The following is a 54,950-nucleotide window of genomic DNA, read 5'->3' as shown; positions in this document are numbered from 1 at the left end:
GTCGGCGTGGCCCAGCAGCATCTGCACCACGCGCAGGTCGGCGCCGTGGTTCAGCAGGTGGGTGGCGAAGGCGTGGCGCAGGACGTGGGGCGACAGGGGCACGCGGATGTCGGCCTGCAGGGCGTATTTGCGGATCAGCAGCCAGAAGGCCTGGCGCGTCATGGCGGCGCCCCGGGCGGTGACGAACAGGGCGTCGCAGGGGCGCGCGCCCAGGATGGCGGGCCGGCTTTCGCGCAGGTGGCGCTCGATCCAGTGCAGGGCCTCGGCGCCCAGGGGGACCAGGCGGTCCTTGCCGCCCTTGCCCATCACGACGCGCACCACGCCGTCGCTCAGGCTCAGGTCCTGGACGTCCAGGCCGACCAGCTCGCTGACCCGCAGGCCGGTGGCGTACAGGGTTTCCAGCATGGCGCGGTCGCGCAGCCCGAGGGTGGTGCCGACGTCCGGCGCGGCCAGCAGGGCCTCGACCTGGGCCTCGGACAGGGTCTTGGGAAAGCGGGCGGGCTGGCGGGCGCTGCGCAGGCCCAGGCAGGGGTCCTCGGCGCACAGGCCGCGCCGCAGCGCCCACAGGAAGAAGCGCCGCAGGGCGGCCAGGCGGCGGTTGGCGGTGCTGGCCTTGGTCTGCCGGTGCTGGGCCGCCAGCCAGGACTGGATGTCCTCGCGGCGCGCGGATTCGGGGGTGCGGCCGTGTTCGGCGCGCAGCCAGCCGCCGAAGGCGCACAGGTCGCGCCGGTAGGCGGCCAGGGTATTGTCCGCCAGGCCGTCCTCCAGCCACAGGGCGTCCAGGAAGGCGTCGATCGTCGGGAAAGGGGAAGGCTGCGCCATGTCCGCTGGGGCGTCCGTCGTGGGCATGCGGAGATTTTACCCGTCCGGGCCGACGGGGGCCCGCGCGGCCGCTTTGTCCCGCCTGGGCCGGCAGGAACCGGTGGGCTTGCATGTCGTCCCGCGCTTGTCCGATGTCAATCCCGATGTCGATCATCACGCGGAACGAATGGCGGAATATACCTATATATATTACGATGAGTGTCTCGTCCGCCCGCGGCATGCATGGGTCATGCCCTGCGACCAGGCGGACCCTGGCCGGAATGAAGACCGGGTTGAAGACCGGAACGAAAGCCGGAACCAACACCGGATCACAGACCGGGCCGTGGACCGGATCGTAGACCGGAACCAAGCTCGAAACCAAGGAGTCCTGCATGAAGATTCGTACCTGGGTGGCCGCGTGCGCCCTGACCTGCGTGGTGATGCCGGCCGTCGCCGGCGAAGTCCTGGTGTCGGCGGCCGCCAGCCTGACCAATGCGTTCAAGGAACTGGCGACGCAGTACGAGGCCGCCCATCCGGGCACCAAGGTGCTGACGACCTTCGGCGCCTCGGACGTGGTGCTGCGCCAGATCACCGAAGGCGCTCCGGCCGACGTGTTCGCCTCGGCGGACCAGAAGGCCATGGACAAGGCCGAGGCCGCCAAGGCCGTGGATCCCGCGACCCGGGTGAATTTCGTGCGCAACGAGGTCGTGCTGATCGTGCCGGCCGACAATCCCCACGGGATCGCCTCGCTGGCCGACCTGAAGAAGGCGGGCGTGACGCGCATCGCCCTGGGCAATCCGGCGTCCGTGCCGGTGGGCCGCTATACCCAGGCCGCCCTGGAGAAGGCCGGCGCCTGGGACACGGTCAAGGCGCATGAGATCCTGGGCGAGAACGTGCGCCAGGTGCTGAGCTACGTCGAGCGGGGCGAGGTCGATGCCGGCTTCGTCTTCGCCACCGATGCCGCGATTGCGAAGGACAAGGTCAAGGTCGTCCAGCCGGTCGCAACGCCCACCCCGGTGGTCTACCCGATCGCCCTGGTCCAGCGCGCCGGGCGCGCGCCGGAGGCCGCCGACTTCCTGAAGTTCGTGCTGTCGGCCGACGGCCAGTCCGTGCTGGCGCGCTACGGGTTCGCCCGGCCCTGATCCGATGAGCGGCATCTGGGTCCCGCTGCTGCTGTCGCTGAAGGTCGCCGGCTGGGCGACCGTGCTGGCGACGATCGGCGGGATCGCCGTGGCCTGGGGGCTGTCGCGCTGGTCCTCGCGCTGGTGCGACGTGATCGATGCGTTCCTGACCCTGCCCATGGTGCTGCCGCCCACGGTGACAGGCTATTACCTGCTGGTGCTGTTCGGCCGGCGCGGCTGGCTGGGCGAATGGCTGCGCTCGTACGGCATCGAGCTGGTCTTCACCTGGCAGGGCGCGGTGGTGGCCGCCGCCGTGGTGGCGTTCCCGATGGTGCTGAAAGCCGCCCGGGCGGCCTTCCTGGACGTGGACCACCGGCTGGAGCAGGCCGCCGCCGTGCTGGGCGTGTCGCCCGCCGCGGTGTTCTTCCGCGTCAGCCTGCCGCTGGCGACGCGCGGCATCCTGGCGGGCGTGCTGCTGGCGTTCGCGCGCGCGCTGGGGGAATTCGGCGCCACGCTGATGGTGGCCGGCAACATCCCGGGCCGCACGCAGACCCTGTCGATCGCCATCTACGAGGCGGTCCAGGCGGGCAACGACGACACGGCCAACGTCCTGGTGCTGGTCACGTCGGCGACCTGCGTCGCCATCCTGTGCCTGGCGTCCTGGCTGGTGCCGGGCGGACGCGGCGGGCGCAATGGGCGGCCCGCGCGCCGGAGCGCGTCATGAGCCCGCGGCGGCATCGCGTCCGGCGCCCGGGCGGCGCCCCGGACCGGGGAGGTCCGTCCTCATGAGCCTGTCGGTCGATATCGAGTGCCGCGTCGGCGGCGACGACGGCTTCCTGCTGCGCCCGCGCTGGCGCACCGACGCCCGGCGGGTGGCGCTGTTCGGGCCCTCGGGCTCGGGCAAGAGCCTGACGATGCAGGCCATCGCCGGGCTGCTGCGCCCCGACCGGGGCCGCATCGAGGTTTCCGGCCGGGTCCTGTTCGACGCCGGGGCGCGGGTGGACGTGCCGCCGCGCGAGCGGCGGCTGGCCTACCTGTTCCAGGACTATGCGCTGTTTCCCCACCTGACGGTGCGCCAGAACATCGGCTTCGGCCTGCGGCGCGGATGGCTGAACCTGCATGGCCGCCGCCCGCTGCCCGAACGGGCGCAGCGCTGGGTGCGGGCCTTCGGCCTGGACGCGCTGCTGGACCGCTATCCGGCCGAATTGTCCGGCGGCCAGCGCCAGCGCGTGGCCCTGGCCCGGGCGCTGTCCACCGATCCGGGGCTGCTGCTGCTGGACGAGCCCCTGTCGGCCCTGGACGCCGGCCTGCGGACGCACATGCGCGAAGAGCTCGCGCAGCTGCAGCGCGACATCGACATTCCCACGGTGCTGATCACGCACGACCAGGCCGACGTCCAGGCCCTGGCCGACGAGGTCTTCCACATCGCCCATGGCGAGATCCAGGGCGGCGCCGAGCGTGTCGAACGAGGCGCCGGGGCCTGAGGGAGGCGGCCGGGGCCATTTTCAAATTGTGGCACCCCTCCGCCTCGTGCCTTGCAAGGCCCCCGGATTGGATAGGCATGAAATGGCCCGCAGCGGACCATTTCATGTCCGATCTCAATCCATCGTGCCGATCAGCACGTCGGTGGCCTGGAAGCAGGCCTCGGCCGGGGCGCCGGGGACCAGGCCGCCGCCCGGGGCGTCCGGGTCGGCCAGCCCCGTGATGCGCACCCTCGGGCCGATGTCCAGGCTGATTTCCGTCAGGGTGCCGTCGTCGGCGCGGTGGCCGATGCGGCCGGTCCAGCGGTTCAGGCCTTCGGGATCGGTGGCCACGCCGCTGGACGCCGGCGGCCGGATGCGGACCGCCTGGGCCTTCAGGAAGGCCAGCGCGCGCCGGCCCGTTGCCAGGCCCAGCCGTTCGGTGCTGGCGTGGGTCAGCGTGGCGGTCAGGCAGACGCCTTCGTCCAGGTCCAGCCGGATGCGGTCGTTGATGCGGCCGGAATGGACGGCGCCGATGACGCCCTCGTAGCGGTTGCGGGCCGAGGTCTGCAGCGCCATGCTGTGCAGCAGGTCCAGGTGGCGGGTGCCGTCGGGGCCGAAGCGCGCCAGGGCCTGCATGAAGCGCTGGTGCTCCGCCTGGGCCGCCTGGTACCAGGCGACGAGTTCGCGCGCCCGCTCGGTCAGGTGCGCCCCGCCGCCGCGCTTGCCGCCGGTGACGCGTTCGACCAGCAGGCCGCCGGCCAGGCCGTTCATCATGTCCACCGCGTCCCAGGCCGCCTTGTAGCTCAGCCCGACCTTGCGCGCCGCCGCGCTGATCGAGCCTTCGGTGCCGATGGCGGCCAGCAGGGCCATGCGCCGTTCCGTGCCCCAGTTCTGGTCGCCGCTGCGCAGGCTCAGGGTGGTGCTCAGTTCGAGGGGGAGGGGCGTGTTCGGCATGGGGGACAGTGTACGGGGCGGGCCGGAGCGGCTCAAGAGCGAGCACATGGTACATGGAGGGAGCGCGGCGCGTCGGCCGCCCCCAGGCAGGCGGCGTAGCCGTCGAGCATGTCGGGCCAGGCGGGCGTCCAGCCGCTGGCCCGCAGCCGCGCGTTCGACAGGCGCTTGCCGTCGGGCGGGCGGCTTGCGCGCGCGGGCGGCGGCCCGCCCGCCATCCGCGCGAGCGCCTCGTACAGGTCCGCCGTGGGCATCGGATGGTCGTCGGTGCCGATGTAGCAGGGCAGGGGGTCGGCCAGGTCCAGCAGGTGGGCGCAGGCGCGCGCGGCGTCCTCGATGTGGATGCGGTTGGCCCAGTGGCCCGGGCCGTCCGGCGCGGCCATGCGCCCGGTGCGCAGGCCTTCCGCCAGCCGCAGCCGCCCGGGGCCGTACAGGCCCGACAGGCGCAGGGCCACGCCGCGTCCGGGCAGCCGGGCGTGCAGCAGGGCCTCGGCCTCCAGCATCGCCGCGCCGCGGAAATCCGCCGGCGCGGGCGGCGTGTCCTCGTCCACTCGCTGGCCGGCCACGTCCGGCCCCCAGACGGCCGAGGAATCGACCAGCACGCAGCGCCGCAAGGCATCGGGGTCGGGCAGGGCGTGCAGCAGGGCGCGCAGGCCCAGGGGATAGGCCCGGGCATAGGCCTCGGGCGTGCGGGCGTCGGGCGCGGGCGCGTAGAGGATGTGGGTGATGCGTCCACACGCCGCCGGCAGGGCCGCCAGCGCCCCGGCCAGGGCCGCGGGGTCGGCCAGGTCGGCCCGCAGCCAGCGGATCCGCGCGCCGGGCCGGGCGTCCATGGCGCGCCGCCGCAGGCCGATGCAGGCCCAGCGCGCCGCGTCCAGCATGGCCGCCGCGCGGATGCACAGGTCGCCGCCGACCAGCAGCAGGGTGTGCGCCGTCACGGCCGCCTTCCCCGCGACGACCGCCGCGCACACGACAGCCGCCGCGCATACGACAGCCGCCCCGTCCGCCTCGTCCGCGTCCGCGCGCGGCGCCCGGTGCAAGGCGCGCCGGTGCCCGCCCAAGCCTGCGCAGCCGGCCCGCGCCTATAGAATGTCCGTGTTTCCATGTCCGCACAGTCTATCCCATGAGCGATTCCTTTCCCCTGCGCCGCAGCCATCCCGACGAACTCATCGTGGGCCTGGTGTCCGTCTCCGACCGGGCCTCGTCCGGCGTCTACCCGGACCAGGGCATCCCCGCCCTGCGGGACTGGCTGGCGTCGGCCCTGACGCGGCCGCCGCAGGTCGTCGCCCGGCTGATCCCCGACGAGCGGGTCGGCATCGCCGCCGCCCTGCGCGAGCTGGTGGACGCGGCGCGCTGCGACCTGGTGCTGACCACCGGCGGCACCGGCCCGGCGCGGCGCGACGTGACGCCCGAGGCCACCCTGGACGTGGCCACCCGCGAGATGCCGGGCTTTGGCGAGCAGATGCGCCAGGTCAGCCTGAAGTTCGTGCCCACGGCCATCCTGTCGCGCCAGGTGGCGGTGATCCGCGAGCTGCCGGACCACGCCGCCCTGATCATCAACCTGCCCGGGCAGCCCAAGGCCATCCGCGAGACGCTGGAAGGCCTGCGCGGCGAGGACGGCGCCGTCCTGGTGCCCGGCATCTTCGCGGCCGTGCCCTATTGCCTGGACCTGATCGGCGGCCCGTACGTCGAAACCCGCGACGAGGTCGTCCGGGCGTTCCGGCCGAAGTCCGCCCGGCGCGGCACCGGGGCCTGATGCCCGATCAGGCCGGCCAGGCCTCCACGCCCTGGATCGCCTGTTCCTGGATCCGCAGGGCGTGCCCCAGCACGCTGCGCTTCCAGTCCGGATCCGGGGGGGAAAAGGCCTCCAGCAGCAGTGCGCGCAGGGCGCGCGCCTGGTCCTGCGGCAGGCCGGGGTGGGTCTTGAGGTAGCTGTCGGCCTGCAGGGCGCGCCGGGTCTCGGCGCTGGCGAGCGTGCCGAACTCGATGACCGCGCCGGTGACTTCGGCGGCCGGGGCGTAGCGCTGCACGCCCTGGAACAGCAGGCCCTGGTAGCGGGGGCGGGCCGAGCCGTCGAAGCCGGCCCGGGTCTCGATCCGGTCGCGTCCCCACCAGCGGCAGGCCCGCTCCCAGCCGGCGTCCCCGGGTTCGTTGAAGCACAGGAAGAACGGCTGGCCGCGTTCGCCCAGGCCGGTGTGCCAGTCGATCAGGCCGATGCGCCGCACCCCCGCCAGGTGGCGCTGGAGGAGGGTCTCCAGCGTCCGGTTCGACCATTCGCGTCCGGCGCCGCCGTAGTGCACGCCGTGGGGATGGGTGTACTGGCCCCGCGCGAGCACGTCCACGAAGGTGGCGTGGCCCTGCGCCCGGATCCAGGCCTGCAGGCGCGCTTCGGCGGCGTCCAGGGCCTCGGGGCTCCATTCCTGGGCGGTGAGGGCCGCGTGCAGGCTCGGGTAGAGCGGATTGTCCGGCGGCGGGGCGTCCCAGTCGATGAAGTTGCGGTTCAGGTCGACGTTGTTTTCGGTGGTGCGGCTGAGATGGGCGAAGCCCCAGGGGTTGATGGCGTGCACCAGCACGATGCGCAGGCCGGCGGGCGGGGGCTGCACGGCCAGGCGGTACAGCAGGGCGATCTGGGCGGCCGAGCCGGTGAACCCTTCCGGGCCGTGGGTGCCGCTGACGACGAGCAGCGCCCGTTCGGCGTCGCGCGGGCCCAGCACGGCCACGTCCGTGCTCAGGGTGCTGCCGTCGGGGCCGCGGGCCTGCTCGTGCACCAGGGTGTCGGTGGGCGCGCCGGCGGCGGCTGCCGCGGCCAGGAAATGGGCGCGCGCGCCGGCATAGGTGGGCATGAAGCAGGCGTGCGCCAGGGCCGCGGGGGCGAGAGGGTTCATGGGTATTCCTTCATTCCTTCGATGCCGTTCCATCCGTCCGTTCCGTCCGTCCGTTCCGTCCGGCTTTGCGTCCGTTCCGTCCGGTTTCGCCATTCCTCAATCCGCCTCGAAGGCCAGCAGCACGCCGCTGGCCAGATCGGGAGGCAGCGCCACGCCGCGGGCCGTGCGCCAGGCGGCGGGCCCGGCGCACCGGGCGGCCGCCTCCAGGTCGCGCACGCGCAGCGCCAGGGCGGCCGCGCCCTGGGCGGGCAGGGCCACGCCCGCCGGCAGGGCGTAGGCCTGGGCGAACGCATCCGCGGTCATGAAATGGATGTCGGCCCGGCCCGGGCCGGTGCGGATCCGCGCGCCGGCCGCGGTGGTTTCGGGAGCAGCGTCCAGCAGCGCGCCCAGTGCCCGGGCCGCGGCGGCGGGGTCCGCCGCGATGGCCTCGACCCGGCGGATGCCGGCGACGGTATTGGCATGGCGGGTCAGCTCGGGCAGCCAGACGGCCTCGCGGGTATGGTGCTGGCAGGCGAAGATGCGCAGGTCGGCGGGGCGCTGGTCCGGAGGCCAGTTGAAGATGCTGAAGGCCGCCTCGGCCCGGCCGCCGTCGGGCCTGCTCACCGGGCGGCTGAAATCCACCGGGCCGACGGCCTGGATGCCCTGCCGGGCCAGCGCCGCGGCGCCCGCCGCGGCATCGCGGGTGCGAAAGGCGGCCTGTTCCAGGCCCTGGCCGCGGCGGGCCAGGAAGTCGCGGCTGGGCGCGTTGAGCTCGGTGGCCTGCAGGATGCCCAGCAGTTCGAGATAGTCGTCCTCGAACATGAGGGTGTAGTTGCCGGTGCCCAGGTGGGCGCTGTGCGTGCCGCGCGGCGACAGGGTGAAGCCCAGGGCGCGCCACTGGCCCGCGGCGGCGTCCAGGTCCCGCACGGTGACCACCACGTGATCCAGTCCTTCCAGGGTTGCCAGCATGAAACCTCCTCGTCGATGTCCAGGGTGGCGGGCGTCCGCGTCGGGCGTCCGCCCCCGCGTCACAGTTCCCGCCTGTCCAGCATGCGGTAGCGGAGCAGCATCCAGGGCGCGATGCGCCGGACCAGGTTGCGCAGGGGCAGGGGGCGCGGGTCGGTCAGGGGCAGCGCGAGCTGGTCGCTGGGCGTGCCGCCGACGGCGCGGGCGAATTCGCGCCCCACGGCGAACGACAGGGCCACGGCGCGCCCGTTGCAGCCGGCCCAGGCCCAGCCGTCGGGGCCCAGCGCATGGAAGCGCGGCATGAAATCGTCGGTCATGCCGACGTAGCCGTTCCAGACGTAGTCGAAGCGGACCGCGCCGAGGGCGGGCCACAGGCGTTCGAGGCGCCGGCCGATGTAGGCGGACAGCCGCGCCCGCTCGCGGAGGGGGATGAGCAGGTTGCCGCCGGTGATCAGGCGGTGGCGGGCGTCGTGGCGCGCGAAATACAGTTCCCCGTGGGTGTCCGACATGGCCTGCCGGCCCGGCAGGATGGACCGGCGCGCCGCTTCGTCCAGGGGCTCGGTGGCCATCTGCCAGGACAGCACCGGGACCACCTGGCGGGCGATGCGGGGGGCCAGTTCCCCGGAAAAGGCGTCGGTGTAGGCGTTCGTGGCCAGGATCAGGGCCCGGGCGCGCACCGTGCCGCCCGGGGTGCGGACGTGCCAGGCCCCGTCGCGGCGCTCGTAGTGCAGCGCCGGGCTGCGGCCGTACAGGCGCGCGCCCAGCGCCGTCACGGTCCGGGCCATGCCGCGCGCCAGGGCCAGGGGATTGACGTGCCCGCCGCTGCGGTTCCAGAAGCCGCCGTACCAGGCGTCCGAGCCGGTCATGCGGCCGACGGCGGCCCGGTCGAGCAGCTCCACGGGGGCGCCGCGCGCCAGCCATTGCCGGTGGCGCCGTTCGGCGATGCGGATGCGGCCGGGGCTGTGCACGGGCTGCACCCAGCCGGTCTGCTCGGCTTCCGCCGGGATGCCGTGGCGCGCGACCAGGTCGAACAGCAGCGTGGCGCTGTCGCGCAGCATCAGCACGAAGCGTTCGCCCGCCGCGCCGAAGCGCGCCTCGATGTCGTCGGGATCGGGGCGGGTCAGGGTGGGGATGACCTGGCCGTTGTTGCGGCCCGAGCCGCCCCAGCCCGGGTCGGCGGCCTCGAGCACGGCCACCTCGGCGCCGGCCTGGCGCAGGTGCAGGGCGGCGGACAGGCCGGTGAAGCCGGCCCCGATGACGACCGCGTCGGTGCGCAGCTCGCCCTGCAGCGCGGAGCAGTCCGGCCCCGGCGGCGTGACGGCCGACCAGATCGAGGGGATGCCGGCGGTGGATTGCGTGGGACGGGTGCCCATCCGGGACTCCTCGCTCAGGCGGCGCAGGCCCGGGCGCCGGCGCGGAAGAACAGGGCGATGGCGGCCGCGCCCGGATCCTCGATCCCGGCGGCGGCCTCGCCGACGTAGCTGGCGCGGCCCAGGGCGGCCGTCATGCGGGCCGTGGCCCGCGCTCCTTCGCCGGCCGCCCCGGCGGCCCGCTCCAGGGCCTGGGCCAGCGCGGCGCCGTCTCGCAGGGAATCTTCGAGGGCCCGGGCGGCCGGCAGCATGGCGTCCACCATGGTGCGGTCGCCGGCCTGCGCGCCGCCCAGCCGCTGCACGGCGGCGGTCCCGGCGGCCACGCCGGCGGCCAGCGCGGCCAGGGGCGTATCGTGGCTGGCCCAGGCCTTGGCCAGCTCGCGCAGCCACATGCCCAGCAGCGGCCCGCTGGTGCCGCCCGTATGCAGGAAGCCGTTGGCGGCGGCCGTCCAGGCCTGCGCGTCGGTGGCCGTCTCGGGCAGCGCCTGCAGGCCGGCCGCGGCGCGTTTCAGCGCCTGCGCCAGGTTGACCGCGAAGTCGCCGTCGCCGGCGGCGCGGTCGAGCGCGCCCAGGCGCTCCTTTTCCAGGGCGAAATCGGCTGCGAAGCCGTCCATCCAGCGGCGTGCGAGCGAGTCAGGCATGATGCGCGTCCTCCTGCCAGCGCAGGGCCGGCGTGTCGACCGGGGCGTCCCACCAGCGCAGCAGCGGTTCGTCGATGCGGCTCAGCGTGATCGAGACGCCGGTCATGTCCAGGGCCGTGACGTAGGAGCCCGTGAGGGTGCGGGCCACGGGGATGTGGCGTTCGCCCAGCTGCCGGTGCAGGCAGCGGGTCAGCAGGTAGAGTTCGGTGGGGTGCGTGGCCCCCAGACCGTTGACGACCGCCAGCACGGGGCTGCCCGGCTGAAGTTCGAGCGCCCGGACCAGGGGATCGACCAGCTGGGCCAGCAGGGCGTCCGCGCGGTCGAAGGCGATGCGGCCGCGGCCACGCTCGCCGTGGATGCCCACGCCGAATTCGACCTGGTCGGCGGGCAGGTCGAAGGATTTCGCGCCGGTGCCGGGGTGGGTGCAGGCGTCCAGGGACAGGGCCATGGACCGGGTGCGGGCGACGACTTCCTGCCCCAGCCGGGCCAGGGCCGGCAGGTCGGCGCCGGCCTCGGCCGCCGCCCCGCAGATTTTCTCGACCACCAGCGTGGCGGCCGTGCCGCGCCGGCCCGTGCGGGAGCCGGCGATGTCGGTGGCCAGGTCGTCGTCCACCAGCACGCGGGCGACCGGGATGCCCTCGTCGGCGGCGATTTCGGCGGCGATGGAGAAATTCAGCACGTCGCCGGTGTAGTTCTTGACGATGTGCAGCACGCCCCGGCCGGCGTTCACGTGGCGGGTGGCGGCGCTGATCTGGAAGGCCGTGGGCGAGGCGAACACGGCGCCGGGCACGGCGCCGTCCAGCATGCCCGGACCGATGAAGCCGGCATGCAGCGGCTCGTGCCCCGTGCCGCCGCCCGAGAGCAGGGCGACCTTGCCGCTGGCCGGCGTGCGGCGGTAGAGGAAGAAGGGCTCGCGCTGCCAGGCGATCCCCGGATGGGCCAGCGTCAGCCCCTCGGCGGCTTCCAGCACGAATTCATCGGGATCGTTGATGAAATAGCGGCGGCTCATGGCGGGGCTCCCGGAATTCAGTCGCCGGCCGGCAGCGGCATGCGGGCCGCGGCCGCCAGGGCGTGGAAGATGGCCGGCGGCGTGTCCGAATGCAGGGTGCAGCCCGGCGCGACGATCAGGCGGTCGCCGGTCTCCCGGCGGCTGGCCAGCACGTTGGCCCGCACCTTGCTCGGAGCCCAGTACAGGGTGCCGACCTCGTTCAGTCCGCCCATGGGCACGTAGCGGCCGGCCCGCGCCACCTCGCCCAGGGTGGGGCGGGACTGGTTGTGCGACCAGCTCATGACTTCGGCGGGGTAGTCGTCCACCCATTCGGGGATCAGGTCGTAGCCGTGCACGTGGATCACCCGCACGCGGTCGCCGGCGGCTTCCAGCACCCGCTTGTCGTAGGGCGCGACCCAGTCGGCGAACTGGGCGGCGTCCAGTCCCCAGCCGTCGGCGTCCGCGCAGGCGCCGTTGACGGCGAAGAAGATGCCGTCCGTGACGCCGGCCGAGGCCCGGACGAAGTCCGCCAGGCGGTCGGCCACCCTGCCGATGACCTCGTGCGCCGCCTCGGGGTGCGCCTTGAACAGCGGCACCACGCCGTCGCCCAGCGCCCGGATGACGGTCTGGAAGGGCGAGAACACGGTGTCCAGGGTGGGGACGTCCGGGGCGCCGCGCTTGATGCGCCGCAGCACCTCCATCTGGCGGTCGAAGTTGTCGTAGGGCAGGTGCGCGCCGCCGATGGCGCGCAGATCGTCCACCGTGGCGGCTTCGCGCAGGCCGCCCTCGGTGGGGAAGCGGTAGTCGTCCATGACCTTGAGGTAGTCCCAGTCGTAGGCCCGCAGGAAGCGCAGGTGCACGTCGGCGGACAGCTCGGGTTCCCACAGGGCGCTGCCGAAGTGGATCCAGCTGCCCACCGGCGGCGCATCCACCCGTTCCCCCCGGGCGGCGGCCATGAAACGTTGCATCTTGTCCATCACTGCATACCTCCGAGATAGGCGGATTGAATGTTCGGGTCGCGGGCCAGTCCGGCGGAGGGGCCCTGCATCACGATGGCGCCGTTCTGCAGCACGTAGGCGCGGTCGGACAGCGCCAGCGAGCGGTTGGCGCTCTGCTCGACGACGAGCATCGTGGTGCCGCGCCGCTTCCAGTCGAAGAGCAGATCGTAGACGATGTCCACGTAGGCGGGCGACAGGCCCATGGAGGGCTCGTCGATGACGATGATGCGTGGCCGCTGGATGAGGGCGCGCGCCATGGCCACCATCTGCTGCTCGCCGCCCGACAGCGTGCCGGCCACCTGGCGCAGGCGCTCGCGCACGCGGGGGAACTGGGCCACGGCCTCGTCGAGCCGCGCCCGCGCCTGCGCGCGCGTCAGGCCGCGCCGCTGGGCGTACAGCCCCATGAGCACGTTTTCCTCGACCGTCATCTCGGCGAACAGCCGGCGCGATTCGGGGATGGAGGCCACGCCGCGCGCGATCACGTCCGGCGTGCTGGCGCCGGCCAGGTCCTCGCCGTCCAGCAGCACGCGCCCGTCGCGCGGCTTGACCAATTGGAGGACGGTCTTGATGGTGGTGGACTTGCCCGAGGCGTTGCCGCCCAGCACGGCCACCACCTCGCCGGCGGCGACCTCGATGCTGACCTCGTGCAGGGCCTGCACCGGCCCGTAGAACACGTTGACCGATTCAAGTCTGAGCAGCACCGCGGCCTCCCAGGTAGGCTTCGATCACCTTCGGGTCGTTCAGCGCCTGCTCCGACGTGCCGTCGGCGATGATGCGCCCCGCATCCATGACGACGACGCGCTGGCTCATCTGCCGCACCACGTTCATCTTGTGTTCTATGAAGATGAGCGTGAGCTCCGGACGGGCGGCCTTGATGTCGCGCAGCAGCGCGGCCAGCTCTTCGGTCTCGGTGGGATTCATGCCGGCGGTGGGCTCGTCGAGCATCAGCAGCCGGGGGCGGCTGGCCAGGGCCCGGGCGATTTCCACGCGCCGGCGGTTGGCGTACGACAGGGTGTAGGTGTAGTGGTCCAGGCGCGTCGCCAGGCGCTCGCCGAAGAGCCCGATGATGTCCAGGGCGTGGCGCTCGGCCTCGCGGTAGCGCGCGCGCCAGGCGGGCAGCCGCAGCAGCGAGGCGGCGGCGTCGCGCACCGTGCTGCTCACGGAAAACGGGTGCGAGGCGTAGAACAGGCCGTAATAGGCGCCCACGCGCACGCTGTCGAGCACGCTCATGCCGGGGAACACGCGCGCGGTCTGGAAGCTGCGCACCATGCCGAGCGAGAAGCGATGCGCCGGCGCGAGCCGGGTGACGTCGGTGGCGCCGAGGCGGATCGTGCCCGCGTCGGCCCGCATGACGCCCGAGATCAGCTGCACCAGGGTGGACTTGCCGGCGCCGTTGGGGCCCACGATGGCCGTGGTGGAGCCCGGTTCGATGCTCAGGCTCAGGTCGTCGCAGGCATGCAGGCCGCCGAAGGTCTTGCTCAGGCCCTCGATGCTGATCATGGCGTGCCTCCCGTTCCCGCGGCGGGCGCCGGGGCGGCCGGCGCCCGGCGGCGGCCGAAGGACAGCGAGGTCAGGCCCGAGGGCAGGAACTTGATGATGAGGATCAGGACCGTCCCGTAGATGAGCTCGCGGTATTCGGCGTGGCCGCGCAGCAGCTCGGGCAGCGCGATGAGCGCGATGCCGCCCGCCACGGCCCCGAAGGGCGAGACGATGCCGCCCGCCAGCACCATGGTCAGCAGCAGGAAGGAGAACAGGATCAGGAAGGAATCGGGGCTGACGTAGGCCTGCTGGTAGGCGAACATCATGCCGCCCAGGCTCGCCATGATGCTGCTCGTGATGAAGGCGATGACGACGTAGGGCGTGGCGTGCACCCCGTAGGCGTCGGCCGCCAGGCGGTCTTCGCGGATCAGCTGGAAGTTCATGGACAGGTGGCCGCGCTGCAGCAGGTGCACCAGGTACAGCGCCAGCAGCAGCACCGCGAAGCACAGGGCGGTCATGGCTCCCGGGAATTCCAGCGCGCGCCCGCCCAGCAGGGCGAAGCGCGGCTCGCCGATGCCGCCGATGCCCATCGGGCCGCGGGTCAGCGGGATCGCGTTGAGCATGACGAGGTAGCCGATCTGGCCCAGCGCCAGCGTGGCCAGGGCCACCATGTGGCCCGAGAGCTTGAGGATGGGATAGGCGAACAGCAGGCCGGCCAGGGCGCCGATCACGATCACCGACGGCAGGACCAGCTCGAACGGCCAGCCCAGCCGGGTGGTGATGAGGGCGCAGGCATAGGCGCCCACGCCCATCAGGGCGCCGTTGCCGACCGAGACGTAGCCGCTCATCCCGGTCAGCACGGTCAGGCCCAGCGCGGCCGTGGCGAAGATGGCCCCCTGGGCCAGCACGCCCGACCAGTAGCCGTCCATTGCGAAGCTGGCCAGCAGGCCGATCAGCAGCGTCAGGCCCATGGTCCAGCGCATGGGGATGGGCCGCGTGCCCATGACGGTGACCGGAAAGCCGGAATTGTCGGCCAGGGGCGAGGTGGTGGGGATCGCCCCGGCCCCGCGCGAGCCGCCCAGGCCCTGCAGGGCGCGCGAGCCCAGCAGCCCCTGCGGGCGCAGCACCAGCACCAGCAGCAGGAGGGAAAAGGCCACGATGTCGCGGTAGGCCGAGCCGATGTAGCCGCCCGCCAGGGACTCGAAGACGCCCAGCACCAGCCCGCCCAGGACGGCGCCGGGCAGGCTGGCCACGCCGCCCACCATGGCGGCGGCAAAGCCCTTCAGGCCGAACGGCAGGCCCATGGACGGGTCGATCTGCTGGAAGTACATGCCCACCAGCACCCCGCCCAGGGCGCCCAGCCCGCCCGAGAGGGCGAACACGGCCAGCTTGGCCGGACCCGTGCGCACCCCCATCTGCTGGGCGGCCACGGCGTCCTGGGCCGCCGCGCGGATGGAGCGCCCCAGCCAGCTGAACTTGAGCAGCAGGCTGAAGGCCGCCATGAAGGCGAGGGTGACGGCCAGGATGACCAGGTCGGTGGCGCCGAAGTACAGCGGACCGGCCTGCAGGCTGATGCCGGCGAAGGGGTTGGGGAAGGCGACCGGGTCGGGCGACCAAATCAGGCGCACCCCCTGATCGAGCATGAAGGACAGGGCCAGGGTGCTCAGCAGGGGGGCGATCTCGGCCGAATCGCCCAGCCATTCGACGGCGATCAGGTCGATCAGCAGGGCGATCAGGACGGAGCCGGCCAGGGCCGCCAGGAAGGCGGCCCAGAGCGGCAGGCCCCAGAGCGCGGTGCCGGCCCACACCAGGTAGGCGCCCGCCATGACCTGCGAGCCCTGGGCGAAGTTGACGACCTTGGCCACCCCGAACACCAGGGCGAAGCCCAGCGCCACGATGGCATACACGCTGCCGATGGCCAGGCCATTGATGAACTGCTCGATCAGGACGACCATGGTGCTGAGGCGGCGCGGGGTTCAGGGAGCCTGCACGAACTTGCCGCCCTTGATTTCGAGCCAGGTGATGGTCTTGTCGATGTCGCCGTTCGCGTCGAATTTCATCTGGCCGGTGGTGCCGCGCACCTGCACCTCGAACAGCTTGTCGCCCAGCGCCTTGCGGCCTTCGGTGCCGCTGCCGGGAACGTCGTCCAGCGCGGTGCCGATCATGGCGATCGAGTCGTAGCCCACCGCGCCGAAGGCGTTGGGCGTCTGGTCGTAGGCCTTTTTGTAGGCGGCCACGAAGTTCTGCACCACCGGCTCCTTGCTTTCGGCGAAGAAGAAGGCGGGCACGTGCCAGTTTTCCACGGCGTCGTTGCCGGCGAGCTCGACGAGCTGGTGCGTGTACAGCGCGGTGGACGTGATGACCTTGGGATTCCAGCCCGCGGCCTTCATGCGCTGCGCCAGGACGGCGGCGCTGGCGTAATGCAGGGCCACGTAGACGCTGTCGGGGTTCTTTTCCTTCAGGACCGTGACCAGCGTGCGCAGGTCGCGGGTGTCGGGCGCCACGGCCTCGGCGGCCACGATGGTGCCGCCCTTGGCCTCGAAGCTCTTGCGGAAGACCTTGGCGGCCGAGTTGCCCCAGTCGTCCTGGCGGTAGACGATGGCGGCGGTCTTGCTGCCGAGCTTGTCGGCCACGTAGTCGGCGATCCGGTCCGCCTCGATGGACTGGGTCGGCGTGCCGCGGAAGGCGTACTTGGCCAGGCCGGTGAAGTCCGGATGCGACGAGGTGGGTGAGATCTGCGGGATGCCGGCCTTGTCGAGGATGGGCGCGGCCGCCATGGCCGCGGTGCTGGTGAAGCTGCCCACCGCCGCGATCAGGTCCTTGTCCTGGGCGAATTCGCGGGCGATGTTGGTGGCCGTCTTGGGCTCGCCCCGGTCGTCGCGCACCAGCAGCTCGATCTTGTGGGCGTGTTTCTGCTGGTTGTATTCGTTCACGTACAGCTCGACCGCCTTGCGGATCTGCTGGCCGTTCTCGGCGTTTTCGCCCGTCAGGGGCAGGAACACCCCGATCTTGGCGACGCCGTCGGCCGCCGTTGCGGGCGCCGCCAGGAATGCCGTGGGGGCGACGACGGCGGCCACGGCGAGGATGCGGAAAATACGGTGGTGTGCCATTTTGTCTCACTCCGGTGTCGGACTCAGGAACTGGACGGATGCGGGGCCGCCCCCCGGCGGACCCGCGGTGCCGGAACCGGCCGGCGGGCCCACAGGCCAAATATAAAGCAAGCGCCCCTTCTTTGTGCGGCCTCATGGCTGCCGCGCATCAGCGCATGAGCGCACGAACCATGAGCGCACGAACCATGAGCGCATGAACCATGAGCGCATGAACGTGTGCGCGGCGGCCGCGGGCGGACGCGGTCCGTCCGGCGGGCGCGCAGGCCCGCGGCACGGGGCTTGCCGGGGGGCCGGCGCGGCCCGGATGCTGGCGCGCGCATTCAGCAGCAATTCGCATTCCGCCTTAAAATCCCGGAATCCGTTTTTTCCACCATTCCATTCTTTTCTGGAGGTCCAGCCATGGCCCTGGTTTCCATGCGTCAGCTCCTCGATCACGCGGCCGAGCACGGCTACGGGATTCCCGCGTTCAACGTCAACAACCTGGAGCAGGTCCAGGCCATCATGGAAGCCGCCGCCCAGACCGACAGCCCCGTGATCATGCAGGCCTCGGCCGGCGCGCGCAAGTACGCGGGCGAAGGCTTCCTGAAATACCTGATCCAGGCCGCCGTCGAGTCCTATCCGCACATCCCCGTGGTCATGCACCAGGACCACGGCCAGTCGCCCGACGTGTGCCGCGGCGCCATCGAGCTGGGCTTTTCCAGCGTCATGATGGACGGCTCGCTGATGTCCGACGGCAAGACGATCGCCTCCTACGAATACAACCTCGACGTCACCCAGCAGGTGGTCGCCATGGCGCACAAGCTGGGCGTCACCGTGGAAGGCGAACTGGGCTGCCTGGGCTCCCTGGAAACCATGAAGGGCGACAAGGAAGACGGCCACGGCGCCGAGGGCACCATGACCCGCGAGCAGCTGCTGACCGATCCCGAGCAGGCCGCCGACTTCGTCAAGCGCACCCAGCTCGACGCCCTGGCCATCGCGGTGGGCACCAGCCACGGCGCCTACAAGTTCACGCGCAAGCCCACCGGCGACATCCTGTCGGTGCAGCGGATCAAGGAAATCCACGCCCGCCTGCCCAACACCCACCTGGTGATGCACGGCAGCTCCAGCGTGCCCCAGGAACTGCTGGCCGAGATCCGCCAGTTCGGCGGCGACATGAAGGAAACCTACGGCGTACCCGTGGAAGAACTCCAGGAAGCCATCAAGTTCGGCGTGCGCAAGGTCAACATCGACACCGACATCCGCCTGGCCATGACCGGCGCGATCCGCCGCTTTCTGGCGGAAAACCCGTCCAAGTTCGACCCGCGCGAATACCTCAAGCCCGCCCGCGAGGCCGCCAAGAAAGTCTGCCTGGCGCGCTACGAGCAGTTCGGCACGGCCGGCCACGCGTCCAGGATCAAGCCGATCCCGCTGTCGGACATGGCCGCGCGCTACGCCGCCGGCGAACTCAAGCAATTGGTGAAATAAACCCGAAATGAAGGCCCTGCTCCAATCCTCCATCGAGTCGCTGCCCCTGCTGGGGCGCGGCAAGGTCCGCGACATGTACGCCGTGGGCGAAGACAAGCTGCTCATCGTCGCCACCGACCGGATCTCGGCCTTCGACGTGATCCTCGAAGACCCCATCCCCGGCAAGGGCCAGGTCCTGACGGCCCTGACCGAATTCTGGCTGGGGCGCCTGGGACACCTGATTCCCACGCACGCCACCGGCATCGCGCCGGAAGACGTGGTCGCCCCCGGCGAACGCGAGCAGGTGGCCGGGCGCGCCATGGTGGTCAAGCGCCTGGAGCCCATCCTGGTCGAAGCGGTGGCGCGCGGCTACCTGATCGGCTCGGGCTGGAAGGACTACCAGGCCACCGGCGCGGTCTGCGGCATCGCCCTGCCGCCGGGCCTGCGCCAGGCCGAACGCCTGCCGGAGCCGATCTTCACCCCCGCGGCCAAGGCCGAATTCGGCCAGCACGACGAGAACGTCGATTTCAACTACGTCGTCGCCCAGGTGGGCGCCGACCTGGCGGCCGAACTGCGCCGCGTCACGCTGGCCCTGTACGCCGAGGCCGCCGAATACGCCCGCGGCCAGGGCATCCTGATCGCCGACACCAAGTTCGAGTTCGGCCTGGACGCGCGCGGCACGCTGCACCTCATGGACGAGGTCCTGACGCCCGATTCCTCGCGCTTCTGGCCGGCGGACGGCTATGCCGTGGGCATCAGCCCGCCGTCCTTCGACAAGCAGTTCGTGCGCGACTGGCTGGAAACCCAGGACTGGGACAAGACCGCGCCGGCGCCGCGCCTGCCGGCCGACGTGCTGGAGCGCACGGCGGCCAAGTACCGCGAAGCCCTGGAGCGCCTCACGCGGGGCGCGGCATGACTTCGCCTGCATCCGCATCCGCCTCCACGTCCGCATCTGCGCCCGCGTCCGCGTCTTCTTCCGCGTCCGCGTCCGCGTCCGGCGCGGCGCCGCTGGCCGGCCTGATCATGGGCTCGTCCAGCGATTGGGACGTGATGCGCCACGCGGCGGCGGTGTTCGACGAATTCGGCATCGCCTACGAGGCGCGCGTCGTGTCCGCCCACCGCATGCCGCTGGACATGGCCGAATACGGCGCCCGGGCGGTGGAACGCGGCCTGCGCGCCATCGTCGCGGGGGCGGGCGGCGCGGCCCATCTGCCCGGCATGATGGCGGCGCTGACGCCAGTGCCGGTGTTCGGCGTGCCCGTGCCCTCGCGCTACCTGCGCGGCGAGGATTCCCTGCTGTCCATCGTGCAGATGCCGCGCGGCGTGCCGGTGGGCACCTTCGCCATCGGCGAGGCGGGCGCGGCCAACGCCGCCCTGCACGTGATCGCCAACCTGGCCATGACCGACGCCGCGCTGCTGCGCAGGCTGCAGGACTACCGCGCGCGCCAGACCGAGGCCGCGCGCGCCATGGTCGTGCCGCCGGAGGCGCCATGAGCGAGGTGCCGGGCACGGGTTCCACGGCGCGGCGGGAGGCCGGCGCTGCCGCATCCCCGGCCGCCGCATCCCCGGCCGCCGCCTCTCCGGCCGCCGCGGCCTGGGGCGCCGCGCCGCTGCCCCCCGGCGCCTGGCTGGGCGTGCTGGGCGGCGGCCAGCTGGGCCGCATGTTCTGCCAGGCCGCGCAGGCCCTGGGCTACCGCGTGGCGGTACTGGACCCGGACGAATCCTGTCCGGCGGGCATGGTGGCCGACGCGCACATCCGCGCCGCCTACGACGACGCGGCCGGGCTCGACCGCCTGGCGCAGCGCTGCGCCGCCGTGACCACGGAATTCGAGAACGTCCCGGCCGACAGCCTGCGCCGCCTGGCGCGCTCGCGCATCACGACGCCCTCGGGCGACGCCGTGGCGGTGGCCCAGGACCGGCTGGCGGAAAAATCCTACATCCAGGCGGCGGGCGTGCCGGTGGCCCCGCATGCGGCCATCCGTTGCGCCGCCGACGTGGACGCCTGTCCCGACGCGCTGTTCCCCGGCATCCTCAAGACCGTCCGCTTCGGCTACGACGGCAAGGGCCAGGTCCGCGTGGCCTCGCGCGACGAGGCCCGCCAGGCCTTCGGCGCGCTGCGCGGCGTGCCCTGCATCCTGGAGGCCCTGCAGCCCCTGGACCACGAGATCTCGGTGGTGGTGGCGCGCGACCTGCGCGGCCGCGCCGTCAGCTACCCGCCGTCGCGCAACGTCCACCGGGACGGCATCCTGGCGCTGGCGGTCGCGGACGGCTCGGTGCCGGCCGGGATCGCCGACCAGGCGCGCGGCCATGCCCTGTCCCTGGCCGACCACCTGGACTACCACGGCGTGCTGTGCGTGGAATTCTTCGTGCTGCGCGATGGCCGCGTGCTGGCCAACGAGATGGCGCCGCGCCCGCACAACAGCGGCCACTACACCCAGGACGGCTGCCTGGTGAGCCAGTTCGAGCAGCAGGCGCGCATCATGGCCGGGCTGCCGCTGGGCGACACCGCCTTGCTGCGGCCGGCCGCCATGCTCAATCTGCTGGGCGACCTGTGGTTCGACGCGCAGGGCCGGCGGCGCGAGCCCGACTGGGCCGGCGTGCTGGCGGTGCCCGGCACCCGCCTGCACCTGTACGCCAAGTCCGAGGCGCGCCGCGCCCGCAAGATGGGCCATGTGAACATCCTCGGCGCGGACGCCGCGCAGCTGCGCGAGCGCATCGCCCGGGTGTCGGCCGTGCTGGGGCTGCCCGATGCCGATGCCTGATCCGCGCCCCGGGCCGCGCGCAAACGCGGCGGAGGCGGCCGGGCCGCGTCCCGGCGCGGGCGAGACGGCCGCGCCCGGTACGGACGCGGCGCGCGCCGAAGCCGGCCCCGCCCGGATCCTGGAGGCCGCCCAGCGGCTGGCCCAGGGCCGGCTGGTGGCCTTCCCGACCGAGACCGTCTACGGCCTGGGGGCCGACGCGGAAAACCCCGAGGCGGTCGCGCGCATCTACGCCGCCAAGCGGCGGCCGGCCGACCACCCCGTCATCGTCCACCTGGCGCCGGACACGGACCCGGGCTACTGGGCGGCCTCGATCCCGCCCGAGGCCCGCCGGCTGATGGCGGCCTTCTGGCCGGGGCCGCTGACCCTGATCCTGCCGCGCGCGGCCCGCATCCCGGGCACGGTGAGCGGCGGCCAGGACAGCATCGGCCTGCGCTGCCCCTCGCATCCAGTGGCGCAGCGGCTGCTGCACGCCTTCGCCGTCCTCAAGCCGCACGGCTGCGGCGGGGTGGCGGCGCCGTCGGCCAACCAGTTCGGCCAGGTCTCGCCCACGCGCGCCGACCACGTGCGCGGCGAATTCCCCGACCTGGACGAGCAGGCGCTGATGATCCTCGAAGGCGGTCCTTCCGAGGTCGGCATCGAGTCCACGATTCTCGACCTGTCGCGCCTCGACCGGGGCGTCGGCCCCGTGCTGCTGCGCCCCGGCCACGTCACCGCCGCGCAGATCGCCGAGGTGCTGGGCGTGGCCCCGGCGCTGCCCGACGCGGCGGCGCCCCGCGTGTCGGGCTCGCTCAAGGCGCACTACGCGCCGCGCACGCCGCTCGCCCTGATGGACCGCGCGGCCCTGCTCGACTGGCTGCGCGGCGGCCTCGGCGGCGCGCGCCTGGCCGCCGTGGTGTTCGAGGACGGCGGGGAACTGCCGCAATGGCCCGGCGTGGACTGGGTGGCCGTGCCCGCCGACCCGCGCGGCTATGCCCGCGACCTGTACGCGCTGCTGCGCCGGCTGGACGTTCGCGGCTACGACGGGATCGTGCTGGAGCGCCCGCCGGCGGAGCCCGCCTGGCAGGCGGTCAACGACCGGATCGGGCGGGCGGCGGCGACCTTCCAGGGCCTGGGGATCAGACGCCCAGGTAGCGCCTGAGATCCTCCGTCCGGGCGGCCATCGCCGCGCTGCCGCCCTCGGCCACGACCTCGCCCTTCTGCAGGATCAGGCAGCGGTCCGTGTGGGCCAGCACCTTGCCGTAGTTCCGGTCGACGATGAGCGTCGAGACGCCTGTGGCGCGGACCTCGCGGATCACGCGCCAGATCTCGGCGATCACCAGCGGCGCCAGGCCCTCGGTGGCCTCGTCCAGGATCAGCACGTCCGGATTGGTCATGAGGGCGCGGCCGATCGCCAGCATCTGCTGCTCGCCGCCCGAGAGCTGGCCGCCCCCGTGCGCCAGGCGTTCCCCGAGCCGGGGAAAGAGCGCCAGGACGCGCTCGCAGCTCCAGTCGCTCCGGCGGGAATGGCCCGGACGGGCGGCGACCAGCAGGTTCTCGCGCACGCTGAGATTGGGGAAGATGCCGCGGCCCTCCGGGACGTAGGCGATGCCCAGCCGCGCGATCCGGTGCGGCTGCCGGGGCGCCGCCCGCCCGCGGATCGTGATCGTGCCCCGGGCGGGCCGGACGTGGCCGACCAGGGTGCGGATCAGCGTGGTCTTGCCCATGCCGTTGCGTCCCAGCAGGCCGACCGACTCGCCCGCGTCGATGCGCAGGTCCACCGCGCGGATGATGTGGCTCTCGCCGTAGTAGGTGTCCAGCCCCGCGGCTTCGATCAGTGCAGGCATGGGGCCTCGTCTCCCAGATAGGCGGCCTGGACCGCGGCGTTGCCGCGGATCGACGCGGGATCGCCGCGGGCGATCACGGCGCCGTTGACCATCACCGTGATCGTGTCCGACACCTTGAAGACCGCGTCCATGTCGTGCTCGATCAGCAGGATGGCGTGGTCGGCGCGCAGCGCGCTCAGCAGGTCCAGCATCCGCTCCGTCTCCTCCGGACCCATGCCGGCCAGGGGTTCGTCGAGCAGCAGCACCCGGGGGCGGGTGCTCAGGCTCATGGCGATTTCGAGCTGGCGCTTCTTGCCGTGCGACAGGGAGGCCGCGACGCGGTCCCGCAGGTCCGTCAGCCCGGCCTGCTCCAGGGCGCGGTCCGCCGCTTCGTTGGACTGCCTGCAGCGGCGGGCCGGGTGGGTCCAGTGCCAGAACTTCTGGCATCGGGCCTGCGCCGCCAGGCGGCAGTTCTCGTGGACCGACAGGGCGGGGAACACCGTGGTGCGCTGGTAGCTGCGGCCCAGGCCCGCCTGGGCGCGGCGCGGCTGCGTCCAGTGCGTGACGTCCTGGTCGTCCATGAGGATCTCGCCCCCGCTGGGGGCCAGTTCTCCCGACAGGATGTGGACCAGGGTCGATTTGCCGGCGCCGTTGGTGCCGATCACGGCGTGGATGGCGCCCGGCGACAGGTCGATCGAGACGCCGTCCAGGGCGACGAGCCCGCCGAATCGGCGCGAGACGTTTCTTGCGGAAAGCAGGGGCTGGGTCATGGCTGTGGCCTGTAGGTGGTTTGCGGGGCGGATTCGGGAGCGGCGCCGGTCCGGCCGGTGGAGCGGGGGCCGGGTGCGGCGGACCCGGCGGACCCGGAAGCGCCGGAAGCGCCGGAAGCGATCCGGACGCCCGGCCGGTCCAGCAGGCCGGCCAGGCCGCGGGGCAGCAGGGCGACCAGGGCGATGATGCTCAGCCCGAAGGGCAGGTGCCAATGGGACGCCAGGCCGCCGAACAGGGCCTCCGACTGGAAGGCTTCCTGCAGGAGCGTCAGCGCGGCCGCGCCGGCGACCGCGCCCCCCAGGCGGCCGAGGCCGCCCAGGATGACCATCAGCAGCACCAGGCCCGACTGCTCCCAGGCCAGCAGCTCGGGATTGACGAAGCCGTCCTTGGCCGCGTAGAGCATGCCCGCCAGCGCGGCCAGCCCCGCGGCCAGCACGTAGGCGGTGAACTTGTAGGAGAAGGTCGCGTAGCCGGCCGCGCGCATGCGCTGCTCGTTGATGCGGATGCCGGTCAGCGCCGCGCCGAAGCGCGAGCGCATCAGCACGGCCAGGAACAGCCAGGCCAGGGCGAGCACGGCCAGCGTGAACAGGTAGAACGCATGGGGGCCGTCGACGTTCAGCAGGGTGTGGCCGCCGATGCGCCATTCCGGGCGGAAATACAGGTAGATGCCGTCGCTGCCGCCGCCCGCCTCGGTGTCGTGGAAGACGTAGTAGGCCATCTGGGCGAAGGCCAGGGTGATCATGATGAAATAGATCCCGCGGGTGCGCAGGGCCAGCGCGCCGGTGAGCGCGGCGTAGGCCATGGCGGGCGCCACGGCGCAGGGGATGAGCCAGAAGAAATTCGCCGGCCCCGATTCGGGCGACAGCAGCGCGGCGGCGTAGGCGCCGATGCCGAAGAAGGCGGCATGGCCCAGGCTGATCAGGCCCGCGCCGCCCACCAGCAGCTGCAGGCTGAGGGCGAAGAGCGCGTAGATCATGATCTTGATCGCCAGTCCGGCGTGGTAGCCGTCCAGGACCCAGGGCGCCAGGGCGGCGAGGAGCAGGCCGGCGGGCGCCAGCAGCAGTGCGGGGCGTATACGGTATCGCATGTCTCAGCCTTGCTTGAAGAGCCCTTCGGGCTTGAGCAGCAGGATGGCGGCCATCAGCAGGTAGACCAGCATCCCCGAAGCCTGGGGAAACAGGACCTGGCCGAAGGTGTCCACGGCGCCCACCAGCATCGCCGCCAGGAAGGCGCCCCGGATCGATCCGATGCCGCCGATCACCACCACGACGAAGCTGATGATGAGGACGGCGTGGCCCATGCCCGGGTAGACCGAGCTCACGGGCGCGGCGATCGCGCCGGCCAGGGCCGCCAGGGCCACGCCGAGCGCGAAGACGACGCGGAACAGGCGGTCGATGTCGATGCCCAGCGAGCCGGCCATCTCGCGGTTGCTGGCGCCCGCGCGGATCGCCATGCCCAGCCGGGTGCGGCTCAGCACCCAGTACAGCAGGCCGGCGACCGCCAGGCAGACCGCGGAAATGAACAGCCGGTAGACGGGGTAGGTCATCACCCCGCCCAGGGGGATGGAGCCGCCGAGCCATTCGGGCGGCGCGATGCCGTGCACGTCGTTGCCGACCAGGATGCTGCGCAGTTCCTCGAACACCAGGATCAGTCCGTAGGTCATCAGGACCTGCTGGAGGTGGTCGCGCGTGTACAGGTAGCTGAAGAAGGCCCATTCCAGGACGTAGCCCAGCGCCGCGGCCAGGACCACGCAGGCCAGGAGGGTGGCGGCGAAGCCGCCGCCCAGGAACGGGCCGACCACGGGCTGGAGCGCGAAGGCCATGTAGGCGCCGACCATGTAGAAGCTGCCGTGGGCCAGGTTGATGATGCCCATGATGCCGAAGATGAGCGTCAGTCCGCTGGCGACCAGGAACAGCAGCAGGCCGTACTGGATCGCGTTGAGGCACTGGATCAGGAAGATGGTCGGGTCCACGGCGGGGTCTCCTGGCGGGTCCTGCGCTTACAGCCGGCAGCCGCGGGCCGGATCGGCCAGCGCCTTGCTGGCGACGCCGACCACCTGGTTCCGGTCGCCCCGGACCTCGCGCAGGTAGATGTCCTGGACGGGATTGCCGGCCTTGGAGAGCTTGAAGGCGCCGCGCGGGCTGTCGATCGTCGCGTCGCGCATGGCCTGGCGCAGGACGTCCTTCCTGCCGGCGTCGCCCTGGGCGGCCGCCAGGCCGGCGGCCAGCAGCTGCGCGGCGTCGTAGCCCTGGACGGCGTAGACGTCGGGCTGGGCGCCGCCGTAGGCCTGGGCGTAGTGCGCGCGGAAGGCGTTGTCGCGGGGAGTGTCCAGGCCGTCGGCGTAGTGCAGCGTCGTGAGCAGGCCCTGCGCCGCCTCGCCCTGCGCCTTCAGCGTGCCGTCGGTCAGGAAGCCGCTGCCCAGCAGGGGGATGGTCTTGCCCAGGCCCGAGGCCGCGTAGTCCTGCACGAACTTCACGGCGCCGCCGCCGGCGAAGAAGGTGAAGACCGCGTCGGGTTCGAGCGCGGCGATCTCGGTGAGCAGGGGCTGGAACTCCACCTTGGGGAAGGGCAGGGACAGGTGTTTGACCACCTTGCCGCCCTTGCGCTCGAAGCCGTCCTTGAAGCCGTCGGTGGCCTCCTTGCCGGCGGCGTAGTTCCAGGTGATGGTCACGGCCTTCTTGTAGCCCTTGCCGGCGGCGACCGCCCCCATGGCGAAGCCCGGCTGCCAGTTGGTGAAGGACGTCCGGAAGACCTGCTCGCTGCACAGCGATCCGGTGAGGGCGTCGGCGCCCGCGTTCGGGATGATGAGGGTGGTGTCGGATTCCTTGGCCGCCTTGGCCAGGGCCAGCGCCACGCCCGAGTGCACGGTGCCCACCAGGACGTCCACCTGGTCGCGCCGGATCAGGCGGTTGGCGTTCTCGGAGGCCTTGGAGGGATCGGATTCGTCGTCCACCTTGAAGAACTCGATGTCCTGCCCGGCGAGTGTGCCGCCCTGTTCCTGCAGGTAGAGCCTGAAGCCGTTCTCGATGGCCTCGCCCAGGGCCGCGTAGGTGCCGCTGTAGGGCAGCATGAGGCCCACCTTGACGGCGGCCGCGGCCGGCGCGGCCGAGGTTCCCAGGGCGGCGGCCAGGGCGGCGCCGATCAGCAGTTTGCGCATGTGTCTACTCCTTGGTTTCTTTGTCATGCAAAGGGGCGGACCTTCATCCGCGTGAGTCCCGCAGCCGGCCGACGAAGGCCGCCATGGCCTCCAGCACCGCCGCGGGCTGATCCTTGTGGGGCGAATGCCCGCACTGCTCGATGATGCACAGCTCGGTCTGCGGCAGCTTGCGCCGGATGCCGTAGATCTGCTTCAGGGTGCCGTATTCGTCGTCCCGCCCCTGGATGGCGAGGACCGGGCAGCGGATGTCCGCCAGGGCCGGCTCGATGTTCCAGTCGCGGAAGGCCGGGTCGAGCCAGACGTCGTTCCACCCCCAGAACGCTGAATCGGGGTCCTGGTGGTAGCGCCCCAGCCGGTGCGGCAGATCGGTGTGCAGGTAGGCGGCGCGGGCCCGCTCGATGCTGGCGAGGGTGACGTCCTCGACGAAGATGTGCGGGGCCGCGACCGCGACGGCCCGGACCCGACCGGGGTGCAGGGCGGCGTGGAGCAGGGCGATCGACGCCCCGTCGCTGTGGCCGAAGAGGATGGGTTTTTCCGCCCCGAGCCCCAGCGCGTCCAGCAGCGCCGGCAGCGCCTCGTCCGCCTGCCGGTGCATGAATTCGACCGGCCAGCGCTCCCCGGGCGCCCGCGGCGTGCTGGCGCCGTAGCCGGCGCGCGAATACACCAGGCCGCGGCACTGCACGGCCGCGCACAGCCGCTCGGGCCAGTCCTTCCACATGGACAGCGAGCCCAGGCCCTCGTGCAGGAACACCAGCCACTCCGCGTCCGGCCGGGCGGCGGGGATGATCCGGTATTCGATGTCCAGTGCGCGCCCCTGGAACCGGATGGCCTGGAATCCCGGGGCGCCGGGCGCGGGGGCCGGGCTCATGGGACGGCGCTCCGGCGGTGCGGCGGGATCGTGTTCATGCACGTTCGACCTCGCATTGCTGCCGCAGGCGGAACCGCTGGATCTTGCCCGTGGCGGTCTTGGGCAGCTCGTCCAGGAAGCAGATGGAGCGCGGATACTTGAAGGGCGCCAGGTTCCGTTTCACGAAGTCCTTGAGCTCGGGCTCGGTGCGCTCGTCCTGGACGACGCCGGGGCGCAGCACCACGTAGGCGACGGTCTTGGTCAGGCCGTCGGCGTCGGGCGCGCCGATCACGGCGGCCTCCAGCACCGAAGGGTGGCGGGCCAGCACGCTCTCGACCTCGATGGGCGACACGTACTGGCCGCTCACCTTGATCATGTCGTCGCTGCGGCCGGCGTAGGTGTAGTAGCCGTCCGCGTCGCAGGTGTACTTGTCGCCGCTCTTGAGCCAGGCGCCGCGGTAGATGTCGCGGGACTTGTCGCGGTTGTTCCAGTACATCAGCGCCGCGCTCGGGCCCTTGATGTACAGGTCGCCGATCGTGCCCGGCGGCACGGCCGCTCCGGCCTCGTCGCGCAGTTCCACCTCGTAGCCCGGCACCGGCTTGCCCGTGGTGCCGTAGCGGATGCCGCCGGGCTGGTTCGACAGGAAGATGTGCAGCATCTCGGTCGAGCCGATGCCGTCGAGGATCGGACAGCCGAAGTGCTGCGTGTAGCGTTCGCCCAGCTCCCGGGGCAGCGCCTCGCCCGCCGAGGCGCAGATCCGCATGGCGACCTGCTCGCGCGCGGGCAGGTGGGGCGAGGCCAGCATGCTGGCGAACAGCGTCGGGACGCCGCAGAAGACCGTCGGCCGGTAGCGGGTCAGGCGCTCGAAGACCGCGTCCGGCGTGGGCCGGTCCTTCATGAGGATGGTGGTGGCGCCCACCGACAGGGGAAAGGTCAGGCCGTTGCCCAGGCCGTAGGCGAAGAACAGCTTGGCGGCGGAAAAGACGACGTCGTCCTCGCGCACGCCCAGGATGGGCTTGCCGTACAGCTCGGCCGTGTGCCAGAGATTGCCGTGCGTGTGCACGACGCCCTTGGGCTGGCCGGTGGAGCCGGACGAATAGAGCCAGAAGGCGATTTCGTCGGCCTGGGTATCGGCCGCCGGCAGCGCCGGCGCCCCTTCGACCAGCGCGTCGAAGTCCAGCAGCCCCTCGGCCAACGGCCCCTCGGGGCGGGAGATCACGACGTGCCGGACTTCGTGGCGGGCGGTCCTGGCGAGGGCCGCCTGGAGCGTGCCCAGCAGCGGAGCCGAGAGGATGGCCGCCTGGCAGCGGCTGTTCTCGATCATGTAGGCGTAGTCCTCGACCGTCAGCAGCGTATTGACGGCGACCGGGACGACGCCCGCCTGCAGCGCGCCCAGGAAGGCGACCGGCCAGTCGGTGGTGTCGTGCATCAGCAGCAGCACCCGCTCCTCGCGGTGGATGCCGAGTCCGCGCAGCGCGCCGGCGAAGCGGGCGATGCGCTGCGCCAGCTCGGCGTAGCTGAGGCTGCGTTCGCCGTCGATGTAGGCGGCCTTGGATGCGCGGCCGGCGTTCAGCCTGACCAGGTGGTCGGCGAAATTCAGGCGTGCGGGGCAGGTTTCCATGCGATGTCTCCAAAAATGTTCTGTTCTGTTTTGCTGCTGTGCCGTTCGCCGCCGCCGGATGCGCGGGCGGGATCGGGCGGGCGGACCGTGCGGGATCAGGCGGGCGCCATCCGGGCCAGGGCGCCCGTCCAGCCCTGGATCGCGGACAGGCGGTGGTAGAGCCGCAGGGCCCGTGCGCCGCCCAGTTCCTCGCCGCCGCCGGCGCGGCCCGGGCCGCCGTGGCTGGACTGCGGCATGGCGTTGCCGTGGCCGGTGTGCGATTCGGCGACTTCGGGGCTGACCAGGTGGACGCGGCCATGGCTTTCCGCCAGCCGCGCGGCTGCCTCGGCAAGGAAACCCGGATCCTCGGCGTAGACGGAGGCCACCAGCGACCCCATGCCGCGCCGCGCCAGGTCCAGGGCGTGCGCGGCGTCGCGGTAGGGAATCAGGGTGGCCACGGGGCCGAAGACCTCGGTCCGGTGGACGTCGGGATGGCCGTCCGGATCGCGGGTGCCGAACAGCACGGGCGCCACGCAGGCGCTGTCGGGCGGCGCCTGCACGGCGCTGCGGCGGGCGCCGTCGAACAGCACGTCGCACGATTGCGCGAGCTGGCGGATGCCGGCTTCCACGGCGTCGCGCTGCGTGCGGCTGACCAGGCTGCCCATGCGCACGCCGGGGTCGCGCGGATCGCCGACGGCGATTCTCCCCAGCTTTTCCGCGATGCGGGCGCCGATGGCGTCGTAGTGCGCCTGCGGCACCAGGATGCGCCGGATGGCCGTGCACTTCTGCCCGGACTTGACGGTCATTTCGCGGACCGTCTCGCGCACCAGCAGCCCGATGGCGGCCTCGCCGGCGTCGGGACCGAGGATGGCGCTGTTCACGCTGTCGGTCTCGGCGTTCAGGCGCGCGCCGTCGCGCGCGATGCGGGGATGGCCGCGCAGCGTGGCCGCGGTGTCGGCCGAGCCGGTGAACGAGACCGTGTCCAGCGGCTCCAGCGCGTCCAGCAGCCCTTCGGGGCGGCCGCAGACGATGCTCAGGGCGCCCGGCGGCAGGATGCCCGCCTCGATGACGTCGGCGACCATCTCGTGCGTCAGCCAGGCGGTGGCCGTGGCCGGCTTGACCACGATGGGCACGCCGGACAGCAGGGCCGGCGCGGCCTTTTCCCAGAGGCCCCAGGCGGGAAAGTTGAAGGCGTTGATCAGCAGGGCCACGCCGCGCGAGGGAACCAGGACGTGCTGGCTGGCGAACGCGCCGTCGCGGCTCAGGGCCTCGGGGGCGCCGTCCGGCAGGTGGTGCGCGTCGGGCAGGCCGGCGCCCAGCCGGGCGTAGTGGCCCAGCGTGTAGAGGGCGCCGTCCACGTCCACCGCGCTGTCGTTTTTGACCGTGCCCGAATTCTGCAGGGAGATCTCGAAATACTTGTCGCGGTGCCGCTGCAGCGTGCGCGCGATGCGGTCCAGCAGCTCCGCGCGCTGCGGGTAGCGCAGGGCCCGCAGGGCCGGGCCGCCCCGCTCGCGGGCCCAGGCGTAGCAGGCGGCCATGTCGATGTCCGCCGCGCCCGCGTGCGCGAGTCCGGTGCCGAGCACGGGATCGGCGAGGACGGCCGGGCGTCCGCTGACGGGCCGCCATTGACCCTGGCTGTGGTTCTTGAGTTCGATCATCGTGGTGGGGAGGTGTCGGGTGGGGAGGGCCCTGGAGAGGGTCAGTGGAAGTCGATCTGCCCCTGGGGCAGGAGGTAGAGCACGAAGGCCTCGCCCGAGGACACCGTGGGGCGGTGGACCGAATCCGGCCCGTAGACCAGCCAGCCGGCGGGATGGCCGTCGAACCGCGCCGGCCCGGACGGCCCGGATACGGGCAGGATCAGGTCGATCTCGCCGAGAGGATGGCGGTGGCGCGGGCCGGCGATGTCCTTCATGAGCACGATGTCCACCGAGAAGCCGCCCAGGGCCTGGTCGGGCGGGATGACCCGGCCGTAGCGGATGCCGCCGTGCTCGCGCGGGCAGATCCAGCCTTCGCGCAGACCCGCGCGGCAGAGGTCCAGCACCTGCGCGTAAAGCGGGCCGTCGGCCGGGAAGCGCCGGTTCAGCCGTTCGCCCAGGGCGGCGTCCAGGGGTCGCGCGCCGATGAAGTCGGTGACGGGGCGGATCAGGCGGTGCAGGGCCGCGACGCCCCCGTCCGTACCCGTATCCGTCGGGCCCGTATCCGGGTCCCTGCTCGTATCCGTGCTCGTGTCGCTGCTCATGTCCATGTCCGGTTCGTCGTGCGGTTCGTTGTGCGGGATGGATCAAACTTAAAATTTTTATTTTTCGCTGTCAAGCAATATAGTGCATATCTGGATCGAGTCTAGGGTTTTCCTTGATGGGATTATGTTGCATATCCAGGGGCAGGGTGCCTCTGGGGTGGATGGAGCTGCATGTATACGGCAGGAAAAAGCGAGGTGTCCCACGCTTCTTGACTCCGATCAAAACATGCAATATGATGCAAAAAACTGGACATGATGAATTATTTTTCATGTCACCGATTCATGGATTTATGGAGACTGCATCATGACGAACGCCGCGTCCCGCATCGAATTCCGCACCGACCCCAGCCAGTACCGGCACTGGGTCCTGTCGTTCGATGGACCCGTCGCGACCCTGGCCATGGACGTGGCCGAAGACGGCGGGCTGAAGCCCGGCTACAAGCTGAAGCTCAATTCCTACGACCTGGGCGTGGACATCGAGCTGCACGACGCCCTGCAGCGGATCCGCTTCGAGCATCCGGAAGTCGGCGCCGTCGTGATCACCAGCCTGAAGGACCGGATCTTCTGCTCGGGCGCCAACATCTTCATGCTGGGCCTGTCCTCGCATGCCTGGAAGGTCAATTTCTGCAAGTTCACCAACGAGACGCGCAACGGCATCGAGGATTCCAGCCGCCATGGCGGGCCGAAGTTCCTCGCGGCGCTCAACGGCGCCTGCGCCGGCGGCGGCTACGAGCTCGCCCTGGCGTGCGACGAGATCCTGCTGATCGACGACAACTCCTCGTCGGTCTCGCTGCCGGAGGTGCCCCTGCTGGGCGTGCTGCCCGGCACCGGCGGCCTGACGCGCGTCACCGACAAGCGCAAGGTCCGCCACGACCATGCCGACATCTTCTGCACCCTCGTCGAGGGCGTCCGCGGCCAGCGCGCCAAGGCCTGGCGGCTGGTCGACGACCTGGTCAAGCCGGCCCGCTTCCATGAGGAAGTCGGCCAGCGCGCGCGCGCGCTGGCCGCCGGCAGCGACCGGCCGGCCGGCGGGAAGGGGGTGCCGCTGACGCCGCTGGCGCGCGCGGACGGGCCCGACAGCCTCGGCTATCGCCATGTCGAGGTGCGGATCGACCGCGCGCAGCGCGTCGCCTACTGGCTGCTGCGCGGCCCCGAGGCCGGCACGCCCGACAGCATCGAGGGCATCCTGGCGCAGGGCGCCGACTGGTGGCCGCTGGCGTTCGCCCGCGAACTGGACGACGCGATCCTGCAGCTGAGGACCAACGAGCCCGACATCGGCACCTGGGTGTTCCGCAGCGCGGGCGACCCGGAGCGCGTCCGCGCGGTCGACGAGGTGCTGCAGCGCTTCGCCGGCGGGCACTGGTTCGTCCGCGAGACCCTGGGCATGCTGCGGCGCACGCTGGCGCGGCTGGACGTCACGTCCCGCTCCCTGTTCGCCCTGATCGAGCCCGGCTCGTGCTTCGTGGGCACCCTGCTGGAAGTGGCCCTGGCCTGCGACCGCAGCTACATGCTGGACGACCCCGACGCCGACGCGCCGGCGTCGGTCGGCGTGACCACGCTGAACTTCGGCCACTACCCCATGGTGAGCGGCCAGGGCCGCCTGCGGGCGCGCTTCCATGGCGAGCAGGCGCCGCTGGAGGCCGTGCGCGGCCAGGCCGGCGCGCCGCTGTCCGCCGCGCAGGCCGAGGCGCTGGGCCTGGTCACCTTCGCCGTGGACAGCCTGGATTGGGAAAGCGAGATCCGGCTGCTGGTCGAGGAGCGGGCCGCGCTGTCGCCCGACGCCCTCACCGGGCTGGAGGCCAATCTGCGCTTCGGCGGCGAGGAATCCATGGAGACCCGCGTGTTCGGCCGCCTGACGGCCTGGCAGAACTGGATCTTCTATCGCCCGAACGCCTCGGGAGACAAAGGCGCATTGAAGCTGTACGGCAAGGGCGAGAAGGCGGATTTCGACTGGAACCGCGTCTGACCCAGGCCTTTCCCCCATCCAAGGAGACACCTCATGTCCGGCATCAACTATTCCGACAAAATCCCCAACAACGTCAACCTGTCCGAGGACCGCGTCCTGCAGCGCGCCCTGGAGCACTGGCAGCCCAACTACCTCAACTGGTGGCAGACCATGGGCCCGGAAAACTCCCAGACCGCCGACGTCTACCTGCGCACGGCGGTCAGCGTGAAGCCCGACGGCTGGGCGCATTTCGACTACGTCAAGATGCCGGACTACCGTTGGGGCATCTTCCTCACCCCGCGCGACGGCGAGCGCAAGGCCCACTTCGGCGACAACATCGGCAAGGACGTCTGGCAGGAGGTCCCGGGCGAGCACCGGGCGAACCTGCGCCGGATCATCGTGACCCAGGGGGACACCGAGCCGGCCTCGGTCGAGCAGCAGCGCCACCTGGGCCTGACCGCGCCGTCGCTCTACGACCTGCGCAACCTGTTCCAGGTGAACGTCGAGGAAGGGCGCCACCTCTGGGCCATGGTGTACCTGCTGCACCGCTATTTCGGCCGCGACGGACGGGAAGAGGGCGACGCCCTGCTGCAGCGCAATTCCGGCAGCGAGGACAGCCCGCGCATCCTCGGCGCCTTCAACGAGAAGACGCCCGACTGGCTCGCCTTCTACATGTTCACCTACTTCACCGACCGGGACGGGAAGTTCCAGCTCTGCGCCCTGGCGGAATCCTGCTTCGACCCCCTGGCGCGCACGACCCGCTTCATGCTGACGGAGGAGGCGCACCACATGTTCGTGGGCGAGTCCGGCGTGTCGCGCATCGTCCAGCGGACGGCCGAGGTCATGAACCAGCTCAAGACCGACGACCCGGCCACCCTGCGCGCCGCGGGCGTGATCGACCTGCCGACCATCCAGCGCTACCTGAACTTCCATTTCAGCGTCACGATCGACCTGTTCGGCGCCGACCAGTCCTCCAATGCGGCCATGTACTACAGCGCGGGCCTGAAGGGGCGCTTCGAGGAAGGCAAGCGCACCGACGACCACCAGCTGAAGAACGACGCCTACCGCATCCTTTCGGTCGCCGACGGCCAGCTGCGGGAAATCGAGGTGCCAATGCTCAACGCCCTGAACGAGGTGCTGCGCGACGACTACATCCGCGACGCCGCCAGCGGCGTCGCCCGCTGGAACAAGGTGCTGGAGAAGCACGGCATCGAATTCCGCCTCCGGATCCCCCACAAGGCCTTCAACCGCAAGATCGGCGCGCTCGCGGACGTGCGCGTGTCTCCCGAGGGCCAGGTCCTCACCGAGGAGCAGTGGCGCCTGCACCAGAACGAGTGGCTGGCGACCGACGAGGACCGCGCCTTCGTGGCCTCGCTGATGGGGCGGGTGACGGTGCCCGGCCAGTTCGCCAACTGGATCGCGCCGCCGGTCATCGGCATCAACCGCCAGCCGGTCGATTTCGAGTACGTGCGCTTCAACTGACCGCCGCCGGGCCGCCCGCGTGGCGGGCGGCCCCCATCCAATCGGGAGAATCATCATGACGGTAGCGACCCGAGCGTCGGTCATGAAACAACATCTGATCGATCCGGAAATCTGCATCCGCTGCAATTCCTGCGAGGAAGCCTGTCCCATCGACGCCATCACCCACGACGCCAGCAACTACGTCGTGCGGCCGGACGTCTGCCGCAGCTGCATGGCCTGCCTGCCGGTGTGCCCCACGGGCGCGATCGACAACTGGATCCGGGTGCTGGCCGACGAGGCCTATCCGATCGAAGAGCAGTTCGGCTGGAGCGCCCTGCCCGAGGAGCGGCCCCTGCCCGAAGGGCTGGAGGAAGACGCCGCTGACGAGGACGGCGCGCAGGCGGCGCGCGCGGCGGACGGCGCGGGGCAGGCCGCGGAGGAATCCGTGCTGGACGGCACGCCCTCGACCTCGGCGGGTTCCAGCGTGCCGCCCTGGTCCGCCGCCCATCCCTACGTCAACCTGTACACGCACCAGCACGCCGCCACGGCGACCGTGGTGGGCAACTACCGGATCACCGAGGACAGCGCGGAAAGCGACATCCATCACATCGTGCTGGATTTCGGCCGGCTGCCCTTTCCCGTCCTGGAAGGGCAGTCCGTCGCCATCTTCCCGCCCGGCGAGGACGCCCGCGGGCGGCCCTATCACGCGCGGCAGTATTCCATCGCCAGCCCCCGGGACGGCGAGCGGCCGCGCTACAACAACCTGTCGATCACGGTCAAGCGCGTCACCCGGGACTACGACGGCCGCGCGGTGCGCGGCGTGTGCTCGAACTATCTCTGCGACCTGCGCCGGGGCGACAGCGTGCGGGTCATCGGGCCCCTGGGCAGCACCTTCCTGATGCCGAACCTGGCGGAGGCCAATCTGCTGATGATCTGCACCGGCACCGGCTCGGCCCCCATGCGCGCCATGACCGAACGCTGCCGCCGCCTGGCCCGGACCGACGAATACCGCGGCCGGCTGATGCTGTTCTTCGGCGCCCGGACGCAGCGGGAGCTGCCGTATTTCGGGCCGCTGATGCGGCTGCCCAAGGATTTCATCGACATCAACCTGGCCCTGTCGCGCGAACCCGGCCAGCCGAAGCGCTACGTCCAGGACCTGCTGCGCGAACGCGCCGAGGACGTCTGGGCGCTGCTGCAGCAGCCCGAGACGCACATCTACGTCTGCGGCCTCAAGGGCATGGAGCTGGGCTCCCTGGACGCGCTCAGGAGCGTGGTCGAGGCCGGCGGGCAGCGCTGGCCGGACGTGCACGCCGAGCTGAAGGCGCAGGGCCGCCTGCATTTCGAGACCTACTGAGTCCGGCGCCGGGATCGGCGCCGGCGGCCCGCACCGGCGGCCCGCGCCGGCGGCCTGTGCCGGCAAGAGCGCGCGGCCGGCGCGGCCCAGCGCGCTGCCCGGTGCTCCCGGGCGCTTGCGCGCCTCCCGCGCCGCCTCAGAGCGGCGTGGCCAGGAGATGGGGGTCGATGGCCGTGCGGACGGTCTGGCGCAGGAGCTGGAAGGTCTGGCGCAGGGGCTGTTCGCTGGTGTTGATGTGGAATTCGGCCTTGGAATAGAACGCTGCCCGCCCCGCCAGGATGTTCTTCAGGTCCTGCATCGCCTCGGGATTGGCCGACATGGGGCGCAGGTCGCCCTGGGCGATCACCCGCTTCATGTGGTCCTCGGGCGTGGCCTTCAGCCAGACGGTGGTGCAGTAGGACAGCAGCAGGTTGAAGGTCGAGGGCTCGGACACCAGGCCGCCCGGCGTGGCGATCACGGCTTCGGAATAGATCTGCAGGGCTTCTTCCAGCGCGCGGCGTTCGTAGCGGCGGTAGGCGTTCATGCCGTAGAGCGACTGGATCTCGGCCACGCTGCAGCCAGCGAATTTCTCGATTTCCCGGCTCAGCTCGACGAACGAGAAGCCCAGGTCGCTGGCCAGCATCTTGCCCAGCGTCGACTTGCCCGCGCCCCGCAGGCCGATCAGGGCGATCCGGGAGCTGCGCTGGGCGTTTTCGCCGCCCGTGCCCAGCAGTTCGCCGATGGCGATGCGCACGTTGCGCAGGACGGTCTCGTCCTTGGATTCGAGCAGTTCGCGGATCAGCAGCCATTCCGGGCTGGACGTGGTCACGTCGCCGATGAGTTCGGCCAGCGTGCAGCGCAGCGCCTGCGAGATCTGCAGCAGGACCAGGATGGAGACGTTGCCCACGCCGCTTTCGAGATTGGCGAGGTGGCGCTCGGACACGTTGGAGGCGAGCGCCGTCGCCTTGCGGGTGAGCCCCCGGCGCGCCCGCAAGGCGCGCACGCGCTCGCCCAGGGCGACCAGGAAGGCATGGCGTGAGGTTTCGTTTTCGGGACTGTCGCGCATGGGACGGGGGAGGGGCCGGCCTGGGGCGGATGGCCCGTGCCGACCGGCTTCAGCGTTGACTTAATGTATTATAGTGCCTAATTTGAAATAAGATAGCACTGGAAAGGCATTTTATTTCATCACAGAAACGCCGCCGATAAAGTCGATTATATTGGGGCCTTCTTTCAATCGGGCGGCTGCCATGAAATTCAAGGAATTTGAACCCGGCGTAGTGGTCCATCACGGTCCGGTCACCGTGAACGAGGCCGAGATGCTGGCCTTTTCCCGCGCCTACGACCCCCAGTGGTTCCACGTCGATCCCGAGCGCGCCCGCCAGGGCCGCTGGGGCGGCCTGATCGCCAGCGGCTGGATGACCTGTGGCCTGGCCATGCGCATGGCCGTGGAATCCGCCCTGCACGATTCCGAATCGTTCGGCTCGCCGGGCCTGGATCGTCTGCGCTGGATGCACCCGGTGCGCCCGGGCGACCAGCTGCGCCTGGAGGCCACGGTGGATTCCAAGCGCGTGTCGTCCACGCGCGAGGACCTGGGCATCATCCGCTGGACCTGGCGCCTGTTCAACCAGGACGGCATCCAGGTGCTGGAAGTCGAGGCGACCAGCCTGTTCGAGCTGGAAGTGCCGTCCGGCAAGGCCTGAGCCGGGCCGGCCGCGCGCCGCCCCGCGGCCGCCGGGAGGCCCGCCCGGCGGGGCTCGGCGGAACACCCCTCAGCGGAACACCACCGTGCGCCGGCCGTTCAGCAGGATGCGGTGCTCGACGTGCCAGCGCACGGCGCGCGACAGCACCACGGATTCGATGTCGCTGCCGATGCGCGTCAGGTCGGCGGGGCCCATGGCGTGGTCCACGCGTTCGATGTCCTGTTCGATGATGGGGCCTTCGTCCAGATCCTCGGTCACGTAGTGGGCCGTCGCGCCGATCAGCTTCACGCCGCGCGCGTGCGCCTGGTAGTAGGGCCGCGCGCCCTTGAAGCCGGGCAGGAAACTGTGGTGGATGTTGATGGCGCGGCCCTGCAGGGCGCGGCACAACGCCGGCGACAGGATCTGCATGTAGCGCGCCAGCACCACCAGGTCCACCCGTTCGCGCTCGACCAGTTCCAGGATCCGCGCCTCCTGCGCGGCGCGGGTGCCGGCCGTCACCGGCAGGTGGTGGAAGGGCAGGCCGTGGGATTCGGCCAGCGCGCGGAAATCCGGATGGTTCGAGACCACGGCGGCCACCTCGGCGGGCATCTGTCCGCCGCTCACCCGGAACAGCAGGTCGTTCAGGCAGTGCCCCTGGCGGCTGACCAGCACCAGCAGCCGGGCCTTGCGGGCCGCGTCGTGGAACTGGCACTGCATCTCGAAGCGTTCGGCGATGCCGGCGAAATCGGCGGCCAGGGCTTCGACCGGCTCGGCGGCGGGCAGGGCGAAGTGGACGCGCAGGAAGAAGTGCGTCGAATCCGGATCGCCGAACTGCTGGGCATGGACGATGTTGCCGTGGTGCGTCAGCAGCCAGCCGCTGACGGTGTGGACGATGCCCATGCGGTCGGGGCAGGCGAGGGTCAGGATGTAGTTGTGCATGGCGTGGATGGGAGACGGTGCGCGATGTCGGCCCGTTCGCCGGGAGGAAGCGGGAGTGGATTCAGTTGCGGGACAGGGGTTCGCTGCCCGGCGTCAGCTCGAAGTCGCCCGCGTGGTAGATCAGCGGCGAGAGCAGCTGGCGGTGGCAGTGTTCCACCTGGCCGACGAAGATCGTGTGGTCGCCGGCCTCGTGGCGCTGGGTGTTGTGGCACTCGAACCAGGCGGCGCAGCGGCTGTCGGCCAGCATCAGGGTGCCGTTGGGCGCGCGTTCCAGTTCCAGGCCGCTGAAGCGTTCCGCTTGCGGACCCCGCGCGAAGCGGCGCGCCAGGTCCACCTGGCCGGCCGACAGCACGTGGATGACGTAGCGGTCCAGCGCGCGGAAGGCCGCCAGCGAGGCGGCCGTGTGCGTCAGCGTCCACAGCACCATCGGCGGCTCCAGCGAGACCGAGCTGAAGGAGCTGATCGTCAGCCCCAGGGGGGCGCCGGTCTCGGGGTGCTCCGCCGTGATCACGGTGACCCCGGTGGGGAACCGGCCCAGGGCCGAGCGGAAGAACAGGGCCGGGAAATCGGCGGGCGTAGGCTGCGAGCGCATGGGGATTTCAGGGCGCGATGCGGCCGAGCGCCCAGTCGCCTTCGGCGTCGCGGGCGTAGACCAGCCGGTCGTGCAGGCGCGAAGGGCGGCCCTGCCAGAATTCGACCCGGGTCGCCTCCAGCCGGTAGCCGCCCCAGTGGGGCGGGCGGGCCGGATCGTCGCCCAGTTCCCGGGTCAGTTCGGCCACGCGCCCGGCCAGGGCCTCGTGCGTGATCGGCCGGCTCTGGGGCGAGGCCCAGGCGCCGATGCGCGAGCCCAGGGGGCGGCTGGCGTAGTAGGCGTCCGACTCGGCCGCCGAGACGGGGCTGACGGGGCCTTCGATGCGCACCTGGCGTTCCAGCTCGGGCCAGAAGAACAGCAGCGCGGCCTGGGGATTGGCGGCCAGCTCCAGGCCCTTGCGGGACTGATAGTTGGTGTAGAACACGAAGCCGCGGGCGTCGAAGTCCTTGAGCAGCACGATGCGCGCCGAGGGGCGGCCGGCCGTGTCGGTCGTCGCCAGGGTCATGGCGGTCGGCTCGCGGACCTCGCTGTGCAGGGCCTGCTGGAACCACTGGTCGAACTGGGTGTAGGGGTCGGCGGCGGCGGCGGATTCGAGCAGCTCGAATTTCTGGTAGGTCTGGCGGATATCGGCGATGGACATGGCGTCTGGGTGGGGTGAAAGGGCGTCAGGGGGTGCGGCGCAGGGTGCGCGCGATGGCGCGCAGCCGGCGGTCGGTGATGCCGGCGGCGTCCAGGGCGTCGGCGGTTTGCAGCACGTATTCGGTGCAGGGGCCGTAGCGCCCGTGCCCCTGGCGCACGATGGCGACGATCCGGTCGAGGGACAGGCCCGTCACGTAGCCCGCGTCGCGGCGGTCCATGGTGAACACCAGGCCCGGGACCGGACCGGCGGCCGTGTGGCAGTTCAGCCAGCGCGGGATGTAGGATGCGCTGGGCATCTCGCGCTCCCACAGGGCGCCCAGGATCTCCGGGACCCGCGGCCCGGCGATGCGGTAGGCGGTGCCTTCGCAGGAGCCGCCCAGGTCCAGGCCGAACACCAGGCCGGGCCGCTCGGGCGTGCCGCGGTTGATGCGCGACCACAGGCACAGGGCGCGGTGGTAGCCGTGGATGCGCGCGCGGCGGGCTTCCAGGTGATCGAATTCGGGCCGCCAAATGAGCGATCCGTAGCCGAAGACCCACAGGTCGGAGCGGCCGTCCCAGTGCCGCAGGGCCTGCCCGATGGACGCCCGGTGCCAGGCCGCGTCGCGCAGGCGGAAGGCTTCCGGCGGGGGCGGAAGCTGGCTGGCGCGGACGGCGGGCGTGTTCACGGGGGGCGGGCGGCGTTGGAAAAGAAACAATCGGTATTGTAGAGGACTTGCGCGGCGGGGCGGGCCGCGGCCCGGCTAAAATGGGGGATTCTCCCGTCCGGTTCCCGAGTCCGGTTCCCGAGTCCGGTTCCCCTGTTCCGTCTTTTCGGCTTCCCCTTTTTTCCTTTCCCTTTTTCGCCGCCGTGATGTCCGTTGCCCTGCCTGCCGATTCCACCGATGCCGATGCGGACGCCGCGCGCCGTTTCGGCGGCCTCGACCGCCTGTACGGCGACGGTGCCCGGCTGGCGCTGGCGCGGCTGCGCGTGGTGGTGGCCGGCATCGGCGGCGTGGGCGCCTGGTGCGCCGAAGCCCTGGCCCGCTCGGGCGTGGGCGCGCTGACGCTGGTGGACCTGGACCACGTGGCCGAGTCCAACATCAACCGCCAGGTCCATGCCCTGGGCAGCACGCTGGGGCGGGCCAAGGTCGCCGCCATGGCGGAACGCATCGGCGACATCAACCCGGCGTGCCGCGTCGAATGCATCGACGACTTCGTCGGCCTCGGCAACGTGGACGCCATCCTCTCGGGGCCCGCCGGCGTGCTGCTGGATTGCACCGACCAGGTGGCGGCCAAGATCGCCATGATCCTGCGCGCGCGCGCGGCGGGCTGGCCGGTGCTGGTGTGCGGCGGGGCGGGCGGCAAGACCGACCCGCTGGCCCTGCGGGCGGGGGATCTTTCCCTCGCCACGCACGACGCCCTGCTTGGCAGGGTGCGCCAGGAACTGCGCCAGCGCCACGGCTACCCCAAGGGCGGGGCGGCAGGCGGCAAGCCGCGCCGCCGGGTGCCGCGCATGGGGGTGCACTGCCTGTGGTTCGACCAGCCGGTCGTGCTGCCCGCGGCCTGGCAGCGGACCGCCGCCGGGCCGGCCGGTGCCGGCCCGGACAGCGGGGCCGGGGCGCCGGCGGGCGCGCCGGGCGCCGTGTCCGCACCCATGCCTGCGCCGCTCGCGGCGCCGCAGGGCCTGTCCTGCGCGGGCTACGGCTCCGCCGTGGCGATCACCGCCACCATGGGCATGGCGGCGGCCGACTGGGCCGTGCGCCAGGGGCTGGCGCAGGATGCAAAGGACCGTCCGGCGAAATAGGGTGGCGTCAGAATAGCTTGCTGATGGCCACGCCGAGCGTCATGAGTCCGAAACCGGCGCCGATGACCCATTTGGTCTGAGTATTGAGCGCTTCGAGGATGTCCGCGCGCGTCGCGGTGTGCTCCAGGAGGACGGAATGCCGGATCAGGTGTTCTTCGACCTTCTGCAGCCGGTGTTCGACCTTGTCCAGGCGTTCCTCGATCTTGTCCAGACGTTCTTCGACCTTGTCGAGGCGTTCCTCGACCTTTTCCAGACGTTCTTCGACCCTGTCCAGACGTTCCTCGATCCTGTCCAGGCGTTTCTCGACCTTGTCCAGACGTTCTTCGACCTTGTCGAGGCGCACCCGGATTCCGCCGAACTGTTCGTTCGTCGAGATCATGGCGGTTTCGAGGGCCTGGAGACGGGGTTCCATGGCCTCATTATCCGGACCTTCAATTTTTCCGGCAAGCCTTTGGGCATGCGTGGATCGATAGTGCGGATTTCCCATGCCGGCTTCCTTCCGTCGTCGTCGAGCGGTTCTGGAAAGGCAGCCTATCAGTTTTTCCCGGCGCTATTCACGCGGGTGTGACGATTCTGGCCTCCAGCCAGCCGCGCAGGGCGTTCGACACCCGCAGCGCCCGAGCCTGGCGCAGGTCGGCGAGGCTCAGGCGGGCTTCGCGCGCGAGGCCCGCGTCCAGCAGGGCCTGGCGGCGCACGCCGGGCAGCAGGCCGCTGGCCAGGGGCGGGGTCAGCCAGGCGCCGGCCGCGTCCCGCACGTAGACGGTGCTGCGGCTGCCTTCGCACAGGTCCCCGGCGGCGTTGCCGAAGATCAGGTCGAAGTGGTCCGGATGGGTGTGCAGCCAGCGCTGCGCCGCCGCGAAGCGGGGGCGGTGGGTGGTCTTGTGCCGCAGCCAGGGATCGCCGGCGGCCAGCACGGCGTCCGGTCCCAGGACGTCCGCCGCCAGGGCGATGCGCACGGGCTCGGGAGTCGGCGGCAGCGGCGCGGATTCCAGGGACAGCCGGCCATCGGCCGCCAGCAGCAGGCGCAGGCGGCGGGCGGTGCCCGGCGCATCCGCCGGGGCATCGATCGCTGCCGGGGCCTCGGCCGCCGGATCGCCCGCTTCTGGTGGCCGGGCCCGCCGCCCTTCGAGCGCCAGCGCCTGGATCCGCGCGGCCAGCCAGCCGTCCAGGGCGGATGCGTCCAGGGGGTAGCCCAGGGCCCGGGCCGAGGCCAGCAGCCGCGCGCGGTGGCCGGGCCAGAGCGCGATGCGGTCCCGCTCCAGGCGCATGGTCTCGATCAGATCGGGGGCGATCCGCCGGATCTCGGCCGCGGGGAGGATGGGCAGGTCTGCGGCCGCGGAGGGTTCGGGCAGATTTGCGGCCGCGGGGGGCGCGGACGGGTGGAGGTTCGCAGGAGGGACGGCCGGGTCTGCGGCCGTAAGGTTCATTCCGGATTCAGGACGCGGGCTTTCCACAGGCATTCCTCCCATTCCTCGGCGGCCCGGGAATCGTATACGATGCCGCCGCCCACGCCGAACTCGGCCCGGCCGCCGCGCAGTTCGATGGTGCGGATGGCGACGTTGAGGGAAAAATCCCCGTCGGGCGCCAGCCAGCCCACGCTGCCGCAGTAGATGCCGCGGCGGCGCGCCTCCAGTGCGCGGATGGCCCGCATGGCGGCGATCTTCGGCGCCCCGGTCACGGAGCCGCAGGGAAACAGGGCGCGCAGCACCTCGGCCAGCGGCGCGTCCGGCGCCTCGGCCTCCACGGTGGAGGTCAGCGTCCAGACCGAGGGGTAGGCCTCCAGGCTGAACAGGGCCGGCACGCGCACGCTGCCCGGCACGGCGATGCGGCCCAGGTCGTTGCGCAGCAGGTCCACGATCATCAGGTTCTCCGCGCGGTTCTTGACGCTGCGCTGCAGGGCCTCGGCGGCCTGCCGGTCCCAGGCCGGGTCGGCATGGCGCGGGGCGGTGCCCTTCATCGGCCGCACGCGCAGGCGCGCGCCCTCGCGGGCCACGAACAGCTCGGGCGACAGCGACAGCACCCAGCGCTCGCCGTCGCGCACGCAGGCGGCGTGGGCCACGGGGTGCCGCTCGGCCAGCCAGGCGTAGGCCCGCGCGGGGTCCAGGCCCGCCGGCCAGTCCAGCCGCAGCGGCAGGGTGTAGTTGATCTGGTAGTAGTCGCCCCGGGCGATGCCGGCGCGCACGGCCTCGATGGCCTGCGCATGGCGTGCGCGCGACACGCCCGGCCGCGGGTCCGGCCGCCAGGGCAGGCCGCGGGCGTCGGCCAGACCGTCCGGCACGCGGCCGCCGTCCGGTCTTTGCATGCCATCCGCGCCGCCCGCCGAACCCGGCCTTTCCGTCCTGCCCGCTGCATCCGTCCGGTCCGCCGGGCCCGCCGAGTCCGGTCCCTCCTCCCCCCTGCAGGCGCCCCATGCCGCGCGGGCGTGCACCAGCGCCGTCAGGCGGGGCAGCGCATCGCGCGCGCCGGCGTCCGCCGGATCCGCGGCCCCCGGCTCCAGCCATTCGCCCAGTTCGTAGTCCAGCAGCAGGGCCACCCAATGGCCCGCCCGCCGGGCGGATTCGATGGCGTCCCAGGCGGCGGGCAGTTCGTCGCGGCGGTGGACGGCGATGCGCGCCACCGGATCGAGCAGCCGCAGCGAGCGGCCGGCCAGCCGGTCCTCGAACAGGCAGGTGGAGGGCTCCGGCCCGGCGGCCGGAGAACCGCGCGGGGTCACCGGGCCTCCAGGGCGCCGGGCGCTCGCCGCGGCGCCAGGAATTCCGCCAGGATGCGCCCGGTGTGGGTGCGGCCCGCGCAGAGCTGCTCGGGGCTGCCCTGGGCCACCACGCGGCCGCCTTCGTCGCCGCCCTCGGGGCCCAGGTCCACGATCCAGTCGGCCTCGGCGATGACGTCCAGGTTGTGCTCGATGACCACCACGGTGTGGCCGGCATCCACCAGCCGGTGCAGCACGCGGATCAGCTTCTCCACGTCCGCCGTGGACAGGCCCACGGTGGGCTCGTCCAGCACGTACAGGGTGTGCGGGACGCGCGAGGCGCGGCCGGTGCGCAGCACGCCTTCGTCCAGGTGGGCCTTGGTCAGCTCGGTGACCAGCTTGATGCGTTGCGCCTCGCCGCCCGACAGCGTGGGCGAGGGCTGGCCCAGCGTCAGGTAGCCCAGCCCCACGTCCTGCATCAGCTGCAGGGCGCGGGCGATGCGGCGGTGCGCGGAGAAATGGCCGATGGCGTCGTCGACTTCCATGCGCAGCACGTCGCCCGCGCTGCGGCCGTTCCATTGCACGCCCAGGGTCTCCTGGTTGAAGCGCGCGCCGTGGCAGGCGTCGCATGGCACCTTCACGTCGGGCAGGAAGCTCATCTCGATGGTGCGCATGCCCTGGCCCTCGCATTCCGGGCAGCGGCCGTCGCCGGTGTTGAAGGAGAAGCGCGAACCCGTCCAGCCGCGCAGCCGCGATTCGCGCGTGCCGGCGTAGAGCTTGCGGATGTCGTCCCAGAAGCCCACGTAGGTGGCCGGGCAGGACCGGGGCGTCTTGCCGATGGGGGTCTGGTCGACCTCCAGCACCCGGTCGATGGCCTCCCAGCCGCGGATCGTCCGGCAGCCCTGCCAGGACGAGCCCGTCGCCTGGCCGCCGACGCGGCGGGCGAGGTTGTCCAGCAGCACATCGCGCGCCAGGGTGGATTTGCCCGAGCCCGACACGCCGGTGACGACGCTCAGCCGGCCCAGGGGGATGCGCGCATTGGCCTGGCGCAGATTGTGCAGGCTGGCGTCCACGATCTCCAGGCCGGGCGTGCCGGCCTCGACGGCGCGGCGGCCGTTCATGGGGTGGACCAGGGGCTCGCGCAGGTAGCGTCCGGTGACCGAGGCCGGGTTGCGGGCGATGTCCTCGACCGTGCCCTGGGCCACCACCATGCCGCCGCGCACGCCGGCGCCCGGGCCGATGTCGATCACGTGGCCGGCGCGGCGGATGGTGTCCTCGTCGTGCTCGACCACCACCAGGGTGTTGCCGTTGCCTTCCAGCCGGGTCAGCGCGTCCAGCAGGATGCGGTTGTCGCGCGGGTGCAGGCCGATGGTGGGCTCGTCCAGCACGTAGCACACGCCCTGCAGGTTGGAGCCCAGCTGCGCGGCCAGGCGGATGCGCTGGGCCTCGCCGCCCGACAGGGTGGGCGCGGCGCGGTCCAGGGCCAGGTAGCCCAGCCCCACGTCCATCATGAAGTCCAGGCGGCCGCGGATCTCTGTGAAGATGTCGCGCGCGATCTCGGCCTCGCGCCCCTGGGCGCCCAGGCCGAGGAAGAAGCGCTGGGCGTCGCTGACCGGCATCGAGGCCAGCTCCGCGATCGAGCGGCCGCGCCAGCGGAAGGCCCGCGCCACGCGGTTCAGGCGCTGGCCCTGGCACTGGGAGCAGGGCTGCGGCAGGCCGGTGGCCTCGTCCAGCCAGACGGATTCCTCGCCGGTCTGGTCCTCGGTGAAGCCGGTGAGCTGCAGGCCGGTGCCGTAGCAGCCCGGGCACCAGCCGTGGCGCGAGTTGTAGGAGAACAGGCGCGGATCGGGCTCCGGGAAGCTGGTGCCGCAGTTCGGGCAGGCGCGCTTGATGGAAAACGTCAGCAGGCGCGGATCGGGGGCCAGGCCGGCGGCGCGGCGCGCCTCGATCGTGGCCGGGCCGGGCGCGGTCAGGCCGGCCAGCACGCGGAAGCTGCCGTGGCCCAGCGCCAGCGCGGCGCGCACGGCCTCGCGCAGGCCGGCCTCGTCGCGCACGTCCACGATCAGGTCGCTCACCGGCAGCTCGATGGTGTGCTCCTGGTAGCGGTCCAGGCGCGGCCAGGGGCTGACCGGGATGAATTCGCCGTCCACCCGCAGATGGGTGTGGCCGTGCGAGGCCGCCCATTTCGCCAGGTCGGTGTAGTAGCCCTTGCGCGCCACCACCAGCGGCGCCAGCAGGCCGACGTGCTCGCCCGCGTGGTCGCGCAGCAGCTGCGCCACGATCTGCTCCGGCGTCTGCGGCGCCACGGGGACGTCGCAGTCCGGGCACATCTGGGTGCCCAGGCGCACGTACAGCAGGCGCAGGAAGTGGTGGATCTCCGTCATGGTGGCGACGGTGGACTTGCGTCCGCCCCGGCTGGTGCGCTGCTCGATGGCGACGGTGGGCGGGATGCCGTAGATCGCGTCCACGTCCGGCTTGCCGGCCGGCTGCACGATGGCGCGCGCGTAGGCGTTCAGGGATTCCAGGTAGCGCCGCTGGCCTTCGTTGAAGAGGATGTCGAAGGCCAGGGTAGACTTGCCCGAGCCCGACACGCCGGTGATGACCGTGAAGGCGTCGCGCGGGATGTGCACGTCGATGCCTTTCAGGTTGTGCTCGCGGGCGTTGAGGATGTGGATGTCGGGGCTGGCCGACGCCGCCGGCAGGCGCGGCGCGGGTTCGCGCAGGATCAGGGCCGGATGGTCGGCCTGCCGCGCATAGTCCGACAGCGCCCGGCCGGTGTGCGAATCCGGGTGGCGCATCAGGTCGTCCGGCGTGCCCTCGGCGACGATGCGGCCGCCCTGGTCGCCGCCTTCCGGCCCCAGGTCCACGACCCAGTCGGCGGCGCGGATCACGTCCAGGTTGTGCTCGATGATCAGCAGCGAATGGCCGGCGGCCAGCAGCTTGCGGAAGGCCCGCATCAGGCGGGCGATGTCGTCGAAGTGCAGGCCGGTGGTGGGTTCGTCGAACAGCAGCAGGCTGCCCTTGAGCACCCCCTGGGGCGCCCGCGAGCGCGCCGCCTCGGCCAGGTGGCCGGCCAGCTTCAGGCGCTGGGCCTCGCCGCCCGACAGGGTGGGCACCGGCTGGCCCAGGCGTACGTATTCCAGGCCCACGTCGGCCAGGGGCGCCAGGCCCCACTGCACGTCGCGCAGGCCCTTGAAGAACTCCAGCGCCTCGCTCACGGTCATGTCCAGGACCTCGTCGATCGAGGCGCTGCGGCCCAGGTGCTCGATGCGCACTTCCAGGACCTGAGGGCGGAAGCGGCGGCCGTCGCAGTCCGGGCAGCGCAGGTACACGTCCGACAGGAACTGCATTTCCACGTGCTCGAAGCCGGTGCCGCCGCAGCCGGGGCAGCGGCCGTCGCCGGTGTTGAAGCTGAAGGTGCCGGCCGTGTAGCCGCGTTCCTGCGCCAGGGGCGCGGCGGCGAACAGCTTGCGGATGGCGTCGAAGGCGCCCACGTAGCTGGCGGGGTTGGAGCGCGCCGTCTTGCCGATGGGCGTCTGGTCCACCATCACCACGTCGGCGATGCGTTCCGCGCCCAGCAGGGCGGCGTATTCGCCGGGCGCCTCGGTGGCGCGGCCCAGGCGCTTCAGCAGCGCGGGATAGAGCACGTCCTGCACCAGGGTGGACTTGCCCGAGCCGGACACGCCGGTCAGGCACACCAGCCGGCCCAGCGGCAGGGAAAAGTCGATGCCCTGCAGGTTGTTGGCGCGGGCGCCCTGCAGCAGCAGGCGCGGGGTGCCGTCCTGTACCGGCAGGGGGCGCGGCGCCTCGATGCGCATCCGCCCGCCGAAGTAGCGGCCCGTCAGCGTGTCGGCCGCGGCCAGCTCGGCCGGCGTGCCGTCGAAGACGATGTGCCCGCCGCGCTCGCCCGGCCCGGGGCCGATGTCGAGGATGCGGTCGGCGGCGACCATGACCTGCGGATCGTGCTCCACCACGACCAGGGTGTTGCCGTGGTCGCGCAGGCGGTGCATGACCTGGACGATGCGGTGGATGTCGCGCGGGTGCAGGCCGATGGACGGCTCGTCCAGCACGAACAGCGTGTTCACCAGGGACGTGCCCAGCGCGGTGGTGAGGTTGATGCGCTGGACCTCGCCGCCCGAGAGGGTGCGGCTCTGCCGGTCCAGCGACAGGTAGCCCAGGCCCACGTCGCACAGGAAGCGCAGGCGGGCGCGGACTTCGTCCAGCAGCTCGGTCAGGGCGTCGTCCAGCGAGCGGCCCAGTTCGATGCGGTCGAACCAGTCGCGCACCCGCTCGATGGGCAGGCGCATCAGGTCGTGCAGGCCCAGGCCGGGCAGGGCCGCCAGCTGCTCCGGCGTCCAGCGCGCGTGCGGCGGCAGGAAACGCGGCGCGCCGGGGATCGGCTCGCGGTCCTGCCCCAGGCGCCACAGCGTGGCGTCGGGCTTGAGCCGCGCGCCCTTGCAATGCGGGCAGGGCGTGTAGCTGCGGTACTTGGACAGCAGCACCCGCACGTGCATCTTGTAGGCGCGCGATTCCAGCCAGTCGAAGAAGCGCTGCGCGCCGTACCACTGGTGCTTCCAGGCGGACGGCCCGCCCTTCCAGTCGGGCGCGCCGCCGATCACCCAGCCGCGCTCCGCGTCCGTCAGGTCGCGCCAGGGCACGTCCAGGCGCACGCCCGCCTTGGGCGCGTAGCGTTCCATCTCGACCTGGCATTCCTTGTAGCTGGCGGTCTGCCAGGGCTTGATCGCCCCGTCGCGCAGGCTGCGGGTTTCGTCCGGCACGACCAGGCCGTAGTCGATGCCCATCACCCGGCCGAAGCCCCGGCAGTGCTCGCAGGCGCCCAGCGGCGAGTTGAAGGAGAAGGTGCTGGGCAGCGGGGCGCCGTAGTCGATGTCGCACTGCGCGCAGTGCAGGCCGGCGCTGAAGCGCCATTCCTCCTCGCCCTCGTCGAACAGGGCGTGGACGCTGAGCCGGCCGTTGCCCTGGCGCAGGGCGGTTTCCAGGGCCTCGTCCACGCGCGCCGATTCGGCGCTGCCCAGGCGGAAGCGGTCCTGCACGACGTGCAGCACGCGGCGGCCGGCGGCGTCCGCCTTGCGCCGCGCGCCGGCGGGCTTGCCGGCCGGCGCTTCGATGGCGCCGGGCGCCGGCTCGTCCTGGCGGTGGATGCGCGTGTAGCCCTGCTGCTCCAGGAAGCCGCGCACCTCGTCCTCGGTGAAGTTGGCGGGCACCGAGACCGGGAAGGTGACGACCAGACGGGGATCGCGGGCGGCACACAGGCCGTCCAGCTGGCGCCGGATGCTGGCGGGGTCGTCGCTTTTCACCAGCCGGGCACAGTTGCGGCAATGCAGGTGGCCGGCGCGCGCGTAAAGCAGCTTCAGGTGGTCGTTGAGCTCCGTCATGGTGCCCACCGTGCTGCGCGAATTGCGCACCGGGTTGACCTGGTCGATGGCGATGGCCGGCAGGATGCCTTCGATGCGCTCGACCTGGGGCTTGTCCATGCGGTCCAGGAACTGGCGCGCGTAGGGCGAGAACGTCTCGACGTAGCGGCGCTGGCCTTCGGCGTAGAGGGTGTCGAAGGCCAGCGAACTCTTGCCGGATCCGGATACGCCGGTCACCACCAGGAGTTCCCCGGTGCGGATCGTCAGATCCAGGTTCTTCAGGTTGTTCTGGCGGGCGCCGAAGATGCGGATGGGTGCGTTCATCCCGCCATCATAATCCGGCGCGCCGCGTCCTTGCGATGCGCGCGGTAGGGTCATGTGACGGGTGCCGCGCCCCGGCCGGCGCAAGCCGTCCGGCTTGATCCGCATCAGAAGTCGGGACGGCGGAAGGGCCCGCCGGCGCCGTCCCATTCTTACAATCGACTGAATGAAGCCGGGCCCGTCCCGGTCCTTCTGGAAAACCGGAGAATCGCCATGAAACGCCTGCTTGCCCTGTCCCTGCTCTGTGCCGCCCCCGTCCTCGTCCAGGCGGCCGACTATAAGACCGACGCGGACCACACCTTCGTCTATTTCGAGGTCCTGCACAACGGCACGTCCACGGTGCGCGGCCGTTTCGACACGGTCGAGGGCGACGTCGCCTTCGACCGCGAGGCCAGGACGGGCCAGGCGAAGATCCGCGTCGACATGAAGTCGATCAGCACCGGCTCCAAGGGCTTCGACGAACACCTGCTGGGCGGCGACTTCTTCCAGGCCGACCAGCACCCCGAGGCCCGTTTCGAGTCCACCGCCTTCCTCTTCGAGGGCGACCTGGTGCGGGCCGTGGAAGGCAACCTGACCCTGCTGGGGCAGACCCACCCGGTCAAGCTGAACGCCGTGCGCTTCAACTGCTACCAGAACAAGCGCCTGAACCGCGAAGTCTGCGGCGGCGATTTCCGCACCGAACTCAAGCGCAGCCAGTGGGGCATGGGGTTCGGCCTGCCGGGCATCCCCGACACCGTGCGCCTGCAGATCGAGATCGAAGGCGTGCGCCAGTAGATCGAAGGCGTGCGCCCGCGGGCGGCCGCGGGACCCGAGGGGCGGCGGAGCCGGCATCCGCCGGCGCCCCTTGCGCGCATCCGGGCGATCCGGCGAGCGGTGAAATTTTGCTAAAATAGCGTGTTTTGCTTTCAAGCCCGGCCTTCAAGCCCGCCTTACACCAGGAGATCCACATGGCAGAAATCAAACGCACGCGGCGCAACACGCTGGAGCGCCGTTGCCTTGGCAAGGCGTTCAAGCGCCTGTTCGTGCGCGCGCCCAAGGGCGTTTTCAAGATGCTCGAAAAGGTCAAGCGCGTCTGATCGTTCGACGCTGGCCAGCCGTATTGTTTATATACAATTCGGCATAAGGGAAACCACGGACCGGACGGCCCGTGGTTTTTTTTGTCCGCTATCATGGGGCAGATCGGAAACTGGAGGAACCTTCCGGCATGGCTTGCTGGCGCCATCTGTTTTCCGTCGTCACCCCCACCCACAACCGCGCGCACACGCTCGAACGCGTCTACCGCTCGCTGAGGGAACAGTCCTTCCAGGATTTTGAATGGGTGGTCGTGGACGACGGCTCGACGGATGCCACCCGGACCCTGGTCCAGGGATGGCAGCAGGAAGCCAGCTTTCCGATCCGTTACGTCTGGCAACCCAATCAACACAAGAAAACAGCTTTCAACACCGGGGTGCGCCACGCCCAGGGCGAATGGCTGGTGGCCATCGACAGCGACGACGAGCTCGATCCCAACGCCCTCTACCACATGGCCGGCGTCTGGGAGCAGATCCCGCCTGCCCAGCGCGGGCGCTACGTGGCGATCACCGGCCTGTGCACGCGGCCCGACGGCCGCGTGGTGGGCGACATGTATCCCCGCGACGTGATGGACGTGTCTTCGCTGGACATGACCTTCCGCTACCACGTCCGGGGCGAGAAATTCGGCTGTCTGCGTACGGACGTGCTGCGCCAGTTCCCCTTTCCCGAGGACATCCCCGGCTTCGTGCCCGAAAGCCTGGTCTGGCGCGCGATCGCCCGCGCCGGCTACCTGACCCGCTTCGTCAACCAGGTGTTCCGCGTGTATCACGACGAGAAGGACAGCCTGTCGCGCCAGGGGCGCACGGCCGACAGCGGCCGCCACGCGCTGGGCCTGTGGCTGCTGGCGCACGATACGGTGGAATACTGTCTGGACTGGTTCCGCTACCAGCCGGCCGCGTTCTTCGGCGCGGCGATCCGCTACACCCGCTTCGGCCTGCACCTGCGCGCGCAGCGCGTGGCGCGTCCCGCCGGCCGGCGCCTGAGCCGCTGGGCGTCGCGCCTGCTGGTGGCCGCCATGTGGCCCGTGGGCGCGGCGCTGTACCTGCGCGACCGCCTGCGCGACGCGGCGCGGGCCAAGCACCCGGTGACGACCTGACGGTCATTGGCGCGGGCGGCCCGGGGCGGATTCGCCTCCCGGCGCGGCCGCCGGCCCGCCCGCCGGCCCGGAGGATCGTCCTGGATGATCGTCCTGGATGGCCCCGGGTGGCCCGCCCAGCTGCTCAGCGGTCCGTGGGGGTGCCGCCGGGGTCCTCGCCCTCCTGGCCCTCGCCGTCCTTGTCTTCTTCTTCGTCCCCTTCGTCGTCTGCTTCCTCGCCCTCGTCCTCCGGCGCCTCGGCTTCGCGCAGGTCGAAGGGCAGCAGGTCCGTCAGCGTGTCGGTCCAGGCGACTTCCTCGCCCTGGGCGTCCACCTTGATGTAGCGCACGCCTTCCAGGTCCGACAGCTGGACGGCCCAGAGGAATTCGCAGTCCACCGGCTGGCCGTCGCTCAGGTCCAGGCCGCCGCTGCTGCCCAGGAAGCGCGCCCCCGGGCCGCCCGCCTGGACGCGGGGCTTGTCCTCGTCCGCGTCGTCGGGGGCCAGCGGCAGGGCGAACAGCGCCCATTCGTAGCCTTCGCCGGGCTCGGCCACGATTTCGGCGATCACGGGCTTGCCCAGATAAGCGCACAGCGCGTCGGCCGTGCGGCCCAGCAGGTCGGCCTCGGCCGGGGTGAATGCGAGGGGAGGGGTCATGACGGGAAACGGGGGCGGATGGCTGATGGGGGCATTGTACGGCCCGGGCGCCGGGCGGACGCATCCGGGCCCGCGCGGCGGCTGCGGGGCACCTCCATCCGCCCCGTCCCGTCCGCCGCCCGTCCGGCCTACAATCGAAGCTTTGCGCGGCCGAATCCTTCGCTGCGCCCTTACACGGTCGAGACATGGCACAGTACGTCTATTCCATGAACCGGGTCGGCAAGATCGTGCCGCCCAAACGCCAGATCCTGCGGGACATCTCCCTGTCCTTCTTCCCCGGCGCCAAGATCGGGGTCCTGGGCCTGAACGGCTCGGGCAAGTCCACCCTTCTGAAGATCATGGCCGGCGTCGACAAGGACATCGAAGGCGAAGCCGTCCCCATGGCGGGCCTGCGCATCGGCTACCTGCCGCAGGAACCGCAGCTCGAGCCCGCCCACACCGTCCGCCAGTCCGTCGAGGCTGGCCTGGGCGAAGTCTTCGAGGCGCGCAAGCGGCTCGACGAGGTCTATGCCGCCTACGCCGAGCCCGACGCCGATTTCGACGCCCTGGCCGCCGAGCAGGCCGAGCTGGAAGCCGTCATCGCGGCGGCCGCCACCAGCGGCAGCGACGACATCGAGACGCAGATGGAAATCGCCGCCGACGCCCTGCGCCTGCCGCCCTGGGACGCCGTGGTCGGCAACCTGTCCGGCGGCGAGAAGCGCCGCGTGGCCCTGTGCCGCCTGCTGCTGTCCAAGCCCGACATGCTGCTGCTGGACGAGCCCACCAACCACCTGGACGCCGAATCGGTCGAATGGCTGGAAATCTTCCTGCGCCAGTTCCCCGGCACCGTCGTCGCCGTCACCCACGACCGCTACTTCCTCGACAACGCGGCCGAATGGATCCTGGAACTGGACCGCGGCCATGGCATCCCCTGGAAGGGCAACTACAGCTCCTGGCTCGAACAGAAGGAAGACCGCCTCAAGCAGGAAGAAGCCGCCGAATCCGCCCGCCAGCGCACCATCAAGAAAGAGCTGGAATGGGTGCGGCAGAATCCCAAGGGCCGCCAGGCCAAGGCCAAGGCGCGCCTGGCGCGCTTCGAGGAACTGTCCTCGCACGAATACCAGAAGCGCAACGAGACCCAGGAAATCTTCATCCCCGTGGCCGAGCGCCTGGGCAACGAGGTCATCGAGTTCCGCAACGTCTCCAAGTCCTTCGGCGACCGCGTGCTGATCGACGACCTCAGCTTCAAGGTGCCGCCGGGCGCCATCGTCGGCATCATCGGCCCCAACGGCGCGGGGAAATCCACGCTGTTCCGCATGATCGCCGGCCAGGAGACCCCGGACGCCGGCGAGGTGGTCCTGGGCCAGACCGTGAAGCTGGCCTACGTGGACCAGTCGCGCGATTCCCTGCCCGACGACAAGACCGTCTTCGACGCCATCTCCGACGGCGCCGACCTGCTCACCGTGGGCCGTTTCGAGATGCCCGCGCGCGCCTACCTGGGCCGCTTCAACTTCAAGGGCGCGGACCAGAACAAGCACGTCGGCAAGCTCTCCGGCGGCGAACGCGGCCGCCTGCATCTGGCCAAGACCCTGATCGCGGGCGGCAACGTGCTGCTGCTGGACGAGCCGTCCAACGACCTGGACGTGGAAACCCTGCGCGCCCTGGAGGACGCGCTGCTGGAATTCGCCGGCTGCGTGCTGGTGATCAGCCACGACCGCTGGTTCCTGGACCGCATCGCCACCCACATCCTGGCCTTCGAGGGCGACTCGCAGGTGGTGTTCTTCGACGGCAACTACCAGGAATACGAGGCCGACAAGAAGGCCCGCCTGGGCGAGGAGGCCGCCCGCCCGCGCCGCCTGCGCTACAAGGCCCTGAAATAATAGGATGAGACCGGACATGGAATGGTCCCTGCGGACCATTCCATGCCTGTCGAATCCGACCGGCTTGCAAGCCGGGAGGTGGGGGAGACCGGACACGGAATGGTCCCTGCGGACCATTCCGTGCCTGTCGAATCCGACCGGCCTGCAAGCCGGGAGGTGGG

50 protein-coding genes (1 of these 50 cut by a window edge) are annotated in these 54,950 nt (G+C 71.5%); 18 read left to right on the top strand and 32 right to left on the bottom strand.

Annotated elements, in window-relative coordinates:
- Positions 1–822: the 5' portion of a site-specific tyrosine recombinase XerD gene (xerD, locus tag HNR28_RS06540; protein WP_148304977.1), read on the bottom strand. It extends 81 nt beyond the left edge of the window; the window shows 822 of its 903 coding nt (coding positions 1–822); it begins with the start codon at positions 820–822; its stop codon lies beyond the left edge, outside the window.
- A 371-nt stretch (positions 823–1,193) separates the two neighbouring features.
- On the opposite strand from xerD, the gene modA reads away from it, so the two are divergent.
- From modA to HNR28_RS06525, 3 genes are all read left to right on the top strand, one after another.
- Positions 1,194–1,943 carry a molybdate ABC transporter substrate-binding protein gene (gene modA, locus HNR28_RS06535; protein WP_043684127.1) on the top strand — a complete coding sequence of 250 codons (750 nt, stop codon included), beginning with the start codon at positions 1,194–1,196 and terminating at the stop codon, positions 1,941–1,943.
- Between the two features lie 4 nt (positions 1,944–1,947).
- On the top strand, positions 1,948–2,646 hold the full coding sequence (gene modB / locus HNR28_RS06530; protein ID WP_151024839.1) for a molybdate ABC transporter permease subunit: 699 nt from the start codon (positions 1,948–1,950) through the stop codon (positions 2,644–2,646).
- Positions 2,647–2,707: 61 nt separating this feature from the next.
- The gene (locus tag HNR28_RS06525) at positions 2,708–3,406 is read left to right on the top strand and encodes an ABC transporter ATP-binding protein (RefSeq protein ID WP_151024838.1); all 699 of its coding nucleotides are present in this window, start codon (positions 2,708–2,710) and stop codon (positions 3,404–3,406) included.
- 114 nt (positions 3,407–3,520) lie between these two features.
- On the opposite strand, the gene HNR28_RS06520 is transcribed toward HNR28_RS06525, so the two are convergent.
- Together HNR28_RS06520 and HNR28_RS06515 are read right to left on the bottom strand one after the other, a co-directional pair.
- On the bottom strand, positions 3,521–4,339 hold the full coding sequence (locus tag HNR28_RS06520) for a TOBE domain-containing protein (protein ID WP_170288479.1): 819 nt from the start codon (positions 4,337–4,339) through the stop codon (positions 3,521–3,523).
- 32 nt (positions 4,340–4,371) lie between these two features.
- Positions 4,372–5,274, bottom strand: coding sequence for an NAD-dependent epimerase/dehydratase family protein (locus HNR28_RS06515; protein ID WP_409364705.1), 903 nt, complete (start codon positions 5,272–5,274; stop codon positions 4,372–4,374).
- Between the two features lie 185 nt (positions 5,275–5,459).
- Between HNR28_RS06515 and mog the strand changes: the two genes are divergently transcribed.
- Positions 5,460–6,092 (top strand): molybdopterin adenylyltransferase, encoded by a 633-nt coding sequence (mog, locus tag HNR28_RS06510; protein WP_151025653.1) that lies wholly within the window; start codon positions 5,460–5,462, stop codon positions 6,090–6,092.
- Positions 6,093–6,099: 7 nt separating this feature from the next.
- On the opposite strand, the gene HNR28_RS06505 is transcribed toward mog, so the two are convergent.
- From HNR28_RS06505 to HNR28_RS06460, 10 genes are all read right to left on the bottom strand, one after another.
- The gene (locus HNR28_RS06505) at positions 6,100–7,221 is read right to left on the bottom strand and encodes a M14 family metallopeptidase (RefSeq protein ID WP_151025652.1); all 1,122 of its coding nucleotides are present in this window, start codon (positions 7,219–7,221) and stop codon (positions 6,100–6,102) included.
- Between the two features lie 96 nt (positions 7,222–7,317).
- On the bottom strand, positions 7,318–8,169 hold the full coding sequence (locus HNR28_RS06500; RefSeq protein ID WP_043684119.1) for a VOC family protein: 852 nt from the start codon (positions 8,167–8,169) through the stop codon (positions 7,318–7,320).
- A gap of 59 nt (positions 8,170–8,228) precedes the next feature.
- Entirely contained in the window at positions 8,229–9,539 is a 1,311-nt protein-coding gene (locus HNR28_RS06495) for an NAD(P)/FAD-dependent oxidoreductase (RefSeq protein WP_151025641.1), read from the bottom strand.
- A gap of 14 nt (positions 9,540–9,553) precedes the next feature.
- Positions 9,554–10,177, bottom strand: coding sequence for a DAK2 domain-containing protein (locus HNR28_RS06490; protein ID WP_043684117.1), 624 nt, complete (start codon positions 10,175–10,177; stop codon positions 9,554–9,556).
- Positions 10,170–11,186 (bottom strand): dihydroxyacetone kinase subunit DhaK, encoded by a 1,017-nt coding sequence (locus HNR28_RS06485; RefSeq protein ID WP_043684114.1) that lies wholly within the window; start codon positions 11,184–11,186, stop codon positions 10,170–10,172. Before HNR28_RS06485 ends, HNR28_RS06490 begins: the two co-directional genes overlap by 8 nt.
- 17 nt (positions 11,187–11,203) lie before the next feature.
- Positions 11,204–12,142, bottom strand: coding sequence for a uroporphyrinogen decarboxylase family protein (locus tag HNR28_RS06480; protein ID WP_052355897.1), 939 nt, complete (start codon positions 12,140–12,142; stop codon positions 11,204–11,206).
- The gene (locus HNR28_RS06475) at positions 12,142–12,864 is read right to left on the bottom strand and encodes an ABC transporter ATP-binding protein (protein ID WP_043684110.1); all 723 of its coding nucleotides are present in this window, start codon (positions 12,862–12,864) and stop codon (positions 12,142–12,144) included. The genes HNR28_RS06480 and HNR28_RS06475 overlap by 1 nt, the downstream gene beginning before the upstream one ends.
- Entirely contained in the window at positions 12,848–13,663 is an 816-nt protein-coding gene (locus HNR28_RS06470) for an ABC transporter ATP-binding protein (protein WP_151025341.1), read from the bottom strand. The genes HNR28_RS06475 and HNR28_RS06470 overlap by 17 nt, the downstream gene beginning before the upstream one ends.
- Complete coding sequence (locus HNR28_RS06465) at positions 13,660–15,597, bottom strand: ABC transporter permease (protein WP_151025339.1); 1,938 nt, start codon at positions 15,595–15,597, stop codon at positions 13,660–13,662. Before HNR28_RS06465 ends, HNR28_RS06470 begins: the two co-directional genes overlap by 4 nt.
- Before the next feature lie 21 nt (positions 15,598–15,618).
- Entirely contained in the window at positions 15,619–16,752 is a 1,134-nt protein-coding gene (locus tag HNR28_RS06460) for an ABC transporter substrate-binding protein (protein WP_151025340.1), read from the bottom strand.
- A gap of 399 nt (positions 16,753–17,151) precedes the next feature.
- On the opposite strand from HNR28_RS06460, the gene fba reads away from it, so the two are divergent.
- The 5 genes from fba to HNR28_RS06435 all read left to right on the top strand — a co-directional run bounded on the left by fba (position 17,152) and on the right by HNR28_RS06435 (position 22,095).
- Positions 17,152–18,216, top strand: a complete 1,065-nt coding sequence (gene fba / locus HNR28_RS06455; RefSeq protein WP_043684105.1) for a class II fructose-bisphosphate aldolase — start codon at positions 17,152–17,154, stop codon at positions 18,214–18,216.
- A 7-nt stretch (positions 18,217–18,223) separates the two neighbouring features.
- Positions 18,224–19,111, top strand: a complete 888-nt coding sequence (locus HNR28_RS06450; protein WP_043684103.1) for a phosphoribosylaminoimidazolesuccinocarboxamide synthase — start codon at positions 18,224–18,226, stop codon at positions 19,109–19,111.
- 107 nt (positions 19,112–19,218) lie between these two features.
- Positions 19,219–19,689 carry a 5-(carboxyamino)imidazole ribonucleotide mutase gene (gene purE / locus HNR28_RS06445; RefSeq protein WP_052356101.1) on the top strand — a complete coding sequence of 157 codons (471 nt, stop codon included), beginning with the start codon at positions 19,219–19,221 and terminating at the stop codon, positions 19,687–19,689.
- Positions 19,686–20,957, top strand: a complete 1,272-nt coding sequence (locus HNR28_RS06440) for a 5-(carboxyamino)imidazole ribonucleotide synthase (RefSeq protein WP_184142619.1) — start codon at positions 19,686–19,688, stop codon at positions 20,955–20,957. The genes purE and HNR28_RS06440 overlap by 4 nt, the downstream gene beginning before the upstream one ends.
- Complete coding sequence (locus HNR28_RS06435; RefSeq protein ID WP_184142616.1) at positions 20,950–22,095, top strand: L-threonylcarbamoyladenylate synthase; 1,146 nt, start codon at positions 20,950–20,952, stop codon at positions 22,093–22,095. The genes HNR28_RS06440 and HNR28_RS06435 overlap by 8 nt, the downstream gene beginning before the upstream one ends.
- Here HNR28_RS06435 and HNR28_RS06430 read toward each other — a convergent pair.
- From HNR28_RS06430 to HNR28_RS06390, 9 genes are all read right to left on the bottom strand, one after another.
- On the bottom strand, positions 22,073–22,780 hold the full coding sequence (locus HNR28_RS06430) for an ABC transporter ATP-binding protein (RefSeq protein WP_151025048.1): 708 nt from the start codon (positions 22,778–22,780) through the stop codon (positions 22,073–22,075). The genes HNR28_RS06435 and HNR28_RS06430 overlap by 23 nt on opposite strands.
- Entirely contained in the window at positions 22,768–23,529 is a 762-nt protein-coding gene (locus tag HNR28_RS06425; RefSeq protein WP_043684099.1) for an ABC transporter ATP-binding protein, read from the bottom strand. The genes HNR28_RS06430 and HNR28_RS06425 overlap by 13 nt, the downstream gene beginning before the upstream one ends.
- On the bottom strand, positions 23,526–24,617 hold the full coding sequence (locus tag HNR28_RS06420; RefSeq protein WP_184142613.1) for a branched-chain amino acid ABC transporter permease: 1,092 nt from the start codon (positions 24,615–24,617) through the stop codon (positions 23,526–23,528). The genes HNR28_RS06425 and HNR28_RS06420 overlap by 4 nt, the downstream gene beginning before the upstream one ends.
- 3 nt (positions 24,618–24,620) lie before the next feature.
- Entirely contained in the window at positions 24,621–25,502 is an 882-nt protein-coding gene (locus HNR28_RS06415) for a branched-chain amino acid ABC transporter permease (protein ID WP_043684097.1), read from the bottom strand.
- Between the two features lie 27 nt (positions 25,503–25,529).
- Entirely contained in the window at positions 25,530–26,687 is a 1,158-nt protein-coding gene (locus tag HNR28_RS06410; protein WP_151025047.1) for an ABC transporter substrate-binding protein, read from the bottom strand.
- Between the two features lie 43 nt (positions 26,688–26,730).
- Complete coding sequence (locus tag HNR28_RS06405) at positions 26,731–27,555, bottom strand: alpha/beta fold hydrolase (protein ID WP_052355895.1); 825 nt, start codon at positions 27,553–27,555, stop codon at positions 26,731–26,733.
- 34 nt (positions 27,556–27,589) lie between these two features.
- On the bottom strand, positions 27,590–29,155 hold the full coding sequence (locus HNR28_RS06400) for a benzoate-CoA ligase family protein (protein ID WP_151025046.1): 1,566 nt from the start codon (positions 29,153–29,155) through the stop codon (positions 27,590–27,592).
- A gap of 95 nt (positions 29,156–29,250) precedes the next feature.
- On the bottom strand, positions 29,251–30,792 hold the full coding sequence (locus HNR28_RS06395) for a 3,4-dehydroadipyl-CoA semialdehyde dehydrogenase (protein ID WP_151025045.1): 1,542 nt from the start codon (positions 30,790–30,792) through the stop codon (positions 29,251–29,253).
- A 41-nt stretch (positions 30,793–30,833) separates the two neighbouring features.
- Positions 30,834–31,373, bottom strand: coding sequence for a 4-hydroxylaminobenzoate lyase (locus HNR28_RS06390; RefSeq protein ID WP_151025044.1), 540 nt, complete (start codon positions 31,371–31,373; stop codon positions 30,834–30,836).
- A 304-nt stretch (positions 31,374–31,677) separates the two neighbouring features.
- On the opposite strand from HNR28_RS06390, the gene boxC reads away from it, so the two are divergent.
- From boxC to boxA, 3 genes are read left to right on the top strand one after another with little or no spacing between them, the layout of a single operon-like run.
- Entirely contained in the window at positions 31,678–33,339 is a 1,662-nt protein-coding gene (boxC, locus tag HNR28_RS06385; RefSeq protein ID WP_151025043.1) for a 2,3-epoxybenzoyl-CoA dihydrolase, read from the top strand.
- A 33-nt stretch (positions 33,340–33,372) separates the two neighbouring features.
- Positions 33,373–34,800, top strand: a complete 1,428-nt coding sequence (gene boxB, locus HNR28_RS06380) for a benzoyl-CoA 2,3-epoxidase subunit BoxB (protein WP_151025042.1) — start codon at positions 33,373–33,375, stop codon at positions 34,798–34,800.
- 55 nt (positions 34,801–34,855) lie between these two features.
- The gene (boxA, locus tag HNR28_RS06375; protein WP_151025041.1) at positions 34,856–36,133 is read left to right on the top strand and encodes a benzoyl-CoA 2,3-epoxidase subunit BoxA; all 1,278 of its coding nucleotides are present in this window, start codon (positions 34,856–34,858) and stop codon (positions 36,131–36,133) included.
- A gap of 136 nt (positions 36,134–36,269) precedes the next feature.
- On the opposite strand, the gene HNR28_RS06370 is transcribed toward boxA, so the two are convergent.
- Entirely contained in the window at positions 36,270–37,178 is a 909-nt protein-coding gene (locus tag HNR28_RS06370) for a helix-turn-helix transcriptional regulator (RefSeq protein WP_151025495.1), read from the bottom strand.
- A 181-nt stretch (positions 37,179–37,359) separates the two neighbouring features.
- Here HNR28_RS06370 and HNR28_RS06365 point away from each other — a divergent pair, with 181 nt between their 5' ends.
- On the top strand, positions 37,360–37,812 hold the full coding sequence (locus HNR28_RS06365; protein ID WP_043684084.1) for a MaoC family dehydratase: 453 nt from the start codon (positions 37,360–37,362) through the stop codon (positions 37,810–37,812).
- A 69-nt stretch (positions 37,813–37,881) separates the two neighbouring features.
- Here HNR28_RS06365 and purU read toward each other — a convergent pair whose 3' ends face one another.
- From purU to HNR28_RS06345, 4 genes are all read right to left on the bottom strand, one after another.
- Complete coding sequence (purU, locus tag HNR28_RS06360; protein WP_151025496.1) at positions 37,882–38,730, bottom strand: formyltetrahydrofolate deformylase; 849 nt, start codon at positions 38,728–38,730, stop codon at positions 37,882–37,884.
- A gap of 61 nt (positions 38,731–38,791) precedes the next feature.
- On the bottom strand, positions 38,792–39,322 hold the full coding sequence (locus HNR28_RS06355; RefSeq protein WP_151025497.1) for a flavin reductase family protein: 531 nt from the start codon (positions 39,320–39,322) through the stop codon (positions 38,792–38,794).
- Positions 39,323–39,329: 7 nt separating this feature from the next.
- A complete protein-coding gene (pdxH, locus tag HNR28_RS06350; RefSeq protein ID WP_043684079.1) occupies positions 39,330–39,962 on the bottom strand; it encodes a pyridoxamine 5'-phosphate oxidase in 633 nt (210 codons plus the stop codon).
- A 25-nt stretch (positions 39,963–39,987) separates the two neighbouring features.
- Positions 39,988–40,626: a gamma-glutamylcyclotransferase gene (locus tag HNR28_RS06345; RefSeq protein WP_151025498.1), complete on the bottom strand. Its 639-nt coding sequence runs from the start codon at positions 40,624–40,626 to the stop codon at positions 39,988–39,990.
- A gap of 185 nt (positions 40,627–40,811) precedes the next feature.
- Between HNR28_RS06345 and HNR28_RS06340 the strand changes: the two genes are divergently transcribed.
- Complete coding sequence (locus HNR28_RS06340) at positions 40,812–41,744, top strand: tRNA threonylcarbamoyladenosine dehydratase (RefSeq protein WP_184142610.1); 933 nt, start codon at positions 40,812–40,814, stop codon at positions 41,742–41,744.
- A gap of 7 nt (positions 41,745–41,751) precedes the next feature.
- Here HNR28_RS06340 and HNR28_RS18115 read toward each other — a convergent pair whose 3' ends face one another.
- The 4 genes from HNR28_RS18115 to uvrA form a co-directional block, all read right to left on the bottom strand.
- Positions 41,752–42,156 (bottom strand): coiled-coil domain-containing protein, encoded by a 405-nt coding sequence (locus HNR28_RS18115; RefSeq protein ID WP_151025529.1) that lies wholly within the window; start codon positions 42,154–42,156, stop codon positions 41,752–41,754.
- Positions 42,157–42,298: 142 nt separating this feature from the next.
- Positions 42,299–43,012 carry an aminotransferase class IV gene (locus HNR28_RS06330; protein WP_221291618.1) on the bottom strand — a complete coding sequence of 238 codons (714 nt, stop codon included), beginning with the start codon at positions 43,010–43,012 and terminating at the stop codon, positions 42,299–42,301.
- A 155-nt stretch (positions 43,013–43,167) separates the two neighbouring features.
- Complete coding sequence (gene pabB, locus HNR28_RS06325; RefSeq protein ID WP_249043923.1) at positions 43,168–44,457, bottom strand: aminodeoxychorismate synthase component I; 1,290 nt, start codon at positions 44,455–44,457, stop codon at positions 43,168–43,170.
- Entirely contained in the window at positions 44,454–50,132 is a 5,679-nt protein-coding gene (gene uvrA / locus HNR28_RS06315) for an excinuclease ABC subunit UvrA (protein ID WP_184142607.1), read from the bottom strand. The genes pabB and uvrA overlap by 4 nt, the downstream gene beginning before the upstream one ends.
- 210 nt (positions 50,133–50,342) lie before the next feature.
- Here uvrA and HNR28_RS06310 point away from each other — a divergent pair, with 210 nt between their 5' ends.
- The 3 genes from HNR28_RS06310 (at position 50,343) to HNR28_RS06305 (ending at position 52,296) form a co-directional block, all read left to right on the top strand.
- Positions 50,343–50,903 carry a YceI family protein gene (locus tag HNR28_RS06310; RefSeq protein WP_151024877.1) on the top strand — a complete coding sequence of 187 codons (561 nt, stop codon included), beginning with the start codon at positions 50,343–50,345 and terminating at the stop codon, positions 50,901–50,903.
- A 173-nt stretch (positions 50,904–51,076) separates the two neighbouring features.
- On the top strand, positions 51,077–51,205 hold the full coding sequence (locus HNR28_RS18670; RefSeq protein WP_003803595.1) for a hypothetical protein: 129 nt from the start codon (positions 51,077–51,079) through the stop codon (positions 51,203–51,205).
- 128 nt (positions 51,206–51,333) lie between these two features.
- A complete protein-coding gene (locus HNR28_RS06305) occupies positions 51,334–52,296 on the top strand; it encodes a glycosyltransferase family 2 protein (RefSeq protein WP_043684075.1) in 963 nt (320 codons plus the stop codon).
- A 124-nt stretch (positions 52,297–52,420) separates the two neighbouring features.
- On the opposite strand, the gene HNR28_RS06300 is transcribed toward HNR28_RS06305, so the two are convergent.
- Positions 52,421–52,930, bottom strand: coding sequence for a hypothetical protein (locus tag HNR28_RS06300; protein ID WP_151024876.1), 510 nt, complete (start codon positions 52,928–52,930; stop codon positions 52,421–52,423).
- A gap of 185 nt (positions 52,931–53,115) precedes the next feature.
- Between HNR28_RS06300 and ettA the strand changes: the two genes are divergently transcribed.
- Positions 53,116–54,789, top strand: coding sequence for an energy-dependent translational throttle protein EttA (gene ettA / locus HNR28_RS06295; RefSeq protein WP_151024875.1), 1,674 nt, complete (start codon positions 53,116–53,118; stop codon positions 54,787–54,789).
- Positions 54,790–54,950 lie beyond the last annotated feature (161 nt).

The organism is Castellaniella defragrans (genome assembly GCF_014203015.1).
GTDB lineage: Bacteria > Pseudomonadota > Gammaproteobacteria > Burkholderiales > Burkholderiaceae_B > Castellaniella > Castellaniella defragrans.
Note: the sequence above shows the minus strand (reverse complement) of the source record. Positions and strands in the feature narration are given on the sequence as shown.

What these genes read in the sequence shown, in the direction of transcription:
- modA (WP_043684127.1), top strand. Translation starts at nt 1,194, where the DNA reads ATGAAGATTCGTACCTGGGTGGCCGCGTGCGCCCTGACCTGCGTGGTG.
- modB (WP_151024839.1), top strand. Translation starts at nt 1,948, where the DNA reads ATGAGCGGCATCTGGGTCCCGCTGCTGCTGTCGCTGAAGGTCGCCGGC.
- HNR28_RS06525 (WP_151024838.1), top strand. Translation starts at nt 2,708, where the DNA reads ATGAGCCTGTCGGTCGATATCGAGTGCCGCGTCGGCGGCGACGACGGC.
- HNR28_RS06520 (WP_170288479.1), bottom strand. Translation starts at nt 4,339, where the DNA reads ATGCCGAACACGCCCCTCCCCCTCGAACTGAGCACCACCCTGAGCCTG.
- mog (WP_151025653.1), top strand. Translation starts at nt 5,460, where the DNA reads ATGAGCGATTCCTTTCCCCTGCGCCGCAGCCATCCCGACGAACTCATC.
- HNR28_RS06505 (WP_151025652.1), bottom strand. Translation starts at nt 7,221, where the DNA reads ATGAACCCTCTCGCCCCCGCGGCCCTGGCGCACGCCTGCTTCATGCCC.
- HNR28_RS06500 (WP_043684119.1), bottom strand. Translation starts at nt 8,169, where the DNA reads ATGCTGGCAACCCTGGAAGGACTGGATCACGTGGTGGTCACCGTGCGG.
- HNR28_RS06495 (WP_151025641.1), bottom strand. Translation starts at nt 9,539, where the DNA reads ATGGGCACCCGTCCCACGCAATCCACCGCCGGCATCCCCTCGATCTGG.
- HNR28_RS06490 (WP_043684117.1), bottom strand. Translation starts at nt 10,177, where the DNA reads ATGCCTGACTCGCTCGCACGCCGCTGGATGGACGGCTTCGCAGCCGAT.
- HNR28_RS06485 (WP_043684114.1), bottom strand. Translation starts at nt 11,186, where the DNA reads ATGAGCCGCCGCTATTTCATCAACGATCCCGATGAATTCGTGCTGGAA.
- HNR28_RS06480 (WP_052355897.1), bottom strand. Translation starts at nt 12,142, where the DNA reads ATGGACAAGATGCAACGTTTCATGGCCGCCGCCCGGGGGGAACGGGTG.
- HNR28_RS06470 (WP_151025341.1), bottom strand. Translation starts at nt 13,663, where the DNA reads ATGATCAGCATCGAGGGCCTGAGCAAGACCTTCGGCGGCCTGCATGCC.
- HNR28_RS06465 (WP_151025339.1), bottom strand. Translation starts at nt 15,597, where the DNA reads ATGGTCGTCCTGATCGAGCAGTTCATCAATGGCCTGGCCATCGGCAGC.
- HNR28_RS06460 (WP_151025340.1), bottom strand. Translation starts at nt 16,752, where the DNA reads ATGGCACACCACCGTATTTTCCGCATCCTCGCCGTGGCCGCCGTCGTC.
- fba (WP_043684105.1), top strand. Translation starts at nt 17,152, where the DNA reads ATGGCCCTGGTTTCCATGCGTCAGCTCCTCGATCACGCGGCCGAGCAC.
- HNR28_RS06450 (WP_043684103.1), top strand. Translation starts at nt 18,224, where the DNA reads ATGAAGGCCCTGCTCCAATCCTCCATCGAGTCGCTGCCCCTGCTGGGG.
- purE (WP_052356101.1), top strand. Translation starts at nt 19,219, where the DNA reads ATGGGCTCGTCCAGCGATTGGGACGTGATGCGCCACGCGGCGGCGGTG.
- HNR28_RS06440 (WP_184142619.1), top strand. Translation starts at nt 19,686, where the DNA reads ATGAGCGAGGTGCCGGGCACGGGTTCCACGGCGCGGCGGGAGGCCGGC.
- HNR28_RS06435 (WP_184142616.1), top strand. Translation starts at nt 20,950, where the DNA reads ATGCCTGATCCGCGCCCCGGGCCGCGCGCAAACGCGGCGGAGGCGGCC.
- HNR28_RS06430 (WP_151025048.1), bottom strand. Translation starts at nt 22,780, where the DNA reads ATGCCTGCACTGATCGAAGCCGCGGGGCTGGACACCTACTACGGCGAG.
- HNR28_RS06425 (WP_043684099.1), bottom strand. Translation starts at nt 23,529, where the DNA reads ATGACCCAGCCCCTGCTTTCCGCAAGAAACGTCTCGCGCCGATTCGGC.
- HNR28_RS06420 (WP_184142613.1), bottom strand. Translation starts at nt 24,617, where the DNA reads ATGCGATACCGTATACGCCCCGCACTGCTGCTGGCGCCCGCCGGCCTG.
- HNR28_RS06410 (WP_151025047.1), bottom strand. Translation starts at nt 26,687, where the DNA reads ATGCGCAAACTGCTGATCGGCGCCGCCCTGGCCGCCGCCCTGGGAACC.
- HNR28_RS06405 (WP_052355895.1), bottom strand. Translation starts at nt 27,555, where the DNA reads ATGAGCCCGGCCCCCGCGCCCGGCGCCCCGGGATTCCAGGCCATCCGG.
- HNR28_RS06400 (WP_151025046.1), bottom strand. Translation starts at nt 29,155, where the DNA reads ATGGAAACCTGCCCCGCACGCCTGAATTTCGCCGACCACCTGGTCAGG.
- HNR28_RS06395 (WP_151025045.1), bottom strand. Translation starts at nt 30,792, where the DNA reads ATGATCGAACTCAAGAACCACAGCCAGGGTCAATGGCGGCCCGTCAGC.
- HNR28_RS06390 (WP_151025044.1), bottom strand. Translation starts at nt 31,373, where the DNA reads ATGAGCAGCGACACGAGCACGGATACGAGCAGGGACCCGGATACGGGC.
- boxC (WP_151025043.1), top strand. Translation starts at nt 31,678, where the DNA reads ATGACGAACGCCGCGTCCCGCATCGAATTCCGCACCGACCCCAGCCAG.
- boxB (WP_151025042.1), top strand. Translation starts at nt 33,373, where the DNA reads ATGTCCGGCATCAACTATTCCGACAAAATCCCCAACAACGTCAACCTG.
- boxA (WP_151025041.1), top strand. Translation starts at nt 34,856, where the DNA reads ATGACGGTAGCGACCCGAGCGTCGGTCATGAAACAACATCTGATCGAT.
- HNR28_RS06370 (WP_151025495.1), bottom strand. Translation starts at nt 37,178, where the DNA reads ATGCGCGACAGTCCCGAAAACGAAACCTCACGCCATGCCTTCCTGGTC.
- HNR28_RS06365 (WP_043684084.1), top strand. Translation starts at nt 37,360, where the DNA reads ATGAAATTCAAGGAATTTGAACCCGGCGTAGTGGTCCATCACGGTCCG.
- purU (WP_151025496.1), bottom strand. Translation starts at nt 38,730, where the DNA reads ATGCACAACTACATCCTGACCCTCGCCTGCCCCGACCGCATGGGCATC.
- HNR28_RS06355 (WP_151025497.1), bottom strand. Translation starts at nt 39,322, where the DNA reads ATGCGCTCGCAGCCTACGCCCGCCGATTTCCCGGCCCTGTTCTTCCGC.
- pdxH (WP_043684079.1), bottom strand. Translation starts at nt 39,962, where the DNA reads ATGTCCATCGCCGATATCCGCCAGACCTACCAGAAATTCGAGCTGCTC.
- HNR28_RS06340 (WP_184142610.1), top strand. Translation starts at nt 40,812, where the DNA reads ATGTCCGTTGCCCTGCCTGCCGATTCCACCGATGCCGATGCGGACGCC.
- HNR28_RS18115 (WP_151025529.1), bottom strand. Translation starts at nt 42,156, where the DNA reads ATGGAACCCCGTCTCCAGGCCCTCGAAACCGCCATGATCTCGACGAAC.
- HNR28_RS06330 (WP_221291618.1), bottom strand. Translation starts at nt 43,012, where the DNA reads ATGCGCCTGGAGCGGGACCGCATCGCGCTCTGGCCCGGCCACCGCGCG.
- uvrA (WP_184142607.1), bottom strand. Translation starts at nt 50,132, where the DNA reads ATGAACGCACCCATCCGCATCTTCGGCGCCCGCCAGAACAACCTGAAG.
- HNR28_RS06310 (WP_151024877.1), top strand. Translation starts at nt 50,343, where the DNA reads ATGAAACGCCTGCTTGCCCTGTCCCTGCTCTGTGCCGCCCCCGTCCTC.
- HNR28_RS18670 (WP_003803595.1), top strand. Translation starts at nt 51,077, where the DNA reads ATGGCAGAAATCAAACGCACGCGGCGCAACACGCTGGAGCGCCGTTGC.
- HNR28_RS06305 (WP_043684075.1), top strand. Translation starts at nt 51,334, where the DNA reads ATGGCTTGCTGGCGCCATCTGTTTTCCGTCGTCACCCCCACCCACAAC.
- HNR28_RS06300 (WP_151024876.1), bottom strand. Translation starts at nt 52,930, where the DNA reads ATGACCCCTCCCCTCGCATTCACCCCGGCCGAGGCCGACCTGCTGGGC.
- ettA (WP_151024875.1), top strand. Translation starts at nt 53,116, where the DNA reads ATGGCACAGTACGTCTATTCCATGAACCGGGTCGGCAAGATCGTGCCG.